General features: G+C 68.4%; 53 protein-coding genes and 1 tRNA gene (2 of these 54 running past the window's edge). 17 read left to right on the top strand and 37 right to left on the bottom strand.

Annotation, left to right across the window (positions count from 1 at the left end; genetic code table 11):
- The 15 genes from ACUDCK_RS01830 to ACUDCK_RS01760 form a co-directional block, all read right to left on the bottom strand.
- On the bottom strand, positions 1–740 hold the 5' end (the start) of the coding sequence (locus ACUDCK_RS01830) for a UvrD-helicase domain-containing protein (RefSeq protein ID WP_049070843.1). It extends 1,324 nt beyond the left edge of the window; the window shows 740 of its 2,064 coding nt (coding positions 1–740); the start codon lies at positions 738–740; its stop codon lies beyond the left edge, outside the window.
- Between the two features lie 55 nt (positions 741–795).
- Complete coding sequence (locus tag ACUDCK_RS01825; RefSeq protein WP_175167221.1) at positions 796–2,901, bottom strand: primosomal protein N'; 2,106 nt, start codon at positions 2,899–2,901, stop codon at positions 796–798.
- 370 nt (positions 2,902–3,271) lie between these two features.
- On the bottom strand, positions 3,272–4,345 hold the full coding sequence (gene hemE / locus ACUDCK_RS01820; RefSeq protein ID WP_054503612.1) for a uroporphyrinogen decarboxylase: 1,074 nt from the start codon (positions 4,343–4,345) through the stop codon (positions 3,272–3,274).
- Positions 4,346–4,445: 100 nt separating this feature from the next.
- Positions 4,446–5,240 (bottom strand): hypothetical protein, encoded by a 795-nt coding sequence (locus ACUDCK_RS01815; protein WP_155755621.1) that lies wholly within the window; start codon positions 5,238–5,240, stop codon positions 4,446–4,448.
- A gap of 196 nt (positions 5,241–5,436) precedes the next feature.
- Positions 5,437–5,862, bottom strand: coding sequence for a F0F1 ATP synthase subunit epsilon (locus ACUDCK_RS01810; RefSeq protein ID WP_049070837.1), 426 nt, complete (start codon positions 5,860–5,862; stop codon positions 5,437–5,439).
- A gap of 9 nt (positions 5,863–5,871) precedes the next feature.
- Positions 5,872–7,272, bottom strand: coding sequence for a F0F1 ATP synthase subunit beta (gene atpD / locus ACUDCK_RS01805; RefSeq protein ID WP_006386768.1), 1,401 nt, complete (start codon positions 7,270–7,272; stop codon positions 5,872–5,874).
- A 43-nt stretch (positions 7,273–7,315) separates the two neighbouring features.
- Entirely contained in the window at positions 7,316–8,221 is a 906-nt protein-coding gene (atpG, locus tag ACUDCK_RS01800; RefSeq protein ID WP_006386767.1) for a F0F1 ATP synthase subunit gamma, read from the bottom strand.
- Between the two features lie 99 nt (positions 8,222–8,320).
- On the bottom strand, positions 8,321–9,862 hold the full coding sequence (gene atpA / locus ACUDCK_RS01795; protein WP_049070835.1) for a F0F1 ATP synthase subunit alpha: 1,542 nt from the start codon (positions 9,860–9,862) through the stop codon (positions 8,321–8,323).
- Positions 9,863–9,893: 31 nt separating this feature from the next.
- Positions 9,894–10,433, bottom strand: a complete 540-nt coding sequence (locus ACUDCK_RS01790; protein WP_049070834.1) for a F0F1 ATP synthase subunit delta — start codon at positions 10,431–10,433, stop codon at positions 9,894–9,896.
- Between the two features lie 12 nt (positions 10,434–10,445).
- On the bottom strand, positions 10,446–10,916 hold the full coding sequence (locus tag ACUDCK_RS01785; RefSeq protein WP_006227275.1) for a F0F1 ATP synthase subunit B: 471 nt from the start codon (positions 10,914–10,916) through the stop codon (positions 10,446–10,448).
- 142 nt (positions 10,917–11,058) lie between these two features.
- Entirely contained in the window at positions 11,059–11,301 is a 243-nt protein-coding gene (atpE, locus tag ACUDCK_RS01780; RefSeq protein WP_003815363.1) for a F0F1 ATP synthase subunit C, read from the bottom strand.
- Between the two features lie 118 nt (positions 11,302–11,419).
- Positions 11,420–12,301: a F0F1 ATP synthase subunit A gene (gene atpB, locus ACUDCK_RS01775; RefSeq protein WP_006386764.1), complete on the bottom strand. Its 882-nt coding sequence runs from the start codon at positions 12,299–12,301 to the stop codon at positions 11,420–11,422.
- Between the two features lie 86 nt (positions 12,302–12,387).
- Positions 12,388–12,801, bottom strand: a complete 414-nt coding sequence (locus ACUDCK_RS01770; protein ID WP_054503772.1) for an ATP synthase subunit I — start codon at positions 12,799–12,801, stop codon at positions 12,388–12,390.
- A gap of 460 nt (positions 12,802–13,261) precedes the next feature.
- Positions 13,262–14,824, bottom strand: a complete 1,563-nt coding sequence (locus ACUDCK_RS01765; protein WP_116793184.1) for a DUF1254 domain-containing protein — start codon at positions 14,822–14,824, stop codon at positions 13,262–13,264.
- A 292-nt stretch (positions 14,825–15,116) separates the two neighbouring features.
- Entirely contained in the window at positions 15,117–15,893 is a 777-nt protein-coding gene (locus tag ACUDCK_RS01760) for an enoyl-CoA hydratase (protein ID WP_049070829.1), read from the bottom strand.
- A 39-nt stretch (positions 15,894–15,932) separates the two neighbouring features.
- Between ACUDCK_RS01760 and ACUDCK_RS01755 the strand changes: the two genes are divergently transcribed.
- Positions 15,933–17,708 carry a M61 family metallopeptidase gene (locus ACUDCK_RS01755; protein WP_175167222.1) on the top strand — a complete coding sequence of 592 codons (1,776 nt, stop codon included), beginning with the start codon at positions 15,933–15,935 and terminating at the stop codon, positions 17,706–17,708.
- A gap of 517 nt (positions 17,709–18,225) precedes the next feature.
- On the opposite strand, the gene ACUDCK_RS01750 is transcribed toward ACUDCK_RS01755, so the two are convergent.
- The 5 genes from ACUDCK_RS01750 to ACUDCK_RS01730 form a co-directional block, all read right to left on the bottom strand.
- On the bottom strand, positions 18,226–19,218 hold the full coding sequence (locus ACUDCK_RS01750; protein ID WP_064525943.1) for a tripartite tricarboxylate transporter substrate binding protein: 993 nt from the start codon (positions 19,216–19,218) through the stop codon (positions 18,226–18,228).
- A gap of 37 nt (positions 19,219–19,255) precedes the next feature.
- On the bottom strand, positions 19,256–19,960 hold the full coding sequence (locus ACUDCK_RS01745) for a 3-oxoacid CoA-transferase subunit B (RefSeq protein ID WP_175167223.1): 705 nt from the start codon (positions 19,958–19,960) through the stop codon (positions 19,256–19,258).
- A gap of 1 nt (position 19,961) precedes the next feature.
- Entirely contained in the window at positions 19,962–20,627 is a 666-nt protein-coding gene (locus tag ACUDCK_RS01740) for a 3-oxoacid CoA-transferase subunit A (protein ID WP_175167224.1), read from the bottom strand.
- A complete protein-coding gene (locus tag ACUDCK_RS01735; RefSeq protein ID WP_064525947.1) occupies positions 20,628–21,596 on the bottom strand; it encodes a Bug family tripartite tricarboxylate transporter substrate binding protein in 969 nt (322 codons plus the stop codon).
- A gap of 123 nt (positions 21,597–21,719) precedes the next feature.
- Positions 21,720–22,610: a LysR substrate-binding domain-containing protein gene (locus ACUDCK_RS01730; RefSeq protein WP_175167225.1), complete on the bottom strand. Its 891-nt coding sequence runs from the start codon at positions 22,608–22,610 to the stop codon at positions 21,720–21,722.
- Between the two features lie 126 nt (positions 22,611–22,736).
- On the opposite strand from ACUDCK_RS01730, the gene ACUDCK_RS01725 reads away from it, so the two are divergent.
- A complete protein-coding gene (locus ACUDCK_RS01725; RefSeq protein ID WP_049070818.1) occupies positions 22,737–23,498 on the top strand; it encodes a maleate cis-trans isomerase family protein in 762 nt (253 codons plus the stop codon).
- A gap of 55 nt (positions 23,499–23,553) precedes the next feature.
- On the opposite strand, the gene ACUDCK_RS01720 is transcribed toward ACUDCK_RS01725, so the two are convergent.
- Entirely contained in the window at positions 23,554–24,480 is a 927-nt protein-coding gene (locus tag ACUDCK_RS01720; RefSeq protein ID WP_175167226.1) for a LysR family transcriptional regulator, read from the bottom strand.
- Between the two features lie 157 nt (positions 24,481–24,637).
- Here ACUDCK_RS01720 and pcaD point away from each other — a divergent pair, with 157 nt between their 5' ends.
- Positions 24,638–25,438: a 3-oxoadipate enol-lactonase gene (gene pcaD, locus ACUDCK_RS01715; protein ID WP_175167338.1), complete on the top strand. Its 801-nt coding sequence runs from the start codon at positions 24,638–24,640 to the stop codon at positions 25,436–25,438.
- A 107-nt stretch (positions 25,439–25,545) separates the two neighbouring features.
- On the opposite strand, the gene ACUDCK_RS01710 is transcribed toward pcaD, so the two are convergent.
- A complete protein-coding gene (locus ACUDCK_RS01710) occupies positions 25,546–26,448 on the bottom strand; it encodes an NAD(P)/FAD-dependent oxidoreductase (RefSeq protein ID WP_175167227.1) in 903 nt (300 codons plus the stop codon).
- Between the two features lie 122 nt (positions 26,449–26,570).
- Between ACUDCK_RS01710 and folB the strand changes: the two genes are divergently transcribed.
- Both folB and ttcA read left to right on the top strand, forming a co-directional pair.
- Positions 26,571–26,930, top strand: coding sequence for a dihydroneopterin aldolase (gene folB, locus ACUDCK_RS01705; RefSeq protein WP_006386740.1), 360 nt, complete (start codon positions 26,571–26,573; stop codon positions 26,928–26,930).
- 2 nt (positions 26,931–26,932) lie between these two features.
- Positions 26,933–27,949, top strand: coding sequence for a tRNA 2-thiocytidine(32) synthetase TtcA (gene ttcA, locus ACUDCK_RS01700; protein ID WP_054503621.1), 1,017 nt, complete (start codon positions 26,933–26,935; stop codon positions 27,947–27,949).
- A 94-nt stretch (positions 27,950–28,043) separates the two neighbouring features.
- Here the strand turns inward: ttcA and ACUDCK_RS01695 are convergent, their stop codons facing one another.
- From ACUDCK_RS01695 to apaG, 5 genes are all read right to left on the bottom strand, one after another.
- Positions 28,044–29,000 carry a D-2-hydroxyacid dehydrogenase family protein gene (locus ACUDCK_RS01695; RefSeq protein WP_054503622.1) on the bottom strand — a complete coding sequence of 319 codons (957 nt, stop codon included), beginning with the start codon at positions 28,998–29,000 and terminating at the stop codon, positions 28,044–28,046.
- A gap of 63 nt (positions 29,001–29,063) precedes the next feature.
- Positions 29,064–29,867 (bottom strand): DsbC family protein, encoded by an 804-nt coding sequence (locus tag ACUDCK_RS01690; RefSeq protein WP_049070812.1) that lies wholly within the window; start codon positions 29,865–29,867, stop codon positions 29,064–29,066.
- A gap of 133 nt (positions 29,868–30,000) precedes the next feature.
- A complete protein-coding gene (locus tag ACUDCK_RS01685) occupies positions 30,001–31,170 on the bottom strand; it encodes a UbiH/UbiF family hydroxylase (protein WP_054503623.1) in 1,170 nt (389 codons plus the stop codon).
- A complete protein-coding gene (gene mltA, locus ACUDCK_RS01680; RefSeq protein ID WP_054503624.1) occupies positions 31,167–32,468 on the bottom strand; it encodes a murein transglycosylase A in 1,302 nt (433 codons plus the stop codon). The genes ACUDCK_RS01685 and mltA overlap by 4 nt, the downstream gene beginning before the upstream one ends.
- A 39-nt stretch (positions 32,469–32,507) precedes the next feature.
- Positions 32,508–32,882, bottom strand: a complete 375-nt coding sequence (gene apaG / locus ACUDCK_RS01675) for a Co2+/Mg2+ efflux protein ApaG (RefSeq protein WP_054503625.1) — start codon at positions 32,880–32,882, stop codon at positions 32,508–32,510.
- A 45-nt stretch (positions 32,883–32,927) separates the two neighbouring features.
- Here apaG and rpe point away from each other — a divergent pair, with 45 nt between their 5' ends.
- The 6 genes from rpe to trpC all read left to right on the top strand — a co-directional run bounded on the left by rpe (position 32,928) and on the right by trpC (position 38,616).
- On the top strand, positions 32,928–33,647 hold the full coding sequence (gene rpe / locus ACUDCK_RS01670; RefSeq protein WP_175167228.1) for a ribulose-phosphate 3-epimerase: 720 nt from the start codon (positions 32,928–32,930) through the stop codon (positions 33,645–33,647).
- An 11-nt stretch (positions 33,648–33,658) separates the two neighbouring features.
- On the top strand, positions 33,659–34,366 hold the full coding sequence (locus ACUDCK_RS01665) for a phosphoglycolate phosphatase (RefSeq protein WP_026385137.1): 708 nt from the start codon (positions 33,659–33,661) through the stop codon (positions 34,364–34,366).
- A 275-nt stretch (positions 34,367–34,641) separates the two neighbouring features.
- Entirely contained in the window at positions 34,642–36,162 is a 1,521-nt protein-coding gene (trpE, locus tag ACUDCK_RS01660; protein ID WP_024067527.1) for an anthranilate synthase component I, read from the top strand.
- A 58-nt stretch (positions 36,163–36,220) separates the two neighbouring features.
- Positions 36,221–36,787 carry an aminodeoxychorismate/anthranilate synthase component II gene (locus tag ACUDCK_RS01655; RefSeq protein WP_049077392.1) on the top strand — a complete coding sequence of 189 codons (567 nt, stop codon included), beginning with the start codon at positions 36,221–36,223 and terminating at the stop codon, positions 36,785–36,787.
- 12 nt (positions 36,788–36,799) lie between these two features.
- Positions 36,800–37,831 carry an anthranilate phosphoribosyltransferase gene (gene trpD / locus ACUDCK_RS01650; protein ID WP_049070803.1) on the top strand — a complete coding sequence of 344 codons (1,032 nt, stop codon included), beginning with the start codon at positions 36,800–36,802 and terminating at the stop codon, positions 37,829–37,831.
- Entirely contained in the window at positions 37,828–38,616 is a 789-nt protein-coding gene (trpC, locus tag ACUDCK_RS01645) for an indole-3-glycerol phosphate synthase TrpC (protein WP_054503627.1), read from the top strand. The genes trpD and trpC overlap by 4 nt, the downstream gene beginning before the upstream one ends.
- 119 nt (positions 38,617–38,735) lie before the next feature.
- Here the strand turns inward: trpC and ACUDCK_RS01640 are convergent, their stop codons facing one another.
- Entirely contained in the window at positions 38,736–40,619 is a 1,884-nt protein-coding gene (locus ACUDCK_RS01640; protein ID WP_175167229.1) for a sigma-54-dependent Fis family transcriptional regulator, read from the bottom strand.
- A gap of 226 nt (positions 40,620–40,845) precedes the next feature.
- Between ACUDCK_RS01640 and adh the strand changes: the two genes are divergently transcribed.
- Positions 40,846–42,375: an aldehyde dehydrogenase gene (adh, locus tag ACUDCK_RS01635; protein ID WP_064525953.1), complete on the top strand. Its 1,530-nt coding sequence runs from the start codon at positions 40,846–40,848 to the stop codon at positions 42,373–42,375.
- Between the two features lie 88 nt (positions 42,376–42,463).
- On the top strand, positions 42,464–42,841 hold the full coding sequence (locus ACUDCK_RS01630; RefSeq protein WP_175167230.1) for a DUF779 domain-containing protein: 378 nt from the start codon (positions 42,464–42,466) through the stop codon (positions 42,839–42,841).
- Positions 42,842–43,121: 280 nt separating this feature from the next.
- On the opposite strand, the gene ACUDCK_RS01625 is transcribed toward ACUDCK_RS01630, so the two are convergent.
- Positions 43,122–43,766: a 2-hydroxychromene-2-carboxylate isomerase gene (locus ACUDCK_RS01625; protein ID WP_054503631.1), complete on the bottom strand. Its 645-nt coding sequence runs from the start codon at positions 43,764–43,766 to the stop codon at positions 43,122–43,124.
- The gene (locus tag ACUDCK_RS01620) at positions 43,763–43,963 is read right to left on the bottom strand and encodes a DUF2917 domain-containing protein (RefSeq protein ID WP_231132973.1); all 201 of its coding nucleotides are present in this window, start codon (positions 43,961–43,963) and stop codon (positions 43,763–43,765) included. The genes ACUDCK_RS01625 and ACUDCK_RS01620 overlap by 4 nt, the downstream gene beginning before the upstream one ends.
- 201 nt (positions 43,964–44,164) lie before the next feature.
- On the opposite strand from ACUDCK_RS01620, the gene ACUDCK_RS01615 reads away from it, so the two are divergent.
- Positions 44,165–45,091 carry a LysR substrate-binding domain-containing protein gene (locus ACUDCK_RS01615; protein ID WP_054503633.1) on the top strand — a complete coding sequence of 309 codons (927 nt, stop codon included), beginning with the start codon at positions 44,165–44,167 and terminating at the stop codon, positions 45,089–45,091.
- A gap of 240 nt (positions 45,092–45,331) precedes the next feature.
- Complete coding sequence (locus ACUDCK_RS01610) at positions 45,332–47,404, top strand: LTA synthase family protein (RefSeq protein WP_244976880.1); 2,073 nt, start codon at positions 45,332–45,334, stop codon at positions 47,402–47,404.
- 67 nt (positions 47,405–47,471) lie between these two features.
- On the opposite strand, the gene selD is transcribed toward ACUDCK_RS01610, so the two are convergent.
- Positions 47,472–48,533, bottom strand: coding sequence for a selenide, water dikinase SelD (selD, locus tag ACUDCK_RS01605; RefSeq protein WP_054503634.1), 1,062 nt, complete (start codon positions 48,531–48,533; stop codon positions 47,472–47,474).
- Positions 48,534–48,674: 141 nt separating this feature from the next.
- On the opposite strand from selD, the gene ACUDCK_RS01600 reads away from it, so the two are divergent.
- On the top strand, positions 48,675–49,772 hold the full coding sequence (locus tag ACUDCK_RS01600; RefSeq protein WP_175167231.1) for a transglutaminase-like domain-containing protein: 1,098 nt from the start codon (positions 48,675–48,677) through the stop codon (positions 49,770–49,772).
- A gap of 12 nt (positions 49,773–49,784) precedes the next feature.
- The gene (locus ACUDCK_RS01595) at positions 49,785–50,324 is read left to right on the top strand and encodes a TlpA disulfide reductase family protein (protein ID WP_054503636.1); all 540 of its coding nucleotides are present in this window, start codon (positions 49,785–49,787) and stop codon (positions 50,322–50,324) included.
- 7 nt (positions 50,325–50,331) lie between these two features.
- On the opposite strand, the gene ACUDCK_RS01590 is transcribed toward ACUDCK_RS01595, so the two are convergent.
- The 6 genes from ACUDCK_RS01590 to ACUDCK_RS01565 form a co-directional block, all read right to left on the bottom strand.
- Positions 50,332–51,366 (bottom strand): glycosyltransferase, encoded by a 1,035-nt coding sequence (locus tag ACUDCK_RS01590; RefSeq protein WP_175167232.1) that lies wholly within the window; start codon positions 51,364–51,366, stop codon positions 50,332–50,334.
- A 195-nt stretch (positions 51,367–51,561) separates the two neighbouring features.
- A tRNA-Sec gene (locus ACUDCK_RS01585) sits at positions 51,562–51,657 on the bottom strand.
- A gap of 12 nt (positions 51,658–51,669) precedes the next feature.
- Complete coding sequence (gene selB / locus ACUDCK_RS01580; protein WP_175167233.1) at positions 51,670–53,607, bottom strand: selenocysteine-specific translation elongation factor; 1,938 nt, start codon at positions 53,605–53,607, stop codon at positions 51,670–51,672.
- A complete protein-coding gene (selA, locus tag ACUDCK_RS01575; RefSeq protein ID WP_175167234.1) occupies positions 53,604–55,064 on the bottom strand; it encodes an L-seryl-tRNA(Sec) selenium transferase in 1,461 nt (486 codons plus the stop codon). The genes selB and selA overlap by 4 nt, the downstream gene beginning before the upstream one ends.
- Before the next feature lie 2 nt (positions 55,065–55,066).
- The gene (gene fdhE, locus ACUDCK_RS01570; protein ID WP_116792717.1) at positions 55,067–56,002 is read right to left on the bottom strand and encodes a formate dehydrogenase accessory protein FdhE; all 936 of its coding nucleotides are present in this window, start codon (positions 56,000–56,002) and stop codon (positions 55,067–55,069) included.
- A 126-nt stretch (positions 56,003–56,128) separates the two neighbouring features.
- Positions 56,129–56,449: the end of a formate dehydrogenase subunit gamma gene (locus ACUDCK_RS01565; RefSeq protein WP_049070779.1), read on the bottom strand. It continues 327 nt past the right edge of the window; the window shows 321 of its 648 coding nt (coding positions 328–648); its start codon lies beyond the right edge, outside the window — the gene reads right to left on this strand; its stop codon occupies positions 56,129–56,131.

Genomic DNA, 56,449 nt, shown 5'->3' with positions numbered 1-56,449 from the left:
TCGCCCACCGCCGTGAACATGGCGCGCGGGCCGGTCAGCAACTGCACCAGGCGGTACTGGCAGACGTTGGTGTCCTGGTATTCATCGACCAGCAGGTAGCGCACGCGGTTCTGCCAGCGCGTGCGCACCTCTTCGTTGTTGGCCAGCAGGATGGCCGGGATGCGGATCAGGTCGTCGAAATCCACGGCCTGGTAGGCGGCCAGCGTGGCGGCGTAGCTGCGATAGACGTTGGCGGCCTCGACGTCGCCCGGCGTGATGGCTTCGCGCGCGGCGTCGTCGGGTTCCATCAGCGCGTTCTTCCACAGCGAGATGATGCCCTGCACGTGGCGCAGGCGGCCCTTGTCGGTGGTGGCCAGCAGCTCCTGGATGATCGCCATGGCGTCATCGGCGTCCAGGATCGAGAAGGTCGGCTTGAGACCCGCGTTGCGCGCCTCTTCGCGCAAGAGCTTCACGCCCAGCGAGTGGAAGGTGCTGATGGTCAGGCCCTTGCCCAGCTTGCGGTCCACCAGCGTCTTGACGCGCTCATCCATCTCGCGCGCGGCCTTGTTGGTGAAGGTCAGCGCCACCACGTTGCGGCCCATGTAGCCGCATTCGCGCAGCAGGTAGGCGATCTTCTGCGTGATGACGCGCGTCTTGCCGCTGCCGGCGCCGGCCAGCACCAGGCAGGGGCCGTCCAGGTACAGCACCGCCTCTTTCTGCGCGGGGTTCAGGCCGTGGCCGATGGGTTCGTGTGCGGACATGGGAGTCGGGGAAAGGGGAACGACATAGAGTAAACGGACGAATGCGCGGCGCCTGTCAGATTTCCAGCGGGTCGACCTCCAACTGCCAGCGCACCCGGGCCTCGTTGGCCAGGTACGGCAGGTGGTGCGACCACGACGCCAGGAAAGCCTGCAACGCCGGACGGCTGGTGCTTTCCACCAGCAACTGGGCGCGCTCGATGTTGGCCACCCGCACCACGCGCAGCGGCACCGGGTCGTACAGCATGATCGCGTCCAGCCCCGGGAAGTCGGCGGCCCACTCGCCTTCGGGCAGCGCGCGCGCCTGTTGCAGGAACGCCTGCGCCACCGCCAGCTCGCGCGCCTCGGCCGTCAACAGCGCCTGGTAGGCGAACGGCGGCAGGCCGGTGCTTTCGCGTTCCTGCAGCGCATGGCGCGCGAAGCCCGCGTAGTCATGGCGCAGCAGCGCCTGGTACACCGGCTGCTCGGGGTAGCCGGTCTGGATGATGACCTGGCCGCTGCCCTGGTGGCGGCCGGCGCGGCCGGCCACCTGCATCAATTGGGCGAACAGCCGTTCGGGCGCGCGGAAGTCGTGCGCGAACAGCGCCGAATCGGGATTGAGCACGCCGACCAGTCCGAGCCGCGCGAAGTCGTGGCCCTTGGACACCATCTGCGTGCCGACCAGGATGTCGACCTCGCCCGCGTGCACCGACGCGAACAGGGCCTCGGCGCTGCCCTTCTTGCGGGTGCTGTCGGCGTCGATGCGCAGGATGCGCGCCTCGGGGAACAGTTCGGCCAGGTGTTCCTCGACCCGCTGCGTGCCACGGCCCATCGGCGCCAGGTCCTGGTCGCCGCACTCCGGGCACGCGTGCGGCACCGGCGCCTGGTAGCCGCAGTGGTGGCATTGCAGGCGATGGCCGCGGCCGGCGGCGCGGTGCAGCACCGTGAACGCGGTGCAGCGCGGGCAATTGCTGACCCAGCCGCAGGACTGGCAATGCAGCACCGGCGCGTAGCCGCGGCGGTTCAGGAAGATCAGCGACTGTTCCTTGCGCGCCAGCCGTTCGCCAAGGGCCTCCAGCAACTGTGGCGACATGCCGTGCTTCATCTGCAGGCGGCGCGTGTCCACCAGCTTCATGGCCGGCAGCGAACTGGCGCGGGCGCGCGCCGGCAGCGCCAGCCGCAGGTAGCGGCCGCGCTCGGCATGCTGCCAGGTTTCCAGCGACGGCGTGGCCGAGCCTAGCACCACCGGGATGTCCAGGTCGTGCGCGCGCCACACCGCCAGATCGCGCGCGGAATAGCGCAGGCCGTCCTGCTGCTTGTACGAGGCGTCGTGTTCTTCGTCCACCACGATGAGGCCCAGCTCGCTCATGGGCGCGAAGATCGCCATGCGCGTGCCCAGCAGCATGCGCGCCTGGCCACGCTGCGCCCGTGCCCAGGCCTGCAAGCGCTCGCCATCGGACAGGCCGCTGTGCAGCACCGCCAGGCCGTCCGGCCCGACCAGGCCTTCCAGGCGGGCGCGCAACGCGCCCTCCAGTTGCGGCGTCAGGTTGATTTCCGGCACCAGCAGCAGCACCTGGCGGCCGGCGGCCAGCACTTTCTCGGCGGCGCGCAGGTAGACCTCGGTCTTGCCGCTACCGGTCACGCCGTACAGCAGCACCGGCTTGAACTTGGTGAGTCCGGCGATGGTGTCCACGGCCTCGCGTTGCGCATCGTTCAGTTCGGGTGGCTGGTCGGCCTCGGCCGGGTTGCGGACCGCCTTGCGCTTGCGTCCGTCCAGCCGCGCCACCGGACCACCGGCCGAGCGCTTGCCCTGATAGGCGGTCGGCTTGCGCAGCGGCGGCGGCAACGTCGGCAGCATCACCTCGCCCAGCGGCCGCTGGTAATACTCGGCGGCGAAACGCGCCAGGCGCAGCCAGGCCTCGTCGAAGGGCGGCAGGTCGCGCAGCACTTCCTCGATCGGCTTGATCTGCTTCGGCTCATAGGACGGCTCTGCCGGGTTGTCCACCACCACGCCGATCAACTTGCGGCGCCCGAACGGCACGATCACCCGCAGGCCCGCCCCCACGGGTTCGTGGTGCCGGTAGTCGAACGGGCCGGGCAGCGGCACGTCGAGTGCAACGCGCACCCAGCAGACCACCGCAGGCGCGGCCGGCATGGATTCGACCAGCGCGAAGTCTTCAGACATGGAGAAGGGAACGGAACATGAACGGAACTGGCCCGAAAGGCGCGATGACGGTGGCTGGAAGAGCGGACCGGGCCGGCGCCCGGACCAGAGAGGATTGTCGCCGCAATCCCTGCCGGGATTCCAGCCCCGCCTGTGGATAACTTTGGGGAAAAGGCGAGAGCAACGTCAGAAATTGGAATAAGGCAAGATTGCATCAACTCTTGCAACCCTGTTGAAAACCCATTTTATTCCATTAAAAACATCGACTTAAGCAAACTTCCAAGATTGTAAAATAGCTTCCAGAGGGTTTTCCCCGAGTCTGATCTTGCTGTGCACAACTGCGATCGGGGGGCCTCGATGTCCGGCCCTGCGGGCCGAAGCGTTCACTCACTTACCCTCTGAGCGAACGGCTGTGACGGTGGACTTCGTCGACCAATTCGGCTACCGCTTCGGGCGGCGTGAAGCGCGAAATGCCATGGCCGAGATTGAAGACATGGCCGCCCTTGCCCACCGGGCCGAAGGCGTCGAGCACGCGGCGCGCTTCGGCGCGGATGGCCTCGGCGCCGCCAAACAGCGCCATGGGATCGAGGTTGCCCTGGAACGCGACCGAATCGCCGGTGCGGCGCCGCGCCGCGGCCAGGTCCACCGTCCAGTCCAGGCCGACGGCGTCGCAGCCGCAAGCGGCGATGTCCTCGAGCCACTGGCCGCCGCCCTTGGTGAAAACGATGGCGGGCACGCGGCGGCCTTCGTGTTCACGGGTCAGGCCGGCCACGACCTTGCGGGTGTAGGCCAGCGAAAACTGCTGGAACAGGCCGTCGGCCAGCACGCCGCCCCAACTGTCGAACAACATCACGGCCTGCGCGCCCGCGGCGATCTGTGCGTTCAGGTACTGAAGCGTCGCCTCGGCGTTGATTTCCAGGATTCGATGCAGCAGGTCGGGCCGCGCATACAGCATGGTCTTGATCAGGCGATAGTCATCGCTGCCCTGCCCTTCGACCATGTAGCAGGCGATGGTCCAGGGGCTGCCCGCAAAGCCGATCAGTGGCACCTTGCCGCCCAGGTCGCGGCGGATCGTGCTGACGGCATCGAACACATAGCGCAGCCTGTCCATGTCGGGCACGGCCAGGCGCGCCACGTCTTCCTCGGTGCGCACCGGCCGGGCGAAGCGCGGGCCCTCGCCTTCGGCAAAGTCCAGGCCCAGGCCCATGGCGTGTGGCACGGTCAGGATGTCCGAGAACAGGATGGCCGCGTCCAGATCGAAACGCTCCAGCGGCTGCAGCGTGACTTCCGAGGCGTAGTCCGGGTTCTGAGCCAGGCCCATGAAGGAACCGGCCCGGGCCCGCGTCTGGCGGTATTCGGGCAGGTAGCGGCCCGCCTGGCGCATCAGCCAGATCGGGGTGTAGGGCACGGGCTCGCGCAACAGCGCGCGCAAGAACACATCGTTCTTCAAGACGGAAGCAGACACGACTATCCTCGATGATCGGAAGCCGTGATTTTACTGCCCCAAGCTGACAGGGCATGGCGGCGGCGCGGACGGCATTTGCCGGCGCGCAAACCGGGCAAATTCAGCCGGCGTCGCCAACCCCTTCGGCCTGCATCGCGGCCTGGCGCCGATACGGCGCGGCATCGATGCCGTGCTTGCGCATCAGCGCCCAGAACGCCCGCCGATGCTTGCTGGAAGCGCGCGCGGCGCGCGCCACGTTGCCATGATGACGCGACAGCGCCAGGCGGATGTAGTCGGACTCGAACCCATCAACCACCCGCGCCTTGGCCTGCCGGAAGGCCTCCTGGGTGTCGCGGCGGGGTTGGTAACGCAACCCCGCCAGCCCCTGCTGCAACACCTGCCGCGGCACTGGCGGCCGGGTGCATGGCTTGCCGGCCGACAGCGCACCGCCCGCGGCATACGCCGCCTCGGGTTCCCGCAAGCCCTCGGCCAACAGGGGCGAGCGCCGGGCCAGCCGCCCCAACCGCACGCGCAGGCTTTCGAGGCAATATGGCGCGGCCAGGAAATCCGATGCGCCCAACCGCAGCAGATCCTCGATGGCGGGCGCGGTCATGTCGTGCACGAACAGCAGGATGGGCGTGGCCAGCGCGCCGGCGGCCTGCTGCAGCGACATGCGGGTCCAGGCCAGCGATGCCGGCGCGACCGGCAGGATGCAGTGATCGTAGCGCCGCAGGCCGACGGCCAGCCCCGCCAGCGCATGGATGTCGGGGCCGCCCGACGCGCCACCGGGCGTGCGCAATGGCACCAGGTGCAGGCGCACCCGCGCCAGCCGGGGCTGGTCGCGCGCGACCCAGTGGCCCATGGTGATTTCGTGGCCCGGGGCGAGCAGCACCCCGCAATCCATGGCTTCTCGCATGCAATCCCTCCTGGCTTGTGTTCCAAAGATTGCAGGCTACCGTTGCAGAACACGCCCGGCCATTCGTAGTGAGCGCAAGCGGGACTGCGGTCGACCGAGGGAAGCCGCCGCCGAACGAGCACGAAAGGCGGGCATGAAAAAAGCGGCCCAGGGCCGCTTTTTCCGGATCCGGGGCGAACCCCGGCAGGTCGTGCGCTCAGTGCGAGCGACCGCCTTGACGCAGCTTGCGCGCGGCGACGGCTTGCGCCGCCAGCATCGCCAGCTCGGCTTCGACAACCGCGATGTCGGCCTTGTCCTTGGCGTTGGCCAGGGCCTCTTCGGCGCGCTTGCGCGCTTCCAGGGCACGGGCCTCGTCCAGGTCGGCGGCACGGATGGCCGTGTCGGCCAGGACCGTCACGCTGCCCGGCTGCACTTCCAGGATGCCCCCGGCGACGAAGATGTTTTCCTCGCCTTGGTCGGCACGAACGATCTTGACCGTCCCGGGGCGTATGCGCGAAATCAGCGGGGTGTGACCGGGCAGAATGCCCAGCTCACCCGCCTCGCCAGGCAGCACCACGAACTTCGCCTCACCGGAGAAGATCGCTTCCTCTGCGCTGACGACATCCACATGCAGGGTAGCCATATCGGTTCCTTATTGCAGTTTCTTGGCCTTCTCGAAGGCCTCGTCGATCGAGCCGACCATGTAGAAGGCCTGTTCCGGCAGCGCATCGCACTCGCCGTTCACGATCATCTTGAAACCACGGATGGTTTCGGCCAGCGGCACGTACTTGCCGGGCGAACCGGTGAACACTTCGGCCACGTGGAACGGCTGCGACAGGAAACGCTGGATCTTACGGGCGCGGGCCACGGCCTGCTTGTCTTCCGGCGACAGTTCGTCCATGCCCAGAATCGCGATGATGTCGCGCAGTTCCTTGTAGCGCTGCAGCGTCTGCTGCACGCCACGGGCCACGGCGTAGTGCTCTTCGCCGACGACTTGCGGGTCGAGCTGGCGGCTGGACGAATCCAGCGGATCCACGGCCGGGTAGATACCCAGGGCGGCGATGTCACGCGACAGCACGACGGTCGAGTCCAAGTGCTGGAAGGTGGTGGCGGGCGACGGGTCGGTCAAGTCGTCAGCGGGCACGTACACGGCCTGGATCGAGGTGATCGAGCCGGTCTTGGTGGACGTGATGCGCTCTTGCAGCTTGCCCATTTCTTCGGCCAGCGTGGGCTGGTAGCCCACCGCCGACGGCATACGGCCCAGCAGTGCCGACACTTCGGTACCGGCCAGGGTGTAGCGGTAGATGTTGTCCACGAAGAACAGGATGTCGCGGCCTTCGTCGCGGAACTTCTCGGCCATCGTCAGGCCGGTCAGCGCCACGCGCAGACGGTTGCCCGGGGGTTCGTTCATCTGACCGAACACCATGGCGACCTTGTCCAGAACGTTCGACTCTTCCATTTCGTGGTAGAAGTCGTTGCCTTCACGGGTACGCTCACCCACGCCGGCGAACACCGACAAGCCGCTGTGCTGCTTGGCGATGTTGTTGATCAGTTCCATCATGTTGACGGTCTTGCCCACGCCAGCGCCGCCGAACAGGCCGACCTTGCCGCCCTTGGCGAACGGGCACACCAGGTCAATAACCTTGATGCCGGTTTCCAGCAGTTCCACCGACGGCGACAGCTCGTCGAAACGGGGAGCCGGTTGGTGGATGCCACGCTTTTCGTCGTGCTGGATTTCGCCAGCTTCGTCGATCGGGCGGCCCAGCACGTCCATGATGCGGCCGAGCGTGCCGGTGCCGACCGGCACCGAGATCGGGGCGCCGGTGCCGGCGACCTTCATGCCGCGGCGCAGGCCGTCGCTGGAGCCCAGGGCGATGGTACGCACCACGCCGTCACCCAGCTGTTGCTGCACTTCCAGCGTCAGACCCTTTTCGGCGAACGAGGAACCCTCGTCGACCAGAGTAAGCGCTTCGTAGATCTTGGGCATGTGATCGCGGGGGAACTGAATATCCACCACGGCGCCGATGCACTGAACGATGGTTCCGTTGCTCATGTCGATTCCTTGCTTGATAGCTTTTGACGGGATGCTGCCTGCCTCAGACGGCGGCAGCGCCCCCTACGATTTCCGAAATTTCCTTGGTGATCGCGGCCTGGCGGGTCTTGTTGTAGACCAGTTGCAGATCGCCGATGACCTTCTTGGCGTTGTCCGACGCCGCCTTCATGGCGACCATCCGGGCCGACTGCTCCGAAGCCATGTTCTCGGCCACGGCTTGGTACAGCAGGCCTTCCACGTAACGCTGCAGCAGGTCGTCGATCACGCTACGAGCGTCGGGTTCGTAGATGTAATCCCAGCTGTAATCCGATTTCACTTCCGAAGTCTTGGCCAGGCTTTCGGCGCCCGTCTGGTACGGATCTTCCAAACCGCTGGCCAGGGGCAGCAGACGCAGGAACAGCGGCTCCTGCTTCATCGTGTTGACGAAGCGGGTCGAAGCCACGTACAGCGCGTCGATGCGGCCTTCCAGGTAGGCGTCCAGCTGCACCTTGATCGCGCCCAGCAGGCGATCCAGTTGCGGCTTGTCGCCCAGTTGCACTTCCTGGGAAACCAGCTTGGCGCCGATACGGGACAGCACGCCCACGCCCTTGTTGCCGAAAGCGGTCGCTTGAACGGCGATGCCGTTTTTCTCGAACTCTTTCAGCTTCGACAGCACCACGCGGGTGATGTTGGTGTTCAAGCCGCCGCACAGACCCTTGTCCGTCGTCACCATGACCACGCCGACCGCCTTGACTTCGCGCTCGACCAGGTACGGGTGGCTGTACTCGGGGTTGGCCTGCATCAGGTGCGCGGCGATCTCGCGCACCTTGGTGGCGTACGGACGGCCCGCGCGCATCCGCTCCTGCGCCTTGCGCATCTTGGATGCGGCGACCATTTCCATCGCCTTGGTGATCTTGCGCGTGTTTTGCACGCTCTTGATCTTGGTTCGGATTTCCTTAATTCCGGGCATTGCGCTTTCCTGTGAAGACTGGCCGATGGGTTGGCGCTTGCGCCTCAACCATCCGATAAGGATGGGTGAGGCGCAGCTGACGCCTAACCCATCACTTTCTTAAAAAGCACCGTGCTTCTTGAATTCCTGGATGGCGGCGGCGAGTTCGCTTTCGTCATCCTTGGACAGTTCCTTGGTGTCTTCGACGCGCTGGATCAGGGCCGCGTGCTTGGCCTTGAGCTGGTCCTTCAGCGCCTTTTCGAACGACAGCACCTGGGCCACGTCCACGTCATCCAGGTAGCCGTTGTTGACCGTGTACAGCGTGACGGCCAGTTCCCACACTTGCAGCGGCTGGTATTGCGGCTGCTTGAGCAGTTCGACCACGCGCTTGCCGCGCTCGAGCTGGCGACGGGTGGCGTCGTCCAGGTCCGAGGCGAACTGCGCGAAGGCGGCCAGTTCACGGTACTGCGCCAGGTCGGTACGGATACCGCCGGACAGCTTCTTGACGACCTTGGTCTGGGCGGCACCGCCCACGCGCGACACCGAGATACCGGCGTTGATGGCGGGACGCACACCGGCGTTGAACAGGTCGGTTTCCAGGAAGATCTGGCCGTCGGTGATCGAGATCACGTTGGTCGGAACGAAGGCCGACACGTCGCCCGCCTGGGTTTCGATGATCGGCAGCGCGGTCAACGAGCCGGTCTTGCCCTTGACGGCGCCACCGGTGAACTTCTCGACGTAGTCTTCGTTCACGCGAGCGGCACGCTCGAGCAGGCGCGAGTGCAGGTAGAACACGTCGCCCGGGTAGGCTTCGCGGCCCGGCGGACGGCGCAGCAGCAGCGAGACCTGGCGGTAGGCCCAGGCTTGCTTGGTCAGGTCGTCATAGACGATCAGGGCGTCTTCGCCGCGATCGCGGAAGTATTCGCCCATCGTGCAGCCGGCGTAGGCGGCCAGGTACTGCATGGCGGCGGAGTCCGAAGCCGAGGCGGCCACGACGATGGTGTATTCCATCGCGCCGTGCTCTTCCAGCTTGCGCACCACGTTGTTGATCGTCGAAGCCTTCTGGCCGATGGCGACGTACACGCAGGTGACGCCCTTGCCCTTCTGGCTGATGATGGTGTCGACGGCCACGGCGGTCTTGCCGGTCTGGCGGTCGCCAATGATCAGTTCGCGCTGGCCGCGGCCGATGGGAACCATCGAGTCGATAGCCTTGATGCCGGTTTGCAGCGGCTGCGACACCGAGCGGCGGGCGATAACGCCGGGGGCCACTTTTTCGATGATGTCGGTGGCCTTGGCGTTCACGGGGCCCTTGCCGTCGATCGGCTCGCCCAGCGTGTTGACCACGCGGCCTTTCAGCTCGGGGCCGACCGGCACTTCCAGAATGCGGCCGGTCGTCTTGACCGCGTCGCCTTCGGACACGCCGGTGTAGTCACCGAGAATAACGGCGCCGACGGAATCACGCTCGAGGTTGAGCGCCAGACCGAAGACGTTGTTGGGGAATTCGAGCATTTCGCCCTGCATCACGTCGGACAGGCCGTGGATGCGGGTAATACCGTCGGTCACGGACACGACGGTGCCCTGAGTACGGACATCAGCCGAAGCGCCCAGGCCCTCGATGCGGCTCTTGAGCAGTTCGCTGATCTCGGAGGGATTGAGTTGCATATTGACTCCTGGAATCCTGTTAGTGCTGCCTTTAAGCGGCGAGCGTATCGCGCATGCGGGCCAATTGGGCTTGTACGGAAGTATCGAGCACCTGGTCCCCGACGGCCACGCGCACGCCGCCGATCAACGACTGGTCGACGGTGACGACGGGCTTGAGCTTCAGGCCGAATTTCTTCTCGAGGGCAACGACCAGTTCTTGGACCTGGGCGTCGCTCAGCTCGAACGCGCTGGTGATTTCCGCCTGCGCCGTGCCGTCGTGACGGTTCCGCAGCACCACGAATTGCGTGGCGATCTCGGGCAGCAGCAGCAACCGGTCGTTTTCGACCAGCAGCTCGATGAAATTGCGGGCGGCCTGGGGCAGTTCGGCCTTCACCAGGCCGGTAAACAGCTCGACGCGCTGCTTGTCGCCCAGACGCGGATCGGCCATGGCCTCGCGCACGTCGGGGTTGGAGGCGACCTGCGACAGCTCGCTGACCAGGTCGGCCCAAGCCTGCAGGCCGGCCTTGTCGTCGCGCGCGGCGGCGAACAAGGCTTCGGCGTAGGGCCTGGCAACAGTGGAAAGTTCAGCCATGACGGTCCCGGATTAAAGCTGCGCGCGGAGCTGGTTCAGCAGCTCGGCGTGGGCGCGGGCGTCAACCTCGCGCTTGAGGATCTGTTCAGCACCCTTGACGGCCAGCGCGGCGACGTCGTCGCGCAGCGAATCACGGGCGCGCTGGACTTCCTGCGCGGCATCCTGTGCAGCTTGCGCCACGATGCGGGCACGCTCGGCTTCCGCTTCACGGCGGGCCTGCTCGATCAGGGAGGCGGCTTGCTTCTCGGCCTCGATGATGCGGGCGTGGTTTTCGGACTTGGCAGAAGCCTCGATCAGACTGACACGCGCCTGGGCCTGGGCCAGATCGGCCTTGCCCTTCTCCGCGGCGGCAAGGCCGTCGGCGATTTTTTGGCGGCGCTCGTCCATCGCCTTCGTCAGAGGAGGCCACACGAATTTCATCGTGAACCAGCCCAGAACGAAGAACACGAGCATCTGGAAAATGATCGTCGCGTTCAGATTCACGGTCGTTCCTTTAACACCTTGCGGCTCCGACGGCGCCCGGGACGGGCAACGCGGAGCACTCGATACTTTGCCGGTCGGCGACGGGGCTCAGGCCCGCATCGCCGCCAGCGTCATGACCCGCCTTTTCGCCGGCGGGCGTGCCTTAGCCGACGAACGGGTTGGCGAAGGCGAACAGCATGGCGATACCCACGCCGATCAGGAATGCCGCGTCGATCAGGCCAGCCAGCAGGAACATCTTGGTTTGCAGAGCGTTCATCAGTTCAGGCTGACGAGCCGAAGCTTCCAGGTATTTGCCGCCCATCAGTGCGATGCCGATGCAAGCGCCGATAGCGCCCAGACCGATGATAAGACCGCAAGCGAGAGCAACGAAAGCGACGTTGGTCATGACAACTCCTTGGTTAGAAATCTGAAGTCAAAAAAATAAAAGATTGGGGTACTGCTCAATGCAAGAGGATCTTGCTATCCAGCGCCGGCCCGGAGGCCGACGCCGGAAATTCGGGGGATCAGTGGCCTTCGTGCGCCTGGCCGAGGTACACCAGGGTCAGCATCATGAAGATGAAGGCCTGGAGCAACACGATCAGGATGTGGAAGATGGCCCAGATCGAGCCGGCCAGCACGTGGCCGATTCCCAAGCCGATGCTGGCGCCGTTGAAACCGGTCCAGGCACCGCCCAAGAGGGCGATCAGCATGAAAATCAATTCGCCGGCGAACATGTTGCCGAACAACCGCATGCCCAGCGACACGGACTTGGCGGCGTATTCGATCAGGTTCAGCAGCAGGTTGAACGGCGCCAGGACGAGCGCGCCCAGGCCATGCGCGTGGAACGGCGCGGTGAACAGTTCCTTGACGAAGCCGCCCGGGTGCTTGATCTTGATGCCGTAGTAGAACATCAGCAGCAGCACGCCCAGCGACATGCCCATCGGCACGTTCAGGTCGGCGGTCGGCAGCACGCGGTGGTAGTAGAGGGGGTCGCCGTGGTGCGCGCCCAGGCCGGTCAGGCGCCAGATCGACGGCATCAGGTCGACGGGCAGCAGGTCCAGCGCGTTCATCAGGATGATCCAGAGGAACACGGTGAGGGCGAGCGGAGCGATGAAGAGGCGGCTCTTGGCATTGTGGACGATGCCCTTGGCCTGGTCGTCGACCATGTCGACGATCATTTCCACGAAGGCCTGGAAGCGGCCCGGAACGCCGGCGGTCGCGCGGCGGGCGGCGCGCCACAGGAAGAAGATGACGATCAGGCCCGTCAGGCCGGACCAGAACAACGAGTCGTAGTTGATGATGTCAAACTGAGCAATTGCAGTCTGTTTTTCGCCCGTATTGTTCAGGTGCACCAGGTGGTGCTGAATATAAGCGGACTGAGGCGACACGTCGCTGGCAGCAGCCATTTGAATCCTACCCTATTTGCTGTATGCCCGAGCCCTTGCGAGCCGGACGATTCCACGATTCCGTTTGCCGTAACCTACCCGGCGCGCTATGACAACTTGCGGAACATCAAAAGCAGGAGATATCCCTTCAGCGTGAGTATCAAGCCCAGCAGCGCGGCGGGCCAGACGAGACTGTCCTGCGCCACACGCGAAAGCAGCCACAACAGCAACGCCGTTGCGAACAACTTGATCAACTCACCAGAGAGAAAGGTAAAGGGACTGGCCTTACCGGCCCGAACACTGACAGCCAGGCGCAATGCGAACAACGCATTGGGTATGAAATACGCTCCTGCCCCCGCCAGCGCCGACCAACCTGCCGCCGCCCCTCCGACAAACCCCGCTATTACTGCTGCTGCGAGCCCCATGGCGCCTTGCGCCGCCAGTGCCAACAAGAGTCCGCGGCCAGCCTGCGCATTCAGCGCCGCGCGGTCCGCGTCGCTGAGAACCAGCACCCGGTCCACCGGATCCTGATCCGCCAGAACCTGGCGTGCCTCGCCCTGTTGCGCAAGGGGCTGATTCAACCCACAGGATGCATCCCGGGTTTTCTCATCCCAACCGCGCGCAGGTTCGTGCCGCACTGTGTTCTGCTGCATCAAACTTCCCCGCTTAAAGCCTCATACCGCAAGCCTTGCCCCTGTCAGAACCCTGGCGAAATCCCTGCCATGTGTTCTTATCCCGCAAGCGTCAAACCCGCAGAGTATAGCGTGATTCTTTTTACCCGAGCAAATGAACTTTCGGCGGTTTGTAAGGCGGCAACAGCGTCCGCCGAGTCGCCCGCGACGTGAAAAATTGGGGACGCGAAATCGGAGAGCCCTTGCATGCGCCAAGGCTCGCGCGGACCTCGGGCGGGCAAATAAAAACGGCCCCTCGCGGGGCCGTTGGTCGCGTCTCGGCGGCGAGGGCCGCGCCGCGTCGGATCGGTCAGTCGCGCTTGACCGGCGGCGGCGCCCACTGGCCGTCGAGCGCGACATCCTGCGGCCAGTACAGGCGCATGCTCAGCAGGAACTGGCCGTCGGCGGCGGGCGTCGCCAACCAGTTGGCGCGCTTGCGCTCGCCCGGATCGCGGCGCTGGATGTAGATGTCCAGGGAGCCGTCGGCGTTGTACTTCAGGCCGTCGGTGCTGCGCAGCGCATAGCGGTTGGCCGGGTTGTCGGCGAAGCCGTGCTTGTCGTTATAGACATGCAGCGACCAGAAGGCGTTGGCCGGCGGCAACTGGCCCTTCTCGAAATGCAGCACGTAGTCCTCGTTCGAGTTGAGCGGGCGGCCCTTGCTGTCGGCCACCGTGACCGGATAGAGCACGTCCTCGGCGGTCGGCGCGCCCAGGCCGGCATAGGCGATGGCGGCGCGGCGCGTGTAGTCGGTGCCATAGGTGCCGATGCCGGTGAGCACGGTGTTCCAGCCGTTCATCGGCGTGGCCAGGCGCGACACGCCATCGGCGATGCGGCGGCCGGCCAGCGGCTGCGCCTCGGTCAGCGCCTGTTGCACCGCGGGGCTCAAGCGGCCATACGAGAACGGTTGGCGGGCGTCCAGACCGATGCGGCGCATGCGGTCCAGAATCGGCGTGTCGTTGGCATGCGGCGGATTGTTGCGCATGACGTCGAAGAACAGCGTGAAGAACGACGCCGCATCCAGGCCCGCGGCCTGCTCGGCCGGCGTGCCCTCGCCCACCGTCACCGGGGTGGACATTGGCATCGGCACGTCGCTGCCGATCGGGGCCGTGCCTACGCCCGGACCTGTCTGCGGATACGGCGTGGCGCTGCCAGGACCGCGATGGCGGCCGGGCACCGGCGCCACCGGCGTCACCATGGGGCTGGCCGACATGTTGGCCTGGATCTGGTTGACCGCGGCGTAGTCCTGCGGACCGCCGGTCTGGGTCCAGCCGATCAGCCAGCCGGTCGAGGTGGGGCTGCGGATCACGTCCACGCCCGGCGGCGGCACACCGTCCCAATGGGGACCGACGATGGCGAACGATTGCGCGCCCTGGCCATTGGTGCGCGTGCCGCGCGAGGCGAACACGTCGCTCCACATATCCAGCGCCGAGAGCACGGTGTAGCGGTTGCCGGTGTCGGGCAGGCGCACGATCAGCGGTGCGCGCGAGACATCGAACCACAGGCTCGAATACAGCGCGTCGGCGCTGGGCCAGGGCGTGTCGGCGGCGCGCGGATCGGGGAAGGCGGCCTTGTGGCCGAACTGGTTGACGGGCGCCTTGCCTTCGAGCGGCGACTGCACCGCGGTGGCCTTGCGGCGCGCCAGCTCCATCACCACCATCGGATAGGCGTAGACATAGGCGTCGATCGCGATGTCGCGCAGTTCCTGCGCGCTCATCTGCGGCGCGGGCGCGTTGGCGGCGGGATACGGCGTTTCCGATACCAGCCGCAGCGTCGGCTGCGGCGATTGCGCTTGCGTAGCGGTCATGAAGCAGGCGCTGAGGGCGCCCGCGAGCACGGCGGCTGACCACCGGCGGTTGAAGGGGGAAGTACGCATGCAAGGCTCCTTGTTGCTATTGTTTGCAGACGAGCCGCCGCGCTTGGGGCTTACCAGTTCGGGCAAGCCTCTCTGGCGCGACATCTCGTTTTCAGAGTGACGCCTTTTCAGGATAGGGCCGATCACTGCAACAAGGTGCTGTCCAAAAGTTTCAAGGCGCAACGCGCCAACCCGACCGCGCAGGCATGAAAAACGCGCCCGGAAAGGGCGCGCACGGGAAAACAGGGCCGGACGTCGGGGCCACGCGCCCGGGATACCCGGCCCGGGCGCAGCCGGGCCGGCGTAACAAGGCTTAACGGTGTTTGAAGTCCGGTTTGCGCTTTTCGGTGAAGGCGGCCATGCCTTCCTTCTGGTCCTCGGTCGCGAACAGCGAATGGAAGACGCGGCGCTCGAACAGCAGGCCTTCGTTGAGCGAACCTTCGAAGGCGCGGTTGACGCATTCCTTGGCCATCATGACCGAGGGCAGCGACATCGAGGCGATCACGGTGGCGGCCTCCAGGGCTTCGTCCATCAGCTTGTCGGCCGGCACCACGCGCGACACCAGGCCGGCGCGCTCGGCTTCCTCGGCGCCCATCATGCGGGCGGTCAGGGCCATGTCCATGGCCTTGGCCTTGCCCACCGCACGCGGCAGGCGCTGGGTGCCGCCGGCGCCCGGAATGACGCCTAGCTTGATCTCGGGCTGGCCGAACTTGGCCGTGTCGGCGGCGATGATGATGTCGCACATCATGGCCAGTTCGCAGCCGCCGCCGAGCGCGTAGCCGGCGACCGCGGCGATCACGGGCTTGCGGATGCGCTTCAGAGTTTCCCAGTTGCGGGTGATGTATTCGCTGCCGTACACATCCATGTACGACCAGTCTTTCATGGCGCCGATGTCGGCGCCCGCGGCAAAGGCCTTTTCGCTGCCGGTGATGACCACGGCGCCGATGTCCGCGTCCGCCTCGAAAGCCAGCAGCGCCGCCCCGAGCTCGTTCATCAGTTGATCGTTGAGCGCGTTGAGCGCCTTGGGGCGGTTCAGCGTCAGCAGACCGACGCGGCCGCGGGTTTCGACCAGCACAAACGACTCGCTCATTACCTGTCTCCAGAGGATGGGATGAAATAAGATATACGCATGGAAAAAACCGATGCTTTCCCCATACTTTACCGCCTCGCGCCCCACGACCCCGCGGGGCACCGCTACCGGATAACCCTAACCATCCAGGCGCCCTCGCCGGACGGCCAGCGCCTGTCGCTGCCGGCCTGGATTCCGGGCAGCTACCTGATCCGCGATTTTTCGCGCCAGATCGAGTCGCTGACGGCCCATTGCGGCAATCGCCGCGTGGCTGTCGACAAAATAGACAATCACACCTGGCAGGCCGCGCCCTGCGACGGCCCGCTGCGGGTCGAGTACACGGTTTACGCCTGGGACCTGTCGGTGCGCGGCGCGCACCTGGACGAAACCCACGGTTTCTTCAACGGCACCAGCGTGTTCCTGCGCGTGCATGGACAGGACCACCTGCCCTGCCTGGTGGACCTGGCGCCGCCGCGCGGCATCGACGGCTGGAAGGTCTACACCAGCCTGCCCGAGGCCCGCGGCCACACGGGCGCGGCGCGCCGCCATGGCTTCGGCCTGTACCTGGCGCCGGACTACGACGCGCTGATCGATCATCCCGTTGAAATGGGCACGCCGCAGGTGGCGAGCTTCACGGCGCATGGCGCCGAGCACGAACTGGTGTTCACGGGCGTGGCGCCCAACCTGGACCTGGCCCGCATCACCGACGACGTGCGCAGGATCTGCGAAACCCAGATCGCCTTTTTCGAACCGCGCGGCAAGCGCGCGCCCTTCCTGGACAGCAGCGACCGCTATGTCTTCATGACGATGGTGACGGGCGACGGCTACGGCGGCCTGGAACACCGCGCCAGCACGGCGTTGATGACGGCGCGCAAGGACCTGCCGGTGCTGGGCCAGCAGGGCCAGGGCGAAGGCTATCGCGGCTTCCTGGGGCTGGTCAGCCACGAGTATTTCCATACCTGGAACGTCAAGCGCATCAAGCCGCAGGCGTTCGTGCCGTACGACCTGGCGCAGCCGGACCTGACGCGGCTGTTGTGGGTGTTCGAGGGGTTCACGTCCTACTACGACGATCTGCTGCTGCTGCGCTCCAACGTCATCACGCAGAACGATTACCTGCGCCTGCTGGCCAAGACCATCACCAGCGTGGCGCGCACGCCGGGGCGGCACAAGCAGTCGGTGGCGGAAAGTTCGTTCGACGCGTGGACCCGCTATTACAAGCAGGACGAGAATTCGCCCAATGCGCTGGTGAGTTATTACACCAAGGGCGCGCTGGTGGCGCTGGGGCTGGATCTGCTGATCCGGCAAGAGTCGGCGGGCGCGCATTCGCTGGACGATGTGATGCGCCTGCTGTGGCAGCGGTACGGGCGCGATTTCTATCGCGGCAAGGCGCAGGGGCTGGCGGAGGATGGCCTGCCGGCGCTGATCAAGGAGGCGACCGGGGTGGATGCGCGGCGCTTCATCGCGCGGCATGCCTACGGGACGGCGGATGTGCCGCTGGCGGAGCTGCTGGCCGCTCAAGGCGTCAAGCTGCAATGGAAAGCCTCGGTCAATATTCCTTCGCTGGATGTGCGCACGCGCAAGCAGGGGGATTCACTGGTGCTGGCGACCGTGCTGGAAGGCGGCGCCGGGCACAGGGGCGGGCTGTCGGCCGGGGATGGGCTGGTGGCGATCGATGGCTTGAAGGTCGAAGGAGCCTCCGGTGTGGAGGTGCTGCTGGGACAGTACCGGGCGGGGGATCGCGTGAGCGTGCATGTGTTCAGGCGGGATGAGTTGCGGGTGTTTCAGGTTCGTTTGAATGGGCCTGAGGCGCTGGATTGTGTGTTGTCGGTTGGGTGAGTATTTTTTTGAGGGCCTTCTTTATTGGAAGGCTCTTTTTGCATTGGGGCGGTGGGGTTCTTTAGGCGCGTGTGGCGGGGCAGGCGGGGGAGGGCGGGGCTACGATTGCGGTCCGGAGCCTTCGCTCCGGACTGCCCCTGCGTCAACCTCGTACGCCTTCGGCTCCCTTCGGTTTCCCTTGGGCGCATCTACACGCCCCGCCCTCCCCCGCCTGCCCCGCCACACGCTCGCGTTGAGACTTAACGGCCGTTGCTGGGGCGGGCTGTTTGCTTGGCTTTTTTGCCGTCTAGGTGTGGGGTGGGGAGGGTCTTGCGGGGCCCGCCGCAAGCGGCCGCGCGGGCGGCCTTTTGCGGCTTACGCGGTGTCTTGCGTCGCGATGAGGGCGCTGTCGCGTATGCGAGGATTTGCGTCTTGCGCGAGCGTTTTCTCGGGTATGCGGGTCTTGAGGGGGCTGTCTCGCTTGAACCTACAGTGACTTTTCCGGTTGCACACGGTGGGCGCGAAGCGCCCTGCCGGGTCAGTTCAACTTCGCGCCGGAGACTTCGACGGCTTGTTTCCAGGTGTCGAGTTCCTTGTTGATGTGGTCGGCGAAGGCGGCGGGGGTGGAGCCTACGGTTTCGTAGCCGTAGCTGTTTAGCTGGGCCTTCAGGTCGGGGGTGTTGATGGCGGCGGCGATGGCGGTGCTGAGGGTGTCGAGGACGGCGGGTGGCGTGTTGGCGGGGGCCAGGATGCCGTACCAGCCGTTGACGACGAAGCCGGGGACGGCTTCGGCGACGGTGGGGACGTTGGGCAGCAAGGGGGAGCGGTGCTCGCCGGTGACGGCCAGGGCCTTGAGCTTGCCGGACTGGACCTGGGGCAGCGAGGTGGAGATGCTGTCGAACATCAGGGAGACCTCGCCGCCCAATAGGGCGACGACGGCGGGGCCGCTGCCTTTGTAGGGGACGTGCAGCATGTCGGCGCCGGTGCGGTGCTTGAAGATCTCGGCGGCCAGGTGGCTGGTGTTGCCGTTGCCGGCGGAGGCGAAGCTGAGCTTGCCGGGATGCTGCCTGGCGTAGGCGATGAGTTCAGGGATGTTGTTCGCCGGCGTGGACAGCGGGGCCGAGACCAGCATGGGCAGGGTCGCGACCAGCGAGACCGGGGCGAAGTCGCGCCGGGTGTCGTAGGGCAGCGAGGGGTAGAGGCTGGGATTGATGGCGTGGGCGGCCAGGACCATCAGCAAGGTGTAGCCGTCCGGTTTGGCACGCGCCAGTTGCGAAGAGGCGATGGCGCCGCCGGCGCCCGGCTTGTACTCCAGCACCACGGGCTGGTTCCACTTCTTCTGCAAGGCCGCGCCGAGCGGGCGGGCCAGCATGTCGGCGCTGCCGCTGGGCGGGTACGGGATCAGCAGCGTAATCGGCTTGTCGGGATAGGCGCCGGCGGGTGCTGCCGCCGCGGGCTGTGCGCGGACGGTGGTCGCCGCGGCAAACAACAGGCTGGCGGTTGCCAGGACGGCTAGGACGGGACGGTGCATGGCGGACTCCGGGATGGCTCGGACAGGGCGGGTTGCGTCAGCCCCTGACGTAGCGCGGCGCGCCGGCGGCATCGAGCGCGAAGACCGATGGCGTATCGGTAAACCGCAAGGGCGCTTCGGTGGCGGCCTGCAGATCGTCGGCGCTGACGCCCCGCAGCATGGCGTGCACGCGCAGGCCGTCGGGCGTAACGTCGATCACGGCCAGGTCGGTGTAGATACGTGTGACGACGCGCGCGCCGGTCAGTGGGTAGCGGCATTGGCGCAGGATCTTGGGCGCGCCGTCGCGGCCGCGGTGTTCCATCATGGCCAGCACCTGGCGCGCGCCGACCGCCAGGTCCATGGCGCCGCCGACGGCCGGAATGGCGTCGGCGGCGTCGGTCTTCCAGTTGGCCAGGTCGCCGCGTTCCGAGACCTGGAAGGCGCCGAGCACGGCGTAGTCGAGATGGCCGCCGCGCATCATGGCGAACGACACGGTGTGTTCGGTGATGGAGGCGCCCGGCAGCAGCGTGATGGGCTGGCGGCTGGCGTTGATGAGGTCCGGATCGATGGCGTCTCCAGCCGCCGCGGGCCCCATGCCGGTGATGCCGTTCTCGCTGTGCAAGAGGATGTCCTTGTCGGGCGGCAGGTAGTCGCCCACCAGGGTCGGCATGCCGATGCCCAGGTTGACGACCGAGCCGTCGGGGATATCGCCGGCCAGCAGTTGCGCGACCTGCTGGCGGGTCATGGGGGTGATCGTCGGCATGTCAGGTCTCCACCCGCACCACGGTTTTCACGAACAGGCCGGGCGTCATGATGTGCTCGGGCGCGAAGGCGCCCAGCGGCACGACCTCGTCGACCTGGGCGATGGCATGGCCGGCGGCCATGCACATCACGGGGTTGAAATTGCGCGCGGCGTGGCGGTACATCAGGTTGCCCCAGCGGTCGCCCTGGTGCGCGCGGATCAGCGCGTAGTCGCCGCGCAGCGGCTGTTCCAGCACGTAGCCGACGCCGCCGATCACCTCCTGGCGGCGTCCTTGCGCCAGCTCGGTGCCGTAGCCGGTGGGCGTGTAGAACGGCCCCAGGCCCGCGCCGGCCGCGCGCAGGCGTTCGGCCAGGGTGCCCTGCGGCACGCATTCCAGCTCCACCTCGCCGGCGCGGAAGGCGCGGGCGAAGGCTTCTGAATTGGGCGGGCGCGGATGCGAGCAGATGATCTTGCGCACCTGGCGGCGATTGAGCAGCGCGGCGATGCCGCGGTCGTGGGTGCCGGCGTTGTTCGCGATGAGGGTCAGGTCGCGCCGGCCCAGCTCGGCCAGGCAGTGCAGCAATTCGTATGGCACGCCGGCCTCGCCGAAGCCCCCCACCAGCACGCTGGCGCCGTCGGGAATGACGGCCACGGCATCCCTCATGCAAGCCTGAATCTTGTCGATCACTTATTGCTCCTGCGCGATGCCCGCGGCGTCCACGATCTGTTTCCAGCGCGTGCGTTCCTGGTCGATGAAGGCGGCGAACTCGGCTGGCGTGTTGCCGCCGGCCTGCCCGCCCATGGCACGAAAGCGCTCGGCGATGTCGGGGCTGCGCACCACGTCGCGGGTGGCGGCATAGAGCGTGTCGATGACGGTGGCGGGCGTGCCGGCCGGCGCCACCAGGCCGAACCAGGCGGTGACCACCATGTCGGGCACGCCGGCCTCGGCCATCGTCGGCACGTCGGGCAATTCCGCCAGGCGCCGCGCGCTGGTGACGGCCAGCGCGCGCAGCTTGCCCGACTGGATGTAAGGCATGGAGCTGGGCAGGTTGTCGATCATGAAGGTGAACTGCTGGCCCAGCAGCGCCGCCACCGCGGGGCCCGCGCCCTTGTAGGGCACGTGCGTGCCACCGATGCCGGCGCGCTGCTTGAACAGCTCGGCCGACAGGTGCGGCGACTGGCCGCTGCCCGAACTGCCGAACGACACCTTGCCCGGGTCCTTGCGAGCCAGCGCCAGCAGGTCGGCCACGCTGTGCGCGGGCGAGGCCTCGTTGACCACCAGCACGTTGGGCACGGAAATCACCAGCGTCACCGGCGCGAAGTCGGCCGGCTTGTAGGGCAGCGTCTTGTAGAGCGCGTAGTTGATGGCGTTGGGGCCGATGTTGCCCATCAGCACCGTGTAGCCGTCAGGCTTGGCGCGCGCCAGGGTCTGCGCGCCGATGATGCCGGCGGCGCCGGCGCGGTTCTCGACGATGACCTGCTGGCCCAGCTTCGTGGCCAGCTTGTCGGCGATCAGGCGCGCCGCGATGTCGGTGGTGCCGCCGGGCGAAGCCGGCACGATGAGGGTGATGGGCCGTTCGGGCCACGCCGCCAGGGCGGGACCCGCCATGGCGAGCGACAGCGCGCTGGCGGCCAGCCAGCGTTGCGGGTGCGGCATGCTTGTCTCCCTGCGTGATCCTGGTGCGAATCAACTTGTGCGGGAGAGTGTGGCCGCGCTGCCGCGAAATGCCTATTCCGGAATCTGGAGGAGCGGCTTCGCCTGCGCAAAAGAGCACGCGTCTCAGCGCGGCGGGCGCGCCGCGATCTGTCCCGCCGTGCGCAGGAACGCCTGCAGCGCGCGGTTGCCGTCGTCGCGCCGCGTGACTGCGTAGACCGTGCCGCTGCCGACCGCGGCCGGCAGCGCGCACACCGCGATGCGCGCGCCGAAATGGCCGCACGCAGAGCCCGGCACCAGGGCCACGCCCAGCCCGGCCGCCACCAGCGCCAACTGCGCCGGCACTTCGGCCACGCGCTGCGCCACCGACTGCGCCAGGCCGGCGCGGGCACAGGTATCGGCCAGCTCGCGGGCGAAGGCCGAGGTCTCGGTGCGCAGCATCACGAAAGCGTCCTGCCTGAGGTCGGCCAACGCCAGGCGCTTGCGCCCGGCCAGGCGGTGCCCGGGCGGCAGGGCCGCCACCACGGGATCGGGCCACAGCGCCAGCGATTGCAGTTCGTCGTCGTCCACGGCGGTGCGCGAGATGCTGACGTCGATCCGGTGGCCGCGCACCGCGTCCAACTGCGCGGCGGGATTCATTTCATTGAGCAGCACCGACACCTGCGGGTGGGTCTGCGCATGACGCGCGATCAGCGCCGGCACCGGCCCCAGGAAGTGCGAGCCGGACAGGCCGATCTCGACCCGCCCCGCCCTGCCCTGGTCGACGGCGCGCGCCCGCACCGTGGCGTCCTTGAGGCCGGCGAGCGTGGCGCGCACGTCGTTCAGGAACGCGGCGCCGGCCTCGGTCAGCGTCACCCGCCGGTTGGTGCGGTCGAACAGCCTGACCTCCAGCTCGCGCTCGAGCTGGGCGATCTGCAGGCTCAGCGGCGGCTGCGAAATGTGCAGCCGGGCGGCGGCGCGGGTGAAGTTGAGTTCTTCGGCCAGCACGGCGAAATAACGGAGTTGGCGGATTTCCATGGCGGCCAATGATTTGCGAAAGATATGAAACCAGACAAAAACTATATTGGAAACTATCGTTCGCGGCGAGCAGAATCGGCTTCTCGCGCCCTCCCGGGCGCTGACAACGCTTACCGGAGACCCGCCATGACCCAGTCGCCCCGCGTCCTGCGCATCGGCCAGATCGTTCCCAGTTCCAACACCACCATGGAAACGGAGATCCCCGCCATGCTGCGCCGGCGCGAGACCATCGCGCCCGAACGCTTCACCTTCCATTCCAGCCGCATGCGCATGAAGCAAGTGACGGCGGCCGAGCTGGCCTCGATGGATCGCGAGTCCGACCGCTGCGCGCAGGAACTGTCGGACGCGCGCGTCGACGTGCTGGGCTACGCCTGCCTGGTGGCCATCATGGCGCAGGGCCTGGGCTACCACCGCGCCTCGCAGGAACGGCTGCACCAGGCCACCGTGGACAACGGCGCGCCCGCGCCCATCGTCTCCAGCGCCGGCGCGCTGGTCGAGGGCCTGCACGCCATCGGCGCGCGCAAGGTCGCCATCCTGACGCCCTACATGAAGCCGCTGACCAAGCTGGTGGTGGACTACATCGAACACGAAGGCATCGAGGTGCACGACAGCCTGTCGCTGGAGATCGCCGACAACCTGAAGGTGGGCGCGCAGGACCCGCTGGCGCCCGCCAGCCATGTCGAACGCCTGGATACGCGCGGCGTCGACGCGGTGGTGCTGTCGGCCTGCGTGCAGATGCCGTCGCTGGCGTCGATCCAGCCGGTGCAGGACCGCCTGGGCCTGCCGGTTGTGACGGCCGCCGCGGCCACGGTCTATCGCATGCTCAAGGTGCTGGACCTGGAAACGCGCGTGCCCGACGCCGGCGAACTGCTGACCGGCAAGTACTGAGCGGCGTGGCCGCCACCTGCGCGACAGGCAGGGCAAGCGGCTTTCGGATGCGGGATCAGGGCTTGCGCTTTTTTGCCGGCGACACAGCCTGTCGAATGGCGGGCGCGTGCGCGCGCAACGTGTCCCACAAGCGCGTCATGACCGGCCCCTGCGGCCGGTCGGCGCGGCGCGCGGCCGCCAACGTCTCGGTGCTGCCCGGCAGGTGACGATTGGCCAGCGACCACAGGCGGCCATCGCGCAACTCGTCTTCCACCAGGAAGCGCGGCATGTGGCCCCAGCCCAGGCCCTGCAGGATGATCTCCTTCTTCATCAGTTGGTCGGCCACGGTGCACTGACGCGCCCCCTCCACCATGAAGTAATCGCGCGCCGGCGTGTGGCGGGCGGTGTCGCGCATGACGCATTGGGTGTAGTCGCGCAGGTGCTCGGGCCGCAACGCGCGCGGGGCCGACGGCAGATAGCCGGGTGCGGCCACCGGCACGAATGGCACGCTGCCCAGTTCCAGGCATTCGACGCGCGCCTCGCCCGGCTCCACGCGGTGCAGGATCAGGTCGGCATCGCCGTCCAGCAGCCGTTCCCACGGCCCGGTCACGGCCTCGAAGTGCAGGTTCAGGCGCGTGGCCGACCATTGCGCGAAGAACTGGCCCAACAGTCCCAGCAGCAGCGGGCGTGGACAGAAGTCGCCAATCACCACGTTCAACTCGCTTTCCTGGCCCATCGCCAGTTGTTCGGCGTGGGCGCGCAGGCCGGCCAGTTCGCGCAGCAGGCCCTGCGCGCGCAGATGGAACGAATGCCCCGCGGCGGTGGGCCGCACCCGGTAGCCGCTGCGGTCCAGCAGCGCCAGGTCCAATTGGCGTTCCAGCTTGGCCACGGCGGCGAATACCGCCGGGTGCGAGCGGTGCAGGGTCTCGGCGGCGGCCTGGAAGCCGCCGGCCCGCACCACCGCGTCAAAGCACTGCAGGTCGTGCAGGGTGAACTCGCTCATGTCAGGTTTTCCTACAGTGACTGTGCGATCTTTGTAATTTCTTTCAGGCCGGGCGGCAACTACGATGTCTTCAACGACTACCCCGTTGCCCGGCCCGGCAGATGAGCGCGACATCCGCTCCAGGCCTCGCATCCCCTTCATGAACAGGACGCTCATCATGCCTGCCGACACGACTTTCATCACCACGGGCGACGGCGCCCGCATCGCCTACCGCTGGGACGGCGATGCCGGCCTGCCGCTGCTGGCCTTGTCCAACTCCATCGGCACCACGCTGCACATGTGGGACGACCTGGTGCCGGCGCTGGCGCGGCATTTCCGCGTGCTGCGCTTCGATACCCGCGGACATGGCAATTCCAGCGTGCCTGCCGGCGCCTACTCGCTGGACCGGCTCGGCCGCGACGTGCTGGAGCTGTTCGATGCGCTGGACGTGACGCGCGCCCACTTCCTCGGCCTGTCGCTGGGCGGCATCATCGGGCAATGGCTGGGCGTGCATGCGCCCGAGCGCATCGACCGCCTGATCCTGGCCAACACCTCGCCCTATCTCGGCCCCGGGCCGCAGTGGGATGAACGCATCGCCACCACGCTGCGGGCGCCGGACATGACACAGGCCGCCGAGACGTTCCTGGCGAACTGGTTCCCGGCGTCGATGCTGCGCGCCGGCGGGCCGGTCATCGACACCTTCCGCGACATGCTGCTGAACACCGATCCGCAAGGCCTGGCGGGCGCGTTCGCGGCGGTGCGCGACGCCGACCTGCGCCGCACCATCGCGCTGATTCCGCGGCCGACGCTGGTGATCGCGGGCCGCGACGACACCGTCACGGCCGCCAGCCATGGCGAACAGATCGCCGCGACCGTGCCGGGCGCGCAGTGGCTGCTGTTGGAGGCGGTGCACCTGTCCAACATCGAGCGGCCGGATGAATTCCGCGACGCGGTGCTGGGATTCCTGCTGGCGCGCTGAGGCCCGGGCGCGTCGCCCGATGCCGGCCGTTTGCAGGGTCGGACATTCGGCGACGCGATGGCGGCGTCGACGGGCGTGATGTCAGCGGCGCCGCAACGGCCCCGGCGTTATTCCCCGGCGCGTTCCCAGCGCCGCTGGATCGCCTTGGCCGCCACCACGCCGTCCGCCATCGACGTGACCACGCAGGGATGCATGCGGTGAGCCACCTCGCCGATGGCGTAGATGTCCGGCACGCTGGTCTCGGCGGTGGCGAAATCGGTGCGGATGTAGCCACGCGCGTCGCGCGCCAGTTGCAGGCCGTCGGCGAACGCGGCCTGCGGCTCCCAGCCGTAGAACACCAGGATCAGGTCGTAGCGCTGGCCGTCGACGCTGCGGGTGGCCGGATCGACCTGGTACGGACCGATGCGCACGCCTTCCTTGCCGGCGCGCAGCACCCACTGCTGCTGGGCGCGCACGCTGCGGGCGTACAGGTGCACGGCGCGGGCGCCGCGGTTGCGCACGTAGACATAGTTCTCGAAGGCGTTGTCGCCGCCCCCCAGCACCGCCACCGACAGGCCGGAGTAATCCTGCGCCACGATCGGCGAACCCGGCCCGATCAGCACCCCCGGCCACTGCGAGCCCGGCGGATGTTCCGGAAAGCCCTTGGCGCGCACGCCCGAGGCGATCACCAGGGTGCGGCCGCGCGCCAGCGATACGTCCCCATTGGCCTTGGAAAGGGTCGCCTCGATGCCGCCCTTGCAGGGCCGCACCGCCGTCACCCGGGTGTCCAGGCGTAGCGGAACGCCGGCGGCGCGCACGCTGGTATCGATATTGGCGGCCACCTGCTGGCCGGTCATGCCGGGCAGCACCGCGATCCAGTCGTCGGCGAAGGGGTTGTCCACGGCCAGGCCGCCCAGGCGGCCGCTTGCCTCGACCAGCAACGGCGCCAGGCCCAGCCGGGCCAGCCAGAGGGCGCAGGAGGCGCCGGCCGGGCCGCCGCCTACAATGACCGCATCGTGCATCTGTTGCATTTCATCCCTTGTTTGCCGTCGCCGCCCCCACGCGGGCGTCCGGCCATGGCCGAATTGTAGCCAGCGCGCCGGCCCGGTTCGCCGCCGCCTTACAATTCCGGCATTCCACCCAGGTTTTCATCATGCCCACTCGCCGCATCATCCTATCCGGGCTCGCGCTCGACGCCCGCATCGGCATCCTCGAACATGAACGCCGCGCCACCCAGCCGCTGCACGTCGACGCCGAGTTCGACGTCGACATCCAGCGCGCGGTCGACGACCACGATATCCACAGCGTGCTGGACTATCGCCGCCTGCGCGAGGCCATCGTCGAGGAATGCACCCAGGCGCACGTGAACCTGATCGAAACCCTGGTGGAACAAGTCGCCGCGCGCCTGTTGGCCGACTTCCATGAAATCCGCTCGCTGCGCCTGCGCATCAGCAAGCCCATGGCCTTCTCCGACTGTGCGGCGGTGGGCGTGGAAATCCAGATCTCGCGTTGACCATGAACGATATCGCCTCCCCCGACATCCGCGCCGTGGCGGACTCTCCCGACGCGGCGGCGCCGACCCGCGCCGTCTCCGTGGCCGGCCCCGACGACAAGAAGGCCCGCCACGAAGGCAACAAGCTCACCAAGCGCCTGGCGCGCGAGACCACCCGCGCCCTCTCCGACTACAACATGATCGAGGCGGGCGACCGCGTCATGGTGTGCCTGTCGGGCGGCAAGGACTCCTACGCCATGCTGGACATCCTGCTCCAGTTGCAAAAGCGCGCGCCGTTCCGGTTCGAACTGATCGCGGTCAACCTGGACCAGAAGCAACCCGGCTTTCCGGCCGACATCCTGCCGCGCTACCTGACCGAACTGGGCGTGCCGTTCCACATCGAGACGCAGGATACCTATTCCATCGTCACGCGCGTGCTCGAAGAAGGCAAGACGATGTGCTCGCTCTGTTCGCGCCTGCGCCGCGGCATCCTGTACCGCGTGGCCTCGGAACTGGGCGCCACCAAGATCGCGCTCGGCCATCACCGCGACGACATCCTGGGCACGTTCTTCCTGAACCTGTTCTACGGCGGCAAGGCCAAGGGCATGCCGCCCAAGCTGGTGTCCGACGACGGTCGCCACACCGTCATCCGCCCGCTCGCCTACGTGCCGGAAACCGACCTGATCGCCTACGCCGAACTCAAGCAGTTCCCGATCATCCCCTGCAACCTGTGCGGCTCCCAGGAAAACCTGAAGCGCAAGGAAGTCGGCCGCATGATCAAGCAATGGGACAAGGAGCACCCGGGCCGCTCGTGGAACGTCTTCAACGCGCTGTCACGCGTGGTGCCGTCGCACCTGATGGACCGCGACCTGTTCGACTTCGTCGGCCTCAAGCCGACCGGCGTGCCGGACGCCAACGGCGACACCGCGTTCGACACGGTCGATCCGTCGGATGAGGCGGACGAAGCCTGTGGCGATACGCCCGCCACGCCCGACGCCGCTGGCATCGTCGAAAAGAAAGTGACCTTCACGCGCGGCTGAACGCCGCCCTGTCCGCGCGCGGCGTGGATAGCAAAAGGCCCCGATGTTCCGACCCACGAGGGGCGAAATACCGGGGCCTTTTCCATAGTGGCGCTCAGGCGTTCAGCACCCTCACCGGCTGGCCGGCGCGCCAGGCCTTCACGGCCTCCAGCGCATTGCGGTAGAAGGCCTCGAAGTTCTCGCGGCTGACGTAGCCCAGGTGCGGCGTCAGGATGACGTTGTCCAGGTCGCGCACGCTGTCGGTGGGCGATAGCGGCTCTTCCGGATACACGTCCAGGCCGGCGCCGGCGATGCGGAACTTCACCAGCGCGTCCATCAGGGCTTCCTGGTCCACCAGCCCGGCGCGCGAGGTGTTCACCAGGTAGGCCGTCGGCTTCATCGCGGCCAGCGCCGCGGCGTCGACGATGTGGCGGCTGCGGTCGGACAGGATCAGGTGCAGGCTGACCACGTCGGAGGTGGCGAACAGTTCGTGCTTGTCCACCCGCGTGACCCCCGCCTCGGCGGCGCGCTCGTCGGTCAGGTTGGGGCTCCAGGCCACCACGTCCATGCCGAACGCGAGGCCCACCTTGGCCACCGCCGCGCCCAACTTGCCCAGTCCCAGTACGCCCAGGCGCTTGCCGGCCAGCGGCTCGGGCATGCCGGTCTGCCACATGCCGCGGCGCATGGCGGCGTCTTCGGCGGGCAGGTGCTTGAACAGGCCCAGGATGTGGGCCCACGCCAGTTCGGCGGTGGCGGTGTTGGCGTCGGCGCTGCCAGGCGCGCCACTGACCACGATGCCCTGCGCGGCGCAGGCCGGCATGTCGATGGCGTTGTTGCGCATGCCGGTGGTGACCAGCAGGCGCAGGTTGGGCAGCGCGCGGATGCGGTCGGCCGGGAACGGCGTGCGCTCGCGCATGGCCACGATCACGTCGAAGGGTTCGAGCGTGGCCTCGACCTGCTCGTCGGGGATGAAGTTGTTGAAGATCCGCACTTCGGCGTCGCCGCCCAGGGAACCCCAGTCCGCGTAGCGTTTGGCAACGTCGTGGTAATCGTCGAGTATTGCGATTTTCAAGTCTGTCTCCGGGTGGCGTGGCGCTCGCCGCGCCAGCCGCCCGGCCGACGCGACCCGCGCCGGTCAGTTCAGTCGTGCCTTGAGCTGGTCCAGCGGCAGCGCGCCGCTGATGCGCGTGCCGTCGGCGAAGAACAAGGTGGGGGTGCCGCGCACCATCAGTTGCTTGCCCAGCGCCAGCAGCTTGTCCTCGGGCACGCTGCAATTGGCGGTGGCCGGCTTCTGGCCGCGCAGCATCCAGTCGTCCCAGGCCTTGCCCGGGTCCGGCGCGCACCAGACGTCGCGCACCTTGGTGTTCGAGTCCGGCGACAGGATCGGGTACAGGAAGGTATAGACGGTGAGGTTGTCGACGTCCTCGAGCGTCTTGCGCAACTGCTTGCAGTAGCCGCAGTTGGGGTCCTCGAAAATGGCGACCTTGCGCGAGCCGTCGCCCTTGACCTGCTTGATGGCCAGGTCCAGCGGCAATTGGTCGAACGGGATGGAGCCGAGCTTTTCCTGCGCCTCGCGGGTGACGTCGCGGCGCGTCATGGCGTCGATCAACGGCCCTTCCATGACCCAGGTCACCTTTTCATCGGTGTACAGCAGATCCATGCCCAACTGCACCTCGAACAGGCCGTAGGGCGTGCGGCGCACGGCGGTCACGTCCATGCCGGTGAAGCGCTGCTTGAAACGTTCCTTGACCGCGTCCGCCACGGGGTCCGCCGGCGCCACCTGGGTGGTGGAATAGCTCTTGCCGCCCTTGTCCGCCTTGCCGACCGAATTGGTGGAGACGGACTTGTCGCCGCTGGCCTGCGCCTGGGCGCCGGCCGACAGGCCCAGCCCGGCGGCCATGAAGCAGGCCGCCAGCACGGCGGAAAAACGGAAATTCATGGGGACTCCTGTATTTGTGACGTCTCGCCTTCGATGGCCGAAAGCGTAACCGATCCGGCGCCCGGCCCGGGCCGGCCTTCAGGGAATCAGACACGCCCGCCGCGGGCGGGTTCCGCCCCCCGGGGACCGGTCCCTAATTCGTCGATGCGCCGGCGATCAGGCGCCGCTTGACCAGCGGCGCGCGCTCGACCCAGTGCATGCCGGCATTGCGCAGCCACACCAGCGGCGTGGCGCGCGAGCCGAACAGCTTGTGCAAGCCGTCGGTGGCCAGCCGCAACGCCAGCACCGGCTCGGCGCGGGCGCGCTGGTAACGGTGCAGCACGCGCAGGTCGCCGGCCTGGCGGTAGGGTTCGCGTCCGGCCACGGTGCGGGCCAGCGCCTCGACGTCGCCCAGGCCCAGGTTCAGGCCCTGCCCGGCCAGCGGGTGCAGGCGATGCGCCGCGTCGCCGGCCAGCGCGATGCCGGGCGCCACCATCTGGGCGCGCTCCAGCGTCAGCGGGAAACCGTGCAGCGTGCTGCGCACCTTCAGGCGGCCCAGGCGGCCCTGCGCCGCGTGTTCCAGCATCGATTCGAGCCGCGCGGCCTGCTCCTCGGCCGGCAGCGCCAGCAATTCCCGGGCCTGCGCGTCGCGCATCGACCAGACCATCGACACCTGCGGGCCGTCGGCCGTGTCCGGCAGCGGCAGCAGCGCCAGCACGCCGTCGTCGCGGAACCACTGGAAGGCGGTGCCCTGGTGGGCGCGCTCGGCGTCCAGGTTCACCACCAGCCCGGTGTCGTGGTAGGACACGGCCTCGTGCTTGAGGCCGGCGGCGGTGCGCAGCGGCGAAGCGGCGCCATCGGCGCCGACGAACAATTCGGCCTGGATGCGGGCGCCGCTCTCGGTTTCCACCGTGCCAGCCTGGTAGCCGGTGCAGCGGTCTTCCAGCCAGGGGATGCCGAACATGCGCACGGCCTGGATCAGCACCCGCTCGATCTCGCCGGACTCGACGATCCAGGCCAGTTGCGGCAGGGCCGCCTGCCAGGCGTTCAGGTGTACCAGGCCATCGGCGTCGCCATGGATCTCCATGGCCTGCACCGGCGTCAGGCGGGCCGACGGCAGCGCGTCCCACACGCCCAGCTCGGCCAGGAAACGCTGGCTGGCGGGCGAAATGGCGTAGACGCGCGCGTGGTAATGGTTGGGATCGGCCGGCGGCACGCTCATGCGCGGCGCCAGCAGGGCCACGCGCTGGCCGCGGCGGGCCAGCGCCAGGGCCGAGGACAGGCCGACGATGCCGGCCCCGCAAACCACGATCTGGTGTGTCATCTTGCGCTCGGCTCCCCGGCCTGTTTCGGCCACAGCAGCCACATCTGGCCGCGCTGCTTCATGCGCCCGGCCTGCTGGCCGGCCTCGTCGCCGTAGCCCCAGTAGAAGTCGGCGCGCGCCGCGCCGCGGATGGCGGTGCCGGTGTCCTGCGCGAACACCAGGCGCTGCAACGGCCGGTCGGAGGCCGGGAAGGTGGTGGCCAGGAACACCGGCGTGCCCAGCGGCACGAAGCCGGCGTCCACCGCGATCGCGCGTTTCGGCGCCAGGTTGACGCCATAGGCGCCCTTGGGGCCGAGTTCGGGGTCGATCACCGGCTCTTCGCGGAAGAACACCACCGCCGGGTTGGCGTTGAGCATCTCGGGCACGCGCTTGGGATTGCGCTGCGCCCACGCGCGGATGTTCTGCATCGAGGCCTGGTCGGCCGACAGCTCGCCGCGGTCCGCCAGCCAGCGGCCGATGGACACGTAGGGCTGGCCGTTATGGTCGGCGTAGGCCACGCGGATGGTCTTGCCGCTGTCGGGGCCGTCGGTCAGCAGCACGCGGCCCGAGCCCTGCACCTGCAGGAAGAAGTTGTCGACCGGGTCGTCGACCCACACCACCACCGGCGGGCGGCGGCCGGTCGACTCGATGGCCGCGCGGGTGTCATAGGGCACCACGCGCTTGCCGTCGAGCTTGCCGCGCACGCGCTTGCCGGCCAGTTCCGGATAGACCGACCCCAGGTCGATGGTCAGCAGGTCGGCCGGCACCGCGTACAGGGGCCATTGGTAGTTGCCGCCCTGGCGGCGCGAACCGCGCACCAGCGGCTCGTAATAGCCGGTGACGGTGTTGGTGGCCGGCTTGCCGTCGGCGGCGTTCAGGCGCCAGGGTTGCAGGTAGGTCTGCAGGAAGCGGCGCACGCCCTCGGGGTCGTTGGCGGCCGGCGCCCGCGAAGGATCAGCCGCCGCGGCGCACACCGGCTGCCAGGCGCGCGGTGTGGCGCGCGCCGGCGCGGCCAGGTTGCCGCTGGTCGGGCGCATCAGCCCCTTGCAATTGCGCAGAAACAGGGGCCAGATCTGCGCCAGATCGTCATTGGTCCAACCCGGCATCTCGGCCCAGGTGCCGGCCTTGTACTTGCCGGCCAGGGCGCGCGGCGGCGTATCGGGAAGGGACGACAGCGCCGGCACCACCAGCGGGCCGTCGACGGAGGCCGGGCGGGCGCCGGACGCGCCGGGTTCGCCGGATTCGGGCGGAATCTCGGAAGGGGTGGTACATGCCGCCAGCAGGACCGACAGCACGGACAGGCTAAGAATGCGCTTCATGAGCAGATGGAAAACCGTACAACGTATGACCGCGCCCCGTCAGTGCAGGGTGCGCGGCATGGCCAGGACGAATTCGGATATCGGCACTTCGAACGGAATGCCGTTCTCGCCGACGCAATGGTAGGTGCCGCGCATCGTCCCGACCGGCGTGGGCAGGGGACAGCCGCTGGTGTACTCGAAGGTCTCGCCGGGCGCCAGCAGGGGCTGCTGGCCCACGACGCCCAGCCCGCGCACTTCCTGCACGCGCTGGTTGCCATCGGTGATAATCCAGTGGCGGCTGATCACCTGGGCCGGATGTTCCCCGGTGTTGGTGATGCGCACGGTATAGGCGAACACGAATTGCTGCTCGCCGGGATCGGACTGTTCAGGCACGAAGCGCGGAGTGACAGAGACGCTCAGGTCGTAGGGTTTCACAGTCCTTTCCTGTGTGGCACGAGCAAGCTGCAATAATGGCACATTATGCCTTCACCCACCCCGAACACCATGTCTACCACCACCCGCATCACCCCCAGCATCCTGTCCGCCGACTTCGCCCGCCTGGGCGAGGAAGTGCGTGACGTGGTCGCCGCCGGCGCCGACTGGATCCATTTCGATGTGATGGACAATCACTACGTGCCCAACCTGACCATCGGCCCGATGGTCTGCGCGGCGATCCGTCCCCATGTTTCCGTGCCGATCGACGTGCACCTCATGGTCGAGCCGGTGGACGCCCTGGTGCCGATGTTCGCCAAGGCCGGCGCCAACTACATCAGCTTCCACCCGGAAGCCAGCCGCCACGTCGACCGCACCCTGTCGCTGATCCGCGAGAACGGCTGTAAGGCCGGCCTGGTGTTCAACCCCGCCACGCCCCTGTCGTACCTGGACCACGTCATGGACAAGGTCGACCTGGTGCTGATCATGTCGGTCAACCCCGGCTTCGGCGGCCAGAGCTTCATCCCCGGCGCGCTGGCCAAGCTGCGCGAGGCCCGCGCCCGCATCGACGCCTGGACCCAGGCTGGCGGCCACGAAATCGTGCTGCAGGTGGACGGCGGCGTGAAGATCGACAACATCGCCGAAATCCGCCGCGCCGGCGCCGACACCTTCGTGGCCGGCTCGGCCATCTTCGGCAAGCCCGACTACCCCGGCATCATCAAGTCCATGCGCGAGCAGATCGCCATCGGCGAAACCACCGCCGTCTGAGGAACCCCGCCATGACTCCCTTCCGCGCCGCGCTGCTGGACCTGGACGGCACCCTGCTCGACTCCATCCCCGACCTGGCCTTCGCGGCCAACGCCATGCGCGTGGAACTCGGCATGATCGCGCTGCGCGAGGATGTCGTGGCCACCTTCGTCGGCAAGGGGGTGGACAACCTGGTGCGCCGCAGCCTGGCCGGCAGCCTGGACGCCGCCGACCCCTCGCCCGAGGACTTCGCCCGGGCGCGCGAGGCCTTCTACCGCCACTATCACCTGGTCAACGGCGAACGCGCCCAGGTCTACCCGGGCGTCATGGAAGGGCTCAAGCACATGCGGGACCAGGGCCTGAAACTGGCCGTGGTCACCAACAAGCCCACCGAATTCACCCTGCCGCTGCTGCAACGCACCGGCCTGGCCGGGTTCTTCGACGCGGTGGTGTGCGGCGACACCTGCGCCCGCCGCAAGCCCGACCCCGACCAGGTGCTGCACGCCTGCGAACTGCTGGGCGTGACGGTGGCCGAGGCCGTCACCATCGGCGATTCCATCAACGACGCCCAGGCCGGCCGCAGCGCCGGCACCCAGGTGCTGGTGGTGCCGTATGGTTACAACGAAGGCCGTGACGTGCGCGAGCTCGATGTCGATGGTATAGTGGACACGCTCGTCAACGCCGCCCAGTGGGTGGAGCTCTGGAATCAGAACCAGAACGCCGCGAAAGCCCAGGCCTGAAGCCGGGGTCCGCGCCCTTGACGGCATACCTGACTATCGAACCGCTATCACCTGATGAACGTTTCCATCCAGAACCAAATGCTCGGCGCCTCGTGGCGCTGGTGGCGTTTGTCTTCCGGGTGGCGATGATTCCCTTCCCGGCCCTGGACGCGTCCCCGCCTCCCAGCGCCGATACTGTGTAGAACACAGAGCCAAGCCCGGAACCAGTAACCTGGACCGGGCTTTTTGTTGTGCGCCCGGTCCCAAGCAGATACCCATCGCCCACGAGACCCGCCATGACCGAAATCGAATTCAAAGCCCTCGCCGCCCAAGGCTACAACCGCATCCCGCTGGTGGCCGAGACCTACGCCGACCTGGACACCCCGCTGGGCATCTACCTGAAGCTGGCCCATGCCGGCCCGCAGGCCGGCCGCATGACCTGCCTGATGGAGTCGGTGGTGGGCGGCGAGCGCTTCGGCCGCTACTCGTTCATCGGCCTGCCGGCCCGCACGGTGATCCGCGCCAGCGGCACCCGCACCGAAGTGCTGCACGACGGCAAGGTCGTGGAAACCCATGACGGCGACCCGCTGGCCTTCATCGAGCAGTACCAGGCCCGCTTCAAGGTGGCCCTGCGCCCCGGCATGCCGCGCTTCTGCGGCGGCCTGGCCGGCTACTTCGGCTACGACACCGTGCGCCACATCGAACCGTGCCTGGGTCCCGCCGTGAAGCCGTTCCCGGCCGGCATGGAAGGCGGCACGCCCGACCTGATGCTGATGCACGTGGACGAACTGGTCATCGTCGACAACCTGGCCGGCCGCATCTACCTGATGGTCTACGCCGACCCGGGCCAGCCCGAAAGCTACAGCCGCGCCCAGCAGCGCCTGCACGACCTGCGCGCGCGCCTGCGACGCCCGGTGGAAATTCCCTACAGCCACGCCAGCATGCAGACCGAGGAGCGGCGCGACTTCAAGAAGGAAGACTACCTGGCGGCCGTGCACCGCGCCAAGGAACACATCGCCGCCGGCGACCTGATGCAGGTGCAGATCGGCCAGGTCATCGCCAAGCCGTTCCGCGACTCCCCCCTCTCGCTGTACCGCGCCCTGCGGTCGCTCAATCCCTCCCCCTACATGTACTTCTGGAACTTCGGTGATTTCCAGGTGGTGGGCGCGTCGCCCGAAATCCTGGTGCGCCAGGAGCGCGTGGTGGTGGACGGCGCGCCCAAGTCGCAGGTCACCATCCGCCCGCTGGCCGGCACCCGCAAGCGCGGCGCCACGCCCGAGGAAGACGCCGCCCTGGCCGCCGAGCTCAAGGCCGACCCCAAGGAAGTGGCCGAGCACGTGATGCTGATCGACCTGGCCCGCAACGACGTCGGCCGCGTCGCCGAGGTGGGTTCGGTCAAGGTCAGCGACACCATGGTGATCGAGCGCTATTCGCACGTGATGCACCTGGTGTCCAACGTCACCGGCAACCTGAACCCGGGCATGAGCAGCATGGACGTGCTGCGCGCCTCGTTCCCGGCAGGCACCCTGACCGGCGCGCCCAAGGTCGAGGCCATGAAGATCATCGACGAGCTCGAGCCCGTGCGCCGCGGCATCTACGGCGGCGCGGCCGGCTACCTCAGCTACGGCGGCGAAATGGACGTGGCCATCGCCATCCGCACCGGCGTCATCAAGGACGGCACGCTGTACGTGCAGGCCGCCGCCGGCATCGTCGCCGACTCCAACCCCGAAGCCGAATGGGCCGAGACCGAGGCCAAGGCCCGCGCCGTGCTGCGCGCCGCCGAGCAGGTCCAGCACGGCCTGGACGAGCCCATCTGAGACGCCCGCCGCCCCAATGACCGCCCCGGGCCGCGAATCGGCCCGCCTGGAGAAAAAAATGCTGCTGATGATCGACAACTACGACTCGTTTACCTACAACCTGGTCCAGTACTTCGGTGAACTGGGCGAGGACGTGCGCGTGGCGCGCAACGACCAGATCACCCTGGAAGAGATCGCCGCGCTCAACCCCGACCGCATCTGCGTGTCGCCCGGCCCGTGCTCGCCGGCCGAGGCCGGCATCTCGGTGCCCGTCATCCAGGCCTTCGCCGGCAAAAAGCCGATCCTGGGCGTATGCCTGGGCCACCAGGCCATCGGCGCCGCCTACGGCGGCAACATCGTCCGCGCCCAGCAGATCATGCACGGCAAGACCGTGCGCATCTCGCATACCGGGACGGACATCTTCACCGACCTGCCGACGCCGTACACTGTCATCCGCTACAACTCGCTGACCATCGACCCGGCGACGCTGCCCGAGTGCCTGGCCGTGACCGCCACGGCGCCGGACGGCGACATCATGGGCGTGCGCCACAAGACGCTGCCCCTGTACGGAGTACAGTTCCACCCCGAATCCGTGCTCAGCGAACACGGCCACGCCCTGCTGCGCAATTTCCTGAACCTCGCCTAAGAAGGACGCACCGTGACGATCTCCCCCTCCGAAGCGCTGACGCGCTGTATCGAACACCGCGAAATTTTCCACGACGAAATGCTGCATCTGATGCGCATGCTGATGCGGGGCGAGATGTCGCCGCAGATCGCAAGCGCCCTGCTGATGGGTCTGCGCGTGAAAAAGGAAACGGTGGGTGAAATCACCGCGGCCGCGCAGGTCATGCGCGAATTCGCCACGCCGGTGGTCACGCCCAACCCCGAAGACCTGCTCGACATGTGCGGCACCGGCGGCGACGGCAGCCACACCTTCAACATCTCCACCACCGCCATGTTCGTGGCGGCGGCGGCCGGCGTGCCGATCGCCAAGCACGGCAACCGTAGCGCGTCCTCGTCGAGCGGCAGCGCCGACGTGCTGGAAGCGCTGGGCGCCAACCTGGTGCTGACGCCCGAGCAGGTGGCCGAGTGCATCCAGGCCACCGGCATCGGCTTCATGTTCGCGCCCGCCCATCACGGCGCCATGAAGAACGTGGCCGCGGTGCGCAAGGAACTGGCGGTGCGCACCATCTTCAACATCCTCGGCCCGCTGACCAACCCGGCCGGCGCCGCCAACCAGTTGATGGGCGTGTTCCACCCCGACCTGGTCGGCATCCAGGTGCGCGTGCTGGAACGCCTGGGCTCGCGCCACGTGCTGGTGGTGCATGGCAAGGACGGCATGGACGAGGCCTCGCTGGGCGGCGCCACCATGGTGGGCGAACTCAAGGACGGCAAGGTCAGCGAGTACGAGATCCACCCCGAGGACTACGGGCTATCCATGATGTCCAACCGCAGCATCAAGGTGTCCAATCGCGAGCAATCGCGCGAGCTTGTCATAGAGGCGCTGGACAATGTCGAGGGCACCGCCCGCGACATCGTCGCGCTGAATGCGGGTCTCGCCATTTACGCAGGCAATAAAGCCGATTCCATTCCCGCAGCGTTAGCGCTAGCATTTGAACTGATTTCCACCGGCGCGGCGCGAGCCAAGCTGGAAGATTTCTGCGCATATACCCGGAAATTCCAGAAATGAACGATATTCTCGCGAAGATCCTCGCCGTCAAGGTCGAGGAAGTCGCCGCCGCCCGCCAGATGCGCAGCGAAGCCGAAGTCCTGCGCGAAGCGCAGGCGCGCCAGGACGTGCGCGGCTTCGCCCAGGCCATCGAAGACAAGATCTCGCAGGGCAAGGCCGGCGTCATCGCCGAAATCAAGAAGGCCTCGCCCTCCAAGGGCGTGCTGCGCGACACCTTTCAACCGGCTGAAATCGCGGCCTCCTATGCCGTGCACGGCGCCGCCTGCCTGTCGGTGCTGACCGACGTGCAGTTCTTCCAGGGCTCGCACGACCACCTGCGCCAGGCGCGCGCGGCCTGCTCGCTGCCGGTGCTGCGCAAGGACTTCGTGATCGATCCCTACCAGATCATCGCCGCGCGCGCGATGGGCGCCGACTGCGTGCTGCTGATCGTCGCCGCGCTCACGCCCACGCAACTGCGCGAGATGGAAACGCTGGCCATGGAACTGGGCATGGACGTGCTGGTGGAAGTGCACGACGCCCAGGAACTGGACATCGCGCTGACGCTGAAGACGCCGCTGCTGGGTATCAACAACCGCAACCTGCGCACCTTCGAGACCAGCCTGCAAAACACGCTGGATCTGCTGCCGCGCATTCCCGCCGGCAAGCGCGTGGTGACGGAAAGCGGCATCCTCAAGCCGGAAGACGTGAAGCTGATGCGCGCGCACAAGGTCGACGCCTTCCTGGTGGGCGAGGCCTTCATGCGCGCCGCGGACCCGGGCGCCGAGCTGGCGCGCGTGGTCGGCTGAGCCGCCGCCGGTCCCGCGCCACGCGCGATACGGGGCGCGGCCCGCCAGGGCGTCCTGGCATGTTCATGCCTGCGTGTTGATGCATGCGTGCTCTTGCATGCGCGTTCACGCAGCGTCGTTCAACCTGGCCGTGCCAGCCCCAGCGCCGCCGCGCGTCGGTACAAGGTGCTGCGGTGCACGCCCAGCGCGCGCGCCGCGGCGCTGACGTTGCCGGCGTGCGCGGCCAGCGCCGCGCGGATCGCGTCGTCGGCCATGGCCTGCAGGCTGGCCGCGCCCGCGGCCGCCTGCGCCGCCGGCATGCCGCGGATGTCCGCCGGCAGCATCTCTTCATCGACCCTGCCGGACGCGCCCGCCAGCACGTGCAGTGTGCGCAGCACCGCCGCCATCTGGCGATAGTTGCCGGGCCAGGCGTATTGCGCCAGCGCGTCCTCGATGCCCCCCGGCAGCGCCGGCCCGCTGCCCTGCGCGGCCCACAGCGTGCGCAGTAATTCGCGCAGGTCGGGGCGGGCGCGCAGCGGCGCGAGCGTCACGGTGTATTCGGCGATCCGGAAGTACAGGTCGGGGCGCACCGGCGCGTCCGGGCCATCGTGCGCCAGCGCGCGATGGGTCGCGCACACCAGCGCGAAGTCGACCGCCACCGGCCGCGCCGCGCCCAGCGGCGACACCTCGCGCGACTGCAGCACGCGCAACAGGCGCGCCTGCAGCGCCAGCGGCATGTCGCCGATCTCGTCCAGGAACAGCACGCCCCCGTGTGCCTGCCGCAGCAGGCCCTTGCTGCCCTGACGGCGCGCGCCGGTGAAGGCGCCGTCTTCATAGCCGAACAGTTCGGATTCGATCAGGCTTTCGGGCAGCGCGGCGCAATTGACCGCCACGAACGGGCCGGCCGCGCGCCGGCTGCGCGCATGCAACTGGCGCGCGAAGACCTCCTTGCCCGCGCCGGTCTCGCCCTGCAGCAGGATCGATACGCCCGCGTCCGACAGATGCACCGCGCGCGCCAGCGCGCCCAGCGTGGCCGCGTCGAAACTAGCGGCATCGCGCTGGACCAGGGGCGCCGGCAGCGCGGGCGTGGCCGGCAGGCGCAGCGCCGGTTGCGGGGCGACCGGCGGCCGCGACCGGGGCAGGCGCAGGCGCGCGTGGTAGACCGCGCCGCCGCGCGCATGCACCCGCCCGGCCGCGTCGGGCGCCTGTTCCATGACGCCCTCGAACAGGTCCGCGTAGCGATAGACGCCCAGCGCCGTGGACGCCAGGCCCAGCACCTGCATGGCGCGGCGGTTGGCGCCCACCAGCAGGTCGCCCTCGAAGGCCAGCAGGGCCTCGCCCGGCGTGCCCAGCGCGGAACGGTCGGCATGCAGGCGCAGCACCGCGCAGGGTTCGTGCGCGCTGTCGAACAGCCGGTGCTCGATCAGGTCGACGGCGGCCCGCACCAGCGCCAGCACGTCGGGGCGCACCTCGCGCGCGGGACTGGAAAGATCCAGCACGCCCAGCATGCGCCCTTCGCTGTCGGTGATCGGCACCGCGGCGCAGGTCAGGATGCGGTTGGGTTCGAAATAGTGTTCGGCGCCGTGCACCACCAGTGAACGGCCTTCCACCAGCGCGGTGCCGATGGCGTTGGTGCCCGCGGCGGCCTCGTCCCAGGCCGCCCCGGGCATCAGCGCGACGCGCGAGGCGCGTTGCGCGAAATCGATGTCGCCGTCGCTGTCCAGCACCAGGCCCTGGGCGTCCGACAGGATCACCAGGCCGTCGCTGCCGCCTTCGCGGCGCAGCAGCGACATGGCGGGTTCGGACAGCCGCCGCAAGGCCTCGTTGCGCTGGCGTGCCTCGCGCAATTCGGCGGCGGTCATGGGCTCGGCGCGGCGCTTGCCGCGCATGTCGAAACCCAGGTCGGCGCAGCGGCGCCAGGATCGCAGGATGGGTTCGGCGACCAGGCCGCCGGGCACCACGCCCTGCTGGTTGAACAGCTGGCGCGCTTGCGTCAGCGGGTGCCGACCGGATTGAGTGGCCATGCATGTCTCCTTGGACGGTGTTCTGCGACACCTGTTCCGCGACAGTGTCGCGAAACGCGACACACGGTAGCGGCGAAACGCCGCCCACGCCCCTGCCGGCGCGTGGCAATCTACTTTCGCACGCGGCATGCGCGCTTGTCCAGCCGCGTCCCCCGACATGGCACGCGGTTTGCTTGATACGAAGCAGGCACCCGACTGCCGTTACACCGACTATACGGAGACAAGCATGGACATCGCGACCCGCGTCACCCCCGAATCCTATGGCACGCGCCTGGACCTCAGGACGCAGTACGACAACTTCATCGACGGCAAATGGCAGAAGCCCGCCGACGGCGAGTACTTCGACAACGTCACGCCGGTCACCGGCCAGGTGCTGAGCCGCAACGCCCGCTCGAAAGAGCGCGACATCGAGCTGGCGCTGGATGCGGCGCATCGCGCCGCGCCCAAATGGGGTGCGACCCCAGCCGCCGAGCGCGCGCAGATCCTGATGCGTATCGCCGACGTGATGGAGGCCAACCTGGAACGCCTGGCCACCGCCGAGACCTGGGACAACGGCAAGCCGATCCGCGAGGCCCGCGCCGCCGACATCCCGCTGGCGATCGACCACTTCCGCTACTTCGCCTCATGCATCCGCAGCCAGGAAGGCGGGCTGTCCGAGATCGACCACGACACCGTCGCCTACCACTTCAACGAGCCGCTGGGCGTGGTCGGCCAGATCATCCCGTGGAACTTCCCCATCCTGATGGCCGCGTGGAAGCTGGCGCCGGCGCTTGCGGCGGGCAACTGCGTGGTGCTCAAGCCGGCCGAGCAAACGCCGCTGGGCATCCTGCTGCTGATGGAACTGATCGGCGACCTGCTGCCCCCGGGCGTGGTCAACGTGGTCACTGGCTTCGGCCTGGAAGCGGGCAAGCCGCTGGCCTCGAGCAAGCGCATCGCCAAGATCGCCTTCACCGGCGAGACCACCACGGGCCGCCTGATCATGCAGTACGCGTCGCAGAACATCATCCCCGTGACGCTGGAGCTGGGCGGCAAGTCGCCCAACATCTTCTTTGCCGACGTGGCGGCGCAGGACGACGACTTCCTCGACAAGGCGGTCGAGGGCTTCGTCATGTTCGCGCTGAACCAGGGCGAGGTCTGCACCTGCCCCAGCCGCGCGCTGATCCAGGAATCGCTCTACGACAGGTTCATGGAGCGCGCCCTCAAGCGCGTTGCCGAGATCAAGCAGGGCAACCCGCTCGATGGCGACACCATGCTGGGCGCGCAGGCCTCCACCGAGCAGTTGGAGAAGATCCTGTCGTACCTGGACATCGGCAAGCAGGAGGGCGCGGCGGTGCTGGCCGGCGGCGCGCGCGCGCAGTTGCCGGGCGCGCTCGAAGGCGGCTACTACGTGCAGCCCACCGTCTTCAAGGGGCACAACAAGATGCGCGTGTTCCAGGAAGAGATCTTCGGGCCGGTGGTGGCGGTGACCACGTTCAAGGACGCCGACGACGCGCTGGCGCTGGCCAACGACACGCTCTACGGCCTGGGCGCGGGGGTCTGGTCGCGCGACGCCAACACGTGCTATCGCATGGGCCGCGCCATCAAGGCCGGGCGGGTCTGGACCAACTGCTACCACGCCTATCCGGCGCACGCCGCGTTCGGCGGCTACAAGCAGTCCGGGATCGGCCGCGAGAACCACAAGATGATGCTCAACCACTACCAGCAGACCAAGAACCTGCTGGTGAGCTACTCGCCCAAGAAACTGGGTTTCTTCTGACCCACGGGCGATGCCCGCCGGTGCGTCGCGGATCGACCCATGCCGGGTCGTCCACGCCGCGCCGGCGCGGCGTCGCGGGAGTTGCATCATGCCAGGACCCACTCCGCGCGTGGTCGCCACCGACGCGGCGCGCGCGCTGATCGAAACCTTGGGCGCCAAGCACGGCCCGCTGATGTTCCACCAGTCGGGCGGCTGCTGCGACGGCAGTTCGCCCATGTGCTACGCGCAGGGCGAATTCCTCGTCGGCGGCTCGGACGTGCTGCTGGGCGAACTGGAAGGCTGCCCGTTCTACATGGGCGAGGACCAGTTCGCCTACTGGGAGCACACCCAGCTCATCATCGACGCCGTGCCTGGACGCGGCGGCGCGTTTTCGCTCGACAGCGCCGAAGGACAACGCTTCCTGCTGCGGTCGCGGCTGTACTCCGACGACGAGTGGGCCCACGTGGCCCCGGTCACGCGCGGCTGAAACCGGCCTGCGGAGCCGCCCGGCGGGCATGGCGCGTCAGGAACGCCGCGGTCCGCCGCCCTTGCGTGCCGGCTCGGCGCCACAGGTCACCTGCTGTTGCCACTGGAACGACACGCGGCGGATGCGCGCGGCGCGGAATTGCGTGAACGAACGGCCACCCGGCATGGGTGCGCCACGTAGCGGACTGCTGCTGTTTTTCATTGTGGGAAAAGCGTTGGCGGAGAAATTCTGCAAGATTGCCGCGTGGCCGCGGCCAGGAGGAAAAGCGGACCTGGCGGCCTCAGCCGGCCGCGGGGGCCCAGGCGCTGACGGGCGCGCGGCGGGTCCATTCGAGCGCGTCCTCGAGGCGGTCGTTGCCCCAGAACATTTCGCCATCCACCAGGAACGTCGGCGCTCCGAACAGGCCCAGGTGACGAGCCTCATCGACCCGGCGGCGCAGCGCTTCCTTGGCGGCTTCCGACTTGGCGCGCGCGATCAGCCCGTCGGCGTCCAGCGACAGCTCGGTCAGCAACGCGTGCACCACGTCCTCGGCCTGGATGTCCTCGTCGCGCTGGAAATTGGCGCGGAACACCGCCAGGCAGAAATCCCGGCCCCAGGGTTGGTCCTCGCCCAGCAGCGCGATGCGCGCCGGCAGCACGCTCATGCGCGGGAACAGGCGCGGCCGGTTGTAGGGCACGCCGTACTTTTCGGCCAGACGCGCGATATCGCGCATCATGTAGGCGCCCTTGCCGGGAAACAGGCGGAACGGCGTGTCATTCCAACCCTGGGCCTGGAAGATCGGACCCAACAGGAACGGTCGCAGGTCGACGCGCACGTCCGCCTGCGCCGCCAGGCCGGCGATGCGCTCGATCGCCAGATAGCTGTAGGGGCTGGCGAAATCGAACCACATCTCGAGGCGGGGCGTGGTGGACAGGGGCGCATTCATGGCACAAGCTCCAACGGCTGGGAAACCAGGGCGACCCGCGCATCCGGCAGGCCGCTGAGGACGACGTCTCGATCGCTGTCCACCGTGATGGACTCGCCGGCCCGCAGCACGCTGTCGTCCGGGCAACGGTATTCGGACAACCAGACCGTGCCGGCATGACACTCGATACGCAGGCCCGAGGCACGCTTGAGCAGCATAGTCGAACCCCGGGTCAAATGAAATGACATTCCCGCAGTGCAACATAACCGGATCATGGCGCATCCTCCGCCGCAACGGCGTCCAGCGTGCCGGGCGCGGTTGGCGTGTTGCCGCTTCGCCCGTCGTCTGAGTCATATTGGACGCCGCAGGCGTTATATTGCACAAGCGACATTTCCGCCGCCTACGCATGAGTTTTACGCATGTCATACCCGTTAGCCAAACTTCCCCCGCTTGATCTGGTGCGAGGCTTCGTCGCCGTGGGCCGGCGCATGAGCATCACGCTGGCGGCACAGGACCTGCACGTGACGCAATCGGCCGTCAGCCGGCAGATCCGCGCGCTGGAAGCGCACCTGGGCGTGCCGCTGCTGTTGCGGGGCTTTCGCAGCGTCTCGTTCACGTCCGAGGGCGCACAGTTGTTCCGCATGGCGGACGGATGGCTGAGCCAGCTCGGCGACCTGACCGAGCAGTTGCGCGCGCCGGAGCGCCGCACCCCGGTCACCGTCACCACCACCATCGGCGTGGCCTCGCTCTGGCTGCTGCCGCGGCTGGGCGACTTCCAGGCCGCCTATCCCAATATCGACGTGCGCGTCGCGGCCGACAACCGCGTCATCGACATCGATCGCGAGAGCGTCGACATCGCCATTCGCTACAGCCTGCGCGACACGGTGCCGGACGGCGCCGTCTGGCTGTTCGGCGAGTCGGTGGTGCCGGTGGCGCATCCTTCGCTCAAGGCCCGCGCCCTGGACGCGCGCGAGCTGCAGCGGCACGTGCTGCTGGAATTCGACGACCCCACCCGCCCCTGGCTGCAATGGTCGGAATGGCTCAACGCGCGCGGCCTGGGCCGCGTGCGGCCAAAGGGCATGCTGCGCTTCAACCAGTACGACCAGATCGTGCATGCGGCGCTGGCCGGCCATGGCATCGCGCTGGGGCGGCTGGCGCTGATCGCGCCGATGCTGGCGGACCGGCGTCTGGCCACGATCGGCGGCCAGCCCGCCGATGCCACCGAACACGCCTACTGGCTGGTGCGCAATGCGCGCCGCAGCACCCCCGACGCCGAGATCGTGACGCGCTGGCTGGTGCAGCAGGCCGCGGCCACCGCGCGCCTGTTGACCCCTGAACAAGACTGACAAATGCGGTTCGCCCGCGGACATGCCGGCCTTTTCAGACCAACGCACCGGCCGATGGTCTGGGCAGCCCGCTACAAGTTCTATACAAACCTTCATAGATTCGCGTTGCCCCTCCTGTAGATTGCGGCCTGCATCCCCGCACGGCTCCGAGCTCCCCTGCGAATGAACCCCGTACCCACCGTCCCGACGGCGGGCGCGGCCTGTTGCCGCCGTTTCGCGGCAACGCCCCGCATTTCTTTCATGACGCAGATGAAGCGCTTCCGTTCCGCGGACGCCTGGCAAGCCTGGTTCATCAACTTCCAGCGTTCCTTCCTGATCCTGCTGGCGCCGTGGCTGGTCTCGGTGCTGGCGCAAGGCGCCGGCCGCGTCTACCTGCTGGCGACCTATGCGCCGCCGGGCGCCTACGCCGCTTTGCCGCAGGACATCAACCGCACCCTGGCGATCGGCCTGCTGTTCGACATCAAGGTCGCGGCCATCGCGTTCTCCGCGCCGCTGCTGGCCGCCCTGCTGCTGGCCGCGCGGCCGGCGGCGCAGGCGCTGTGGATGCGTTGCCTGCCCTACCTGGGCGCCGTGATGGCGACGCTGTTCGCCGCCAGCACGGTGGTGAGCGTGTGCTACTTCGCCACCTTCTCGCGCTCGATCGACATCTTCGTGTTCGGCCTGATCGATGACGACACCCGCGCCATCGTGGCGACGTTGTGGCACGGCTATCCGGTGCTGCGCACGCTGGCGCTGCTGGCGGCGGTGCTGGCCGCGACCAGTTGGCTGGCGTGCCGCTGGCGCGCCCGGGTGCTGCGCGCGCGCCTGGCGCGGCGGCCGCTGGCGCCCAGCGCCTTGCGGATGCTGCTGATCCTGGGCGTGACCGTGCTGGCCTGCCGCGGCTCGCTCGGCACCTTCCCGCTCAACAAGGACGACACGGGCATTTCCTCGCTGCGGCTGCTCAACGACATCGCGCCCAACGGCATTTCGGCTTTTTTCTGGGCGCTGTCCGAGCGCGACAACGACAAGCGCTTCACGAACGTCACCGACGAGGAGGGCGCGCGGCTCTACCTGCGCTTCCTGGGTCGGCCGGACCACGGCCTGAGGCCCTTCATGGCCACGACCGGCGCCAACCCGCGGGCGCGCGAACGGCCGCCGCACATCGTGCTGCAGGTCATGGAAAGCATGGGCCACCACATGAACATGTACGACCGCCCCGGCCGCGACCTGCTGGGCGCGCTGCGGCCGCACTGGCGCGAGGACTGGCGCTTCGACCGCTTCCTGTCAGAGGGCAACGGCACCATCGACAGCCTCAGCCGCCTGCTGGTGCGCAGCCCGATACCTGCCACGAGCCAGTCGTCGGCGGCCAGCGCCACCTTCGCCAGCAACGCCTTCGCGCCGTTCCTGGCGCGTGGCTACCGCGTGGTGTTCGTCACCTCGGGCACGGCCACCTGGCGCAACCTGGGCCGCTTCGCCAGCCATCTGGGCGCGCAGGAGTTCGTCGACCAGTTGGGGTTGCGGCAGCACTACCCCGAGGCGCAGCCCGGCGTCTGGGGCGTGCCGGACGAATACATGTTCCGCTATATCGGCGAACGACTGGCGCGGGCCGACCGCGACGGCGAGCGCCTGCTCATCATAGCCCTGTCCACCACCCACCATCCGCCCTTCCTGGTGCCCGAGGGCGGCCAACGCGGCGGCCTCGACCTGGGCGAGATCGAACGGCTGCCCTACTACGCCAACTGGACCGGCCTGGACGAAGCCTTCGACACGTTGCGCTACGCGAATGATCAATTGGGCCGCTTCCTGACCGGTCTGAAGGCCTCGCCGAGCGGTGCCCGCACCATTGTCGCCGTCACCGGCGACCACAACATCCTGGGCGTCGACTATGCGCTCGACAGCGACGCCGTGCTGGCACACGCGGTGCCGTTCTACCTGTATGTCCCACCCGCCTATCGGGGGCAATCGACCTATGACCCGTCGCGTCCCGGCAGCCACAAGGACATCCTGCCGACGCTCTATCACCTGAGCCTGCCGGACACGCCCTATTTCCGCAGCGGCTGCGACCTGCTGGCCGCGTGGCCAGACCCGCAGTGGTGCTTCGGCTTCAACAATCCGCGCCTGCTGATCACGCGCGAGGGCGCTTACCAGCGCGACCGTCCCGGCCGCATCCGGCCGTGGGCGGACGGCACCGGCCTGGCGCTGGCGGACGAGCGCGACGCCACGCCGGAGCAGGCCGCCGAACTGGCCCGGCTCGACGCCTACGGCCCGCTGCTGCAATGGCAGATCAACTACCAGGTGCAGCACCAACTGCCATCGCGCCCGGAGCGGCCTTGAGCCGCGTCGCCGCGCGCCGATCGCAATCCGGCCGCCGGCAAGCCGGGCAGCGTTGCCGCAAGACCCGCTAGTCCACTCGCACCAGCGCGTCTCCCGCCGTCATCTCGCCGATTACCGCGGCGTCGGCGAAGCCCTGCTCGCGGAACAGGTCCAGCACCGCCTGCGCCGCTTGCGGCGCGCACGCCACCAGCAGGCCCCCGGAGGTCTGCGGATCGGTCAGCAATGCCCGTTCGACGTCGGTCACGCCCGCCCCCAGCCGTACCGATTCGCCGTACGAGGCCCAGTTGCGGCCGGAGGCGCCGGTGATCACGCCGTCGGCGGCCAAAGCCTGCACGCCCGGCAGCCACGGCAGGGCCTCGCGCCGCAGGGCCGCGGTCAGCCCCGCGCCGCGCGCCATTTCCAGCGCGTGGCCAAGCAGGCCGAAGCCGGTGACGTCGGTGATGGCGTGCACGCCGTCCAGCGCCGCGAGCGCCGCGCCCGGTCGGTTCAGGCGCGTGGTCGTCTCGATCATCACGCGGTAGCCATCCGCGTCCAGCCGGTTTTTCTTGAGCGCCGCCGACAGGATGCCCACGCCCAGCCCCTTGCCCAGCACCAGCACGTCGCCGGCGCGCGCGTCGGCGTTGCGCTTGATGCGGCCCGGATGCACCAGCCCCATGGCCGCCAGGCCGTAGATCGGCTCGACCGAATCGATACTGTGGCCGCCGGCCACCGGAATGCCGGCGTCCTTGCAAACCGACTCCCCGCCGCGCAGGATGTCGGCGATGACGTCGTGCGGCAGCACGTTGATGGGCATACCGACGATCGCCAGCGCCATGATCGGCGTGCCGCCCATCGCATACACGTCGGACAGCGCGTTGGTGGCCGCGATGCGGCCGAAATCGTAGGGATCGTCGACGATCGGCATGAAGAAGTCGGTGGTCGCGATCAGGGCCTGCTCGTCGTTGAGGCGGTAGACCGCCGCATCGTCGGCCGTCTCGGTGCCCACCAGCAGGTTGGGATAGCTGGCGGCCGGCCCGAAACGGGCCAGCAATTGCGACAGCACGCCGGGCGCGATCTTGCAACCGCAGCCGCCGCCGTGCGAGAGCGAAGTCAAGCGCGGCACCGCCGCGGACGCTGCATCCTGGGTCATGTCAGTCTCTCCGTAAGTGATGGGAAAAGGATAGCATCGCGCCCCCGAATGGCCCTATGATGATCCGGCAGCAGGCAGCAACGGACGGCCGCCCGCCACCGGGCGCACCGACAGCCAAACTTCACCGTGCGTGAGGGCTATATGGATCGCCGACTCTTCCTCCGTTTCTCAGGCGCCCTGTGCGCCGCCCAGGCGGCCTTGCCCCTGGCCGCGCGCGCCGAACAGACGCCCGTCAGCGCCGACTGGCGCAGCTTCGAACTGACCACCCACATCCAGGTGCTGGACCCCGGCGCCCATCCGCGCCTCTGGATCCCCCTGCCCTACGCCACCGACACGTCCTACCAGCGCGGCGCGCAAAGCGCCTGGCTGGTCAGCGGCGGCGGCAGCGCGCAACTGGCGCAGGCGCCAGGCTACGACGTGCGCATGCTGGCGGTGCAATGGCCCGACGCCCAGGCGCCACGGGAAGTCACGGTGACCAGCCGCTTCCAGACCCGCAACCGCCGCATCGACCTGACCCGGCCGCCGTCCGGGGCCCCGCGCGAAAGCGTCGCCACCCTGCGCGAATTCATTCAGCCCACTGCGCTGCTGCCCACGGACGGCATCGTCAAGGCCACCGCGGACCGCATCACTCGCGGCCACCAGGGCGCGCTGGCGCGAGCCCGCGCGATCTATGACTGGGTGGTCGACAACACCTGCCGCACCGCCTCCACCCGCGGCTGCGGCACCGGCGACGTGCGCTACATGCTCACCGCCAACGATCTGAACGGCAAATGCGCCGACATCAACGCGTTGTTCGTCGCCCTGGCGCGCGCCGCGGGCATTCCCGCCCGCGATGCCTACGGCCTGCGCGTGGCCGACTCGCAGCTCGGCTTCAGGAGCCTGGGCAAGGCCGGCGACGTCACCCGCGCGCAGCACTGCCGCGCCGAGTTCTACGCCGACGGCTATGGCTGGATCCCGGTCGACCCGGCCGACGTGCGCAAGGTCATGCTGGAAGAGCCGCCTGGCGACCTGCCCGCCACCGACCCGCGCGTGCGCAGCGCCCGCGTCATGCTGTTCGGCGCCTGGGAAATGAACTGGGTCGCCTACAACCACGGCCACGACGTCGCCCTGCCGGGCTCCGCCCACGGCCCGGTGTCGTTCCTGATGTATCCCAACGGCGAAACCGTCGACGGCCGGCTGGACAGCCTCGACCCCGACCGCTTCCGCTACACCCTGACCGCGCGCCCCCTGTCCGCCTGAGCAGGTCACGCCATGCTCAGTCGCCGCCAACTGCTGCAATCCGCCCTGTCGCTGGCGGCCCTGCCCGCCTGGGCGGGCGCCGCAAGCGACAGCGCCCTGAAGCTCGCCACCGGTCCCGACTGGGCGCCCTGGACCGCCGCCACCCCGCCCCTGGTGCTGCCCGACCTCGCCGGCCGCGAACAGAAACTCGGCAACTGGCGCGGCAATGTCGTTATCGTCAGCTTCTGGGCGACATGGTGCGACCCGTGCCGCGACGAAATCCCCCTGATGTCGGCCATGGCCAGGCGCCACCGCGAGGAAGGCCTGCGCCTGGTCGCCGTCAACGTCGGCGAGGCCCTCGGCAAGATCACCACCTTCCTGGCCAAATGGCCCGTCGCCGGCGCGGTGCTGCACGACCGCAACAGCACCGTTTCCAAGAAATGGGACGCCATCGGCCTGCCCGCCAACTACCTGGTCGACCGCGGCGGCAGCATCCGCCACTGGCACCTGGGCGCCCTGGACTGGAAGGCGGAGAACGTCAGCGGCGTCGTCACCCGGATGTTGCGCGCGTAGGGCCGGGCTACCGGCTGGCGGCCACGTTCGCGGCGACGGGGCCTGCGGCCCGGGCCATCCGTCGCAGGCGCCAATACGCCTTGAGCAGGCGCCGCAGATCGGTGAAACCACGCGCGTGGCGAACCAGGCGCGGCCAGGCGCGAAGATCGAGCATGGCCCGCGCGAGGTGGGCGCGCATCTGGGGACTGTCCACGCCCTTGCGAAGCAGATCCACGAAGCACAGCAGTTCATGCTGCGCATGGCGGACAATCGAAATCCGGGTGCCGCGGTCGAGTTCTCGCCGCAAGGACCGGACAAGCAGCGTGCCGATGATATGGACGTAGCTGACGCCGCGCCACTGGCGGACCTGGGGCGACGGCGAGAGCGTGGTCGAATCGGGGTTGCGGCGATAGCCGTACACGGGCTCGGGCGCGAAGCCGATCCGCCTGGCCACGAGGGCGAGGTCAACGGTCCAGAGAATGTCTTCGTGGAATATCGTGGGATCGAACGCCAGCCCGTGCCGGCGGATGAGGTCACGCCTGATGAGTTGCAGGCAGACGTAGTGCGGCCATTCGCCGACGCCTACGCAGTGGACGATCCAGTCCGTGCCGGCCATCGTCCGCCCCACCGGTTGCCGTGTCAGGACCGCGGGCCGGGGCGGGAGAGGCGGCGTGTCCGTGAACCGATATGCGTTACCGACCAACACGTCCAGCTCCTGTGAGACGGCCTGTTCGTGCCACGCCGCGAGCCCCGCCACGGGCAGTACGTCGTCGGCGTCGGCGAACGCGATCCAGGTGCCACGCGCCGCCTGCAAGCCCGCATTCCTTGCGGCGCCCTGCCCGAGATGGGCCTGCCTGATGATGCGCAGGCGCGCATCCTTGGCGGCATAGGCCTGCAGGATCGCCATGCCGCCATCGGCGGAACCATCATCGACCGCGATCACCTCCACGTCCATCGCGGCATCGCCCAACAGCGCATCCAGTTGGTGGGCAAGATACCGCTCGCAGTTGTAGACGGGGACGATCAGGCTGATCTGTGGCGCAATGGGGTCGACGTGGTTCATATCCGGTGATGCGTAGGCGCGTGAATCCTCGCGCCCTGAACCGGGTCTTGCCATTGGTCTTCGATATTCGATCCATCGTCCAACAGGCGCGGGTGGATCGGTACACTACGCCGTATCACGAGGCCAGAGGGACCAGACTCATCAATACAAGACCGGTCCGCCTGTTTCTGGCCGGACGACCATCGCGGAAAAGAATGGCGGAAGGCAGCAGGAGTCGAACCTACCTGGGAACGTCTGACGCCCCCAACCGGGTTTGAAGCCCGGCCGTGCCACCGGACACGGATGCCTTCCTCGAAAACCCGCCTATGATACCGCCTGCCCGGCCCCCAGGTACGCGCTGTCCGTGCGCAGCACGTGCGTGTCACGCAGCCGCCGTGTCAGCCCCGTCCGATCGAAGAATTCCAGGATCTGGATCGCGCGTTTGCGCCCCAGGCCGGTGGCATCCCGGAAGGCCGCCGCGTTCAACCCTTCGGGTTTGCCGGCAAGCGCGACCGCCAGCGCCGCCAGCTCCACCACCCGCTCGCGGTGATAGAACAGATCCTTCACCACCTGCGCCACCTCGCCACGCCGCAGCAGCTTGCGCAGCACCTGCCGCACGCGCTCCTCGGGCTCGCCCTGCGCGCGCGCCAGATCGCGCACCCAGGGAGGGTCGTAGGCGCCCGCGGCCAACAGCGGCAACAGGCGTTGCGCCAGTTGCGCCTCGGCCTCGGCCAGCGCCGCGGTGTGCCCCGGCAGATGCAGCCACGGCCCGTTGCGCAACACCCGGCCCTGCTGCTGCAGATCATCCAGCAGTCCCTGCCACAATGCCTCCGGCGCCGCCGGCAGCGCCATGCGGCGCAGGCGCGAACCGTCCGGCCCGGGTTCGTCCGGCGCGCCCTGGTGAAAGGTCGCCAGCGCCTGCTCCACCCGCGCCCGCAGCGCTTCCCTGTGCGCGGCCAGGATCAACGTGCGCGCGCCCTGCGGCGTGCGCGGCTCGATCCAGATCGCACCCTCGGGCGCGGCCAGGTCGCGCACCGCCCTGCCGGTCAGGCGTTGCAGCGCCGTCTCGTCCAGGCCCAGCGCAGCCTGCGCCAGCAGCGGTTGCAGCCCGCCACCGTCCAGCATGTCCGCCACGCCTTGCAGCCATTGCATTCGCGCCGGCGCGCGGCGCTTGCGGTCCGGCGCGTTCGGATCGAGCACGCGGCCGCCGCCGACCGTGCGCGTGGCCTGCGCATTGCGCACGATGTAGCGGTCGCCGGGCATCGCGCACACCAATTCGTCGAATACCAGTTGCACCCAGCCCGACTGGCCCGGCGCCAAGGCATCGGCCGACAGCGGCACCACGTGCGCCACGTGGCGCGCCGCGCCGATGTGCACGTGCAGCGGCGTCCAGGCCCGCAGCGGCGCGTCGGCCGAGGGCAGCAGCGTCAAGGCCACATCGACGTGGCGCGACGGCAGAAAGCAGCGCGCATCGGCAATCCAGTCGCCGCGCGTGATGGCGCTCTTGTCGATGCCCGCCAAATTCAGCGCGCAGCGCTGGCCAGCCGCGCCGGTCTCGCTCGGCTGGTTCTGCGCGTGGATGCCGCGCACCCGCACCCGCGTGCCCGCCGGCATCAGGCGCAGGTCGGCGTCGTCGTCGCCGACGCGGGCGCGGCCGCCGTGCGCGGTGCCGGTGACCACGGTGCCGTGGCCGGCCAGCGTGAAGACGCGGTCCACCGCCAGCCGGAACAGGCCCGCGCCGTCGCGCGCGCCCAGCGCCTGCGCCGCGTCATCCAGATGCTGTTTGAGGCGCGCCACGCCATCGTCGCCGACGCGCGCCGCGCACATCTCGAACACGGGCGCATCCCGCAGGAAGGTGTCGGCCGCCAGCGCCGCGATCTCGCCGCGCACCGCCGCCAGCCGGGCCGGGTCGGCGCGGTCGGCCTTGGTCAAGGCCACCGCGCCGCGCGCCACGCCCAGCAGCGACAGGATCGCCAGGTGTTCGCGGGTCTGCGGCATGACGCCGTCATCGGCCGCCACCACCAGCAGGCCGAAGTCGATGCCGCTGGCGCCCGCCGCCATGGTGTGCACCAGCTTCTCGTGGCCCGGCACGTCGATGAAGCCCAGCACGTCGCCGTTGGGCAGGGGCGTGTAGGCGTAGCCCAGTTCGATTGAAATGCCGCGCGCCTTCTCTTCCTTGAGACGGTCGGTGTCGACCCCCGTCAGCGCCCGCACCAGCGTGGTCTTGCCATGGTCGATATGGCCGGCGGTGCCGACGATCATGCGCGCGGCTCCGCGGATTGCGGCGCCGATGGCGCGGCAGAGGGTTCAGCGAGTCTGTCGGCGAGTTGTGCGGTGAAGGCGGCCTCGTCGCGCGCCTCCAGGCAGCGCAGGTCGAGCCACAGCGCATCATCGGCGATGCGGCCGATCACCGGCACAGGCAGGTTGCGCAAGCGCGTCTCCAGGCGGTCCAGATGGCGGCCGGGGCGGCCCTTGCCGCGATAGCGCACCGCCAGCCCGTAGCTGGGCAACTGGTCCACCGGCAATGCGCCGCTGCCGATCTGGCTGAACATCGGCACCGCCTCGACCTCGTAGTCCGCGCCCGCCGCATGCGCCAGCGGGCCGCGCAGTCGTTCGGCCAACGGCTGGATCTCGCGCTGCGGCCGCGTCAGCAGGCGCAGCGTGGTCAGGCGCTGCGCCAGGAATTCCGGCGCGCGGTATAGCTGCAATACCGGTTCGAGCGCGGCCAGCGTCAGCTTGCCCACGCGCAGGGCGCGCTTGAGCGGGTTCTTCTTGATCTTGCGGATCAGGTCGGCGCGCCCGACCAGCAGGCCGGCCTGGGGGCCGCCCAGCAATTTGTCGCCGCTGAAGGTGACCAGGTCGGCGCCGGCGGCGATGGTCTCGCGCACCGTGTCCTCGCGCGGCAGGCCGAACTGGGTCAGGTCCACCAGCGTGCCGCTGCCCAGGTCCACCGTGGCCGGCAGGCCGCGCGCATGCGCCAGCGCCGCCACCTCGGCCACGCTGACGCTCTTGGTGAAGCCGGTGACGGCGTAGTTGCTGCAATGGACCTTCATCAGCATCGCGGTGCGCGGGCCGATGGCGTTCTCGTAGTCGGCGGCGTGGGTGCGGTTGGTGGTGCCCACCTCGACCAGCCTGGCGCCTGCGCGCTTCATGATGTCGGGGATGCGGAAGGCGCCGCCGATCTCGACCAGCTCGCCGCGCGACACCACCACCTCGCGGCGGTCGGCCAGCGCGTTCAGCATCAGCAGCACGGCGGCGGCGTTGTTGTTGACCACCGTGGCGGCCTCGGCCCCGGTCAGTTCGCACAGCAGGTCGTCGATCAGGTCGTCGCGGTCGCCGCGGCCGCCGCTGTCCAGGTCGAATTCCAGGTTGGCAGGCGTGGTCAGCGCGCGCAGCACCGAGGCCACCGCCTCGTCGGGCAGCAGCGCGCGGCCCAGGTTCGTGTGCAGCACGGTGCCGGTCAGGTTGTAGACGGCGCGCAGACGCGGGGCGGCGGCACGCGCCAGGGCGCCGTCGACGGCCACCGCGACGGCGGTCTCGGCCAGTTCGGCGCGCGGCAGCTCGCCCGCCAGGGCGCGCTGCCGCAGGGTGTCCAGGTGCTGGCGCAGGGCCGCCACCACCTGCGTGCGGCCATGCGTGTCCAGCGCCGCGGCCAGCGCCGGCGCGTTCAGCAGCCGGTCGAGCGCGGGGATGTCGGCGGCGGCGGCGAGTCCGGTCATGGCTATTCCTCCTCGGCGCCGTGCCACAGCAGCGGATTGCCGCTGGCGCGCGAATAGCCGGCCTCGCCCACCAGCACGTCCAGCATCAGGCTGGCGAGGTCGTCGGCCACCGGCTCCACGTGCAGGTCCTTGTCCTGGTAGAAGATCTTGCGGTAGGTATGGCAGCGGTCGCAGGTCTCGGCCTTGATGGCGGGCGCGCGGCCCTCGATGGCCTGGTAGGCCACGGATTCGACGTCCTCGCAGTGCGAACACTTGACCCGCACCATGTGCCACTGGGTCGCGCACAGGCTGCAGCACAGGTAGCGGTAGCCCTCGAACTGCCCGCCCACCCGCACCACGCTGGCCACCGGCAGGCTGGCGCAGACCGGGCAGACGCCGAAGGGCGAGGCCACCGGCAATTGCTTTTCGTCGAAGCGGCTGGCCAGGTCGGTCCAGTACACCTGCAGGGCGGCCATGACGAACGGCGCGGCGGCGCCGTCGACGCCGCGATGCTGTTCCGACAACACCGCCTCGGCCAGGTCTTCGAGCGATTCGGTGTCTTCATCGAGCGCGCGGCGCAACGCCGCGCAGACGTCCAGCGCCTCGGCCGGCACGTCCTGGCCGCCGGCGACCTCGTCGACCAGTTGGCGCAGGATGTCGCGCCACAGCGGGTCGCGCGGCCAGCCCACCGCCTGCAGCGGCGGCATGCCATGGGCCTGCGCCAGGGCGATGCGGTCTTCCGAGGCCGGCGGCGCGTTGCAGCCGCGCAGGGCATTGTGCTGGGCGTCGACCAGCCGCGCCATCAGCAGCAGATAGTCGGCCACCGGGCTATCCACGGCCAGTTGCCGCAGGCGCGCCGCGCGCGTCGCGAAAACCGAATCGCGCGCCGGCAACTGGATGCGGGGGATGGTGTTGTGGTCTAGCGCTTCGATCTCGCCGCGCGGAAGAATTCGCTGCAATTGCGTCTCCAGATAAACGAACACGGCTGCCGCCCCGACAGGGGGAGGCAGCCGTGCGGTGGGATCGGGCGGGATCCACCCGGCGGCGCCGCCACCGCCAGGTGGCGCCCGCCGCGCGAGGCCCGCTTACTTCGTCGTGGACTGCTTGCCGATTTGTTCCCGGAACCAGGCGCGGTGGTGCTTCCATGCCCAGCCCGCGGTCACGTAGCCACGCAGCATCGCCGTGAGCGAGCCCTTGACCCAGATCGCCGCATAAATATGCACAATGATCGCGCAAATCAGCACCAATGCACAAACGGCATGCAGCACCGAGGCGGCGCGCACCACCCAGATCGGGAAATAGAAGGCGAAGAACTCGCGCCAGATCACGATGCCGCTGACGAACAGTCCCAGCATGCACAGGATCAGCACATAGAACAGCAGCTTCTGGCCGGCGTTGTACTTGCC

This window comes from Achromobacter sp. CF-sbj1-Ac2-l (assembly GCF_052698165.1).
This window is presented reverse-complemented; position numbering and strand designations above follow the sequence as displayed.

What these genes read in the sequence shown, in the direction of transcription:
- ACUDCK_RS01625 (WP_054503631.1), bottom strand. Translation starts at nt 43,766, where the DNA reads ATGAATGCGCCCCTGTCCACCACGCCCCGCCTCGAGATGTGGTTCGAT.
- atpA (WP_049070835.1), bottom strand. Translation starts at nt 9,862, where the DNA reads ATGCAACTCAATCCCTCCGAGATCAGCGAACTGCTCAAGAGCCGCATC.
- atpB (WP_006386764.1), bottom strand. Translation starts at nt 12,301, where the DNA reads ATGGCTGCTGCCAGCGACGTGTCGCCTCAGTCCGCTTATATTCAGCAC.
- ACUDCK_RS01760 (WP_049070829.1), bottom strand. Translation starts at nt 15,893, where the DNA reads ATGAGCGAGTCGTTTGTGCTGGTCGAAACCCGCGGCCGCGTCGGTCTG.
- ACUDCK_RS01590 (WP_175167232.1), bottom strand. Translation starts at nt 51,366, where the DNA reads ATGAACCACGTCGACCCCATTGCGCCACAGATCAGCCTGATCGTCCCC.
- trpC (WP_054503627.1), top strand. Translation starts at nt 37,828, where the DNA reads ATGAACGATATTCTCGCGAAGATCCTCGCCGTCAAGGTCGAGGAAGTC.
- ACUDCK_RS01620 (WP_231132973.1), bottom strand. Translation starts at nt 43,963, where the DNA reads ATGCTGCTCAAGCGTGCCTCGGGCCTGCGTATCGAGTGTCATGCCGGC.
- selD (WP_054503634.1), bottom strand. Translation starts at nt 48,533, where the DNA reads ATGACCCAGGATGCAGCGTCCGCGGCGGTGCCGCGCTTGACTTCGCTC.
- pcaD (WP_175167338.1), top strand. Translation starts at nt 24,638, where the DNA reads ATGCCTGCCGACACGACTTTCATCACCACGGGCGACGGCGCCCGCATC.
- ACUDCK_RS01665 (WP_026385137.1), top strand. Translation starts at nt 33,659, where the DNA reads ATGACTCCCTTCCGCGCCGCGCTGCTGGACCTGGACGGCACCCTGCTC.
- ACUDCK_RS01735 (WP_064525947.1), bottom strand. Translation starts at nt 21,596, where the DNA reads ATGCCGCACCCGCAACGCTGGCTGGCCGCCAGCGCGCTGTCGCTCGCC.
- mltA (WP_054503624.1), bottom strand. Translation starts at nt 32,468, where the DNA reads ATGAAGCGCATTCTTAGCCTGTCCGTGCTGTCGGTCCTGCTGGCGGCA.
- ACUDCK_RS01790 (WP_049070834.1), bottom strand. Translation starts at nt 10,433, where the DNA reads ATGGCTGAACTTTCCACTGTTGCCAGGCCCTACGCCGAAGCCTTGTTC.
- selA (WP_175167234.1), bottom strand. Translation starts at nt 55,064, where the DNA reads ATGACCGGACTCGCCGCCGCCGCCGACATCCCCGCGCTCGACCGGCTG.
- ACUDCK_RS01725 (WP_049070818.1), top strand. Translation starts at nt 22,737, where the DNA reads ATGACCCAGTCGCCCCGCGTCCTGCGCATCGGCCAGATCGTTCCCAGT.
- ACUDCK_RS01730 (WP_175167225.1), bottom strand. Translation starts at nt 22,610, where the DNA reads ATGGAAATCCGCCAACTCCGTTATTTCGCCGTGCTGGCCGAAGAACTC.
- atpD (WP_006386768.1), bottom strand. Translation starts at nt 7,272, where the DNA reads ATGAGCAACGGAACCATCGTTCAGTGCATCGGCGCCGTGGTGGATATT.
- ACUDCK_RS01655 (WP_049077392.1), top strand. Translation starts at nt 36,221, where the DNA reads ATGCTGCTGATGATCGACAACTACGACTCGTTTACCTACAACCTGGTC.
- ACUDCK_RS01745 (WP_175167223.1), bottom strand. Translation starts at nt 19,960, where the DNA reads ATGCCGACGATCACCCCCATGACCCGCCAGCAGGTCGCGCAACTGCTG.
- ACUDCK_RS01595 (WP_054503636.1), top strand. Translation starts at nt 49,785, where the DNA reads ATGCTCAGTCGCCGCCAACTGCTGCAATCCGCCCTGTCGCTGGCGGCC.
- ACUDCK_RS01630 (WP_175167230.1), top strand. Translation starts at nt 42,464, where the DNA reads ATGCCAGGACCCACTCCGCGCGTGGTCGCCACCGACGCGGCGCGCGCG.
- ACUDCK_RS01615 (WP_054503633.1), top strand. Translation starts at nt 44,165, where the DNA reads ATGTCATACCCGTTAGCCAAACTTCCCCCGCTTGATCTGGTGCGAGGC.
- ACUDCK_RS01825 (WP_175167221.1), bottom strand. Translation starts at nt 2,901, where the DNA reads ATGTCTGAAGACTTCGCGCTGGTCGAATCCATGCCGGCCGCGCCTGCG.
- atpG (WP_006386767.1), bottom strand. Translation starts at nt 8,221, where the DNA reads ATGCCCGGAATTAAGGAAATCCGAACCAAGATCAAGAGCGTGCAAAAC.
- ACUDCK_RS01690 (WP_049070812.1), bottom strand. Translation starts at nt 29,867, where the DNA reads ATGAATTTCCGTTTTTCCGCCGTGCTGGCGGCCTGCTTCATGGCCGCC.
- ACUDCK_RS01610 (WP_244976880.1), top strand. Translation starts at nt 45,332, where the DNA reads ATGACGCAGATGAAGCGCTTCCGTTCCGCGGACGCCTGGCAAGCCTGG.
- ACUDCK_RS01815 (WP_155755621.1), bottom strand. Translation starts at nt 5,240, where the DNA reads ATGCGAGAAGCCATGGATTGCGGGGTGCTGCTCGCCCCGGGCCACGAA.
- selB (WP_175167233.1), bottom strand. Translation starts at nt 53,607, where the DNA reads ATGATCGTCGGCACCGCCGGCCATATCGACCATGGCAAGACCACGCTG.
- ACUDCK_RS01810 (WP_049070837.1), bottom strand. Translation starts at nt 5,862, where the DNA reads ATGGCTACCCTGCATGTGGATGTCGTCAGCGCAGAGGAAGCGATCTTC.
- ACUDCK_RS01600 (WP_175167231.1), top strand. Translation starts at nt 48,675, where the DNA reads ATGGATCGCCGACTCTTCCTCCGTTTCTCAGGCGCCCTGTGCGCCGCC.
- adh (WP_064525953.1), top strand. Translation starts at nt 40,846, where the DNA reads ATGGACATCGCGACCCGCGTCACCCCCGAATCCTATGGCACGCGCCTG.
- ACUDCK_RS01685 (WP_054503623.1), bottom strand. Translation starts at nt 31,170, where the DNA reads ATGACACACCAGATCGTGGTTTGCGGGGCCGGCATCGTCGGCCTGTCC.
- rpe (WP_175167228.1), top strand. Translation starts at nt 32,928, where the DNA reads ATGCCTTCACCCACCCCGAACACCATGTCTACCACCACCCGCATCACC.
- atpE (WP_003815363.1), bottom strand. Translation starts at nt 11,301, where the DNA reads ATGACCAACGTCGCTTTCGTTGCTCTCGCTTGCGGTCTTATCATCGGT.
- folB (WP_006386740.1), top strand. Translation starts at nt 26,571, where the DNA reads ATGCCCACTCGCCGCATCATCCTATCCGGGCTCGCGCTCGACGCCCGC.
- ttcA (WP_054503621.1), top strand. Translation starts at nt 26,933, where the DNA reads ATGAACGATATCGCCTCCCCCGACATCCGCGCCGTGGCGGACTCTCCC.
- ACUDCK_RS01755 (WP_175167222.1), top strand. Translation starts at nt 15,933, where the DNA reads ATGGAAAAAACCGATGCTTTCCCCATACTTTACCGCCTCGCGCCCCAC.
- trpE (WP_024067527.1), top strand. Translation starts at nt 34,642, where the DNA reads ATGACCGAAATCGAATTCAAAGCCCTCGCCGCCCAAGGCTACAACCGC.
- ACUDCK_RS01765 (WP_116793184.1), bottom strand. Translation starts at nt 14,824, where the DNA reads ATGCGTACTTCCCCCTTCAACCGCCGGTGGTCAGCCGCCGTGCTCGCG.
- ACUDCK_RS01640 (WP_175167229.1), bottom strand. Translation starts at nt 40,619, where the DNA reads ATGGCCACTCAATCCGGTCGGCACCCGCTGACGCAAGCGCGCCAGCTG.
- ACUDCK_RS01710 (WP_175167227.1), bottom strand. Translation starts at nt 26,448, where the DNA reads ATGCAACAGATGCACGATGCGGTCATTGTAGGCGGCGGCCCGGCCGGC.
- ACUDCK_RS01720 (WP_175167226.1), bottom strand. Translation starts at nt 24,480, where the DNA reads ATGAGCGAGTTCACCCTGCACGACCTGCAGTGCTTTGACGCGGTGGTG.
- ACUDCK_RS01750 (WP_064525943.1), bottom strand. Translation starts at nt 19,218, where the DNA reads ATGCACCGTCCCGTCCTAGCCGTCCTGGCAACCGCCAGCCTGTTGTTT.